We start from the raw sequence: 57,128 nt of genomic DNA, 5'->3' as shown, positions 1-57,128 counted from the left end.
CATTATTTTGCACCACTGAAGACGTCACAGGATTTGTTTGTCAGGGCCTTCCCTTGACCTTAATAATTTGCCCCCTTACAATAAGGACAGTTAACAACAAGGAGTCACCCATGGGAATACAATCCAACACACCGAAATACGAAGCACTTCTGGCCCTGACCAAACGCTTGGATAATCAGGATGAATCCGCCGTAGCCACCGGGCTGGATATCCTCCAGACTGCCGCAGCCATGCGCATGCATCTGCACGAAAAGTTCTTCCGTGATCAGATTTCCGAAGGGCGATTCACGGTGCTGGCCCTGTTGCTCACGGCATCGGACTGGAGCCTGACCCCGTCGGAATTGGCCAGCAGCGCTGGTGTGACCAGAGCCACCATGACTGGCCTGCTCGATGGGTTGGAGCAAAAAGAATTTGTAGAGCGCCGTGCCGACAAGCACGACCGCCGCAAAATCACCGTGCACCTCAAACGAATCGGGCGCGAACACCTACTGCAATTGGCCCCGGAATTCTTCGCAGCACTTCAGGACGTGGGTTCCGCTCTGCCCGAAGCCAAACGCAAATCCCTGGCCTCGCTATTGGCACGGATTCGTGAAGCAGCAAGTTGAGTTGGGCACCGAGGCTGCCTGAACCAGGCCCCTATCGGGACTGACAACCACGGCATCATGCATGGAGAATGGCACATGATGAAACTGTCAGCTCTTCTCGAAAAACTCCCGGCTCGACGCTCCACCGTCGCTTTCATCAAAGAAGCCGAACGTATCCCCGGATACTCCTGGCTGGAAAAACTGCACGGCTACATCTATGGTCGCTGGACCTATTTCTACATCTCGGTGGGAATTGGCCGGCACCCCATGCAGAAGCTGTTCGAGCCACTGGCCAACTTGGCGACCAAAATCTATCCCACCTATCCACATCCAGACAAGGATTCAGACACAGTCTCCTGGGCCGACTCCTATCATGGCAAGGCCATGCCCCTGGAAGAAATCAAACAGCTCATCAGCATCAAGCGGGACATCGAAATCCCAGACCTGGAGCGGATCATCCCTTACAAGAAAGCCCGCTCCATCATTCTCAAGAACCCGGAACGGATCGTACTTCTGAAATGCCCATGCAGAAGCGCACAGGAAAACCCCTGCGAACCGCTGGACGTCTGTCTCATTGTAGGCGAGCCCTTTGCCAGCTTCATGCTTGAGCACCATGCCGACAAGGCTCGCTTGATTGATCAGGATGAGGCCGTGCGAATTCTGGAAGAAGAAGACAAGCGCGGACATGTGCACCACGCCTTTTTCAAGGAAGCCATTCTGGAGAGGTTCTACGCCATCTGCAATTGCTGCGACTGTTGCTGCGGCGCTATGCAGGCTCAACGCAACGGCATCCCAATGCTCTGTTCTTCGGGGTATGTCGCCGTGATAGACGAAGAACTCTGCAAGGGGTGTGGCGTCTGCGCCCAAAAGTGCCAATTCCACGCCCTGACAACCAAGGATGGCTTAACCCGCCTGGACCCGGCTCAATGCATGGGCTGTGGCATCTGCGTCAATGCCTGCCCCACTGATGCCCTGGCCCTGGAGCGAGATCCGTCACGGGGAGAACCCCTGGAGATCGTGAAGCTGCTCAAGAAGGCCGAACAAACCACTCACTGACCCCGACTGCTAGAAGCATTAAAAGGCCGCCATCCATGAGGACAGCGGCCTTTTCTTGTCGATAGAGATGGGCATCAGGCCTCGGGATCATCCCCAGACATCCCGCCCTTGGCCTGAACAATGGCCAATTCGCTGGCCGAAAACACGCGATCAATCTCCAGAATCATCATGAAGCGATCATCCTGACGGGCCATGCCCTGAATAAACTCGGCGTTGATGCCGGTGCCCAACTTCGGTGCCGACTTGACTTCATCATCCGTCAATTCGACCACTTCGCGCACCGAATCCGCCAGTGCTCCCAACACCACTTCCTCTCCATCCATGACGACAACAACGATGATCACACAGGTGTCCACCGTGCGCACCGTGGCTTCCATATCGAACTTGAGCCGCAGGTCCACCACAGGGACGGCGTGGCCCCGCAGGTTGATCACCCCACTCATGAAGGCAGGAGCGTTGGGAATGCGGGTCACTCTCTGAAATTCAAGAACTTCCCGGACCTTGGCAATGTCCAACGCATACAATTCACTATCAAGAACGAAACTCAAATACTGCGTTCGCTCCTGCATTTGATTATCGACCATTGCTGACTCCTCGCGCAACGAACCAGGGATGCTGCTCAACGCACAGCTTATTAAAAAATATGAACTTTCTAGATAGAAATCAGACTAGCCCGGACGCCGATGGGCTGTCAATCGTCATGGGGTCCAACAGATAACGAGCCCAGGACGGCATCGATGTGCTCCGGCTTCACGGGTTTGGAGATATAATTGCTCATTCCCGCCCCGAGAAATCGCTCACGATCTCCCTTCATGGCGTGAGCGGTCATGGCAACAATGGGGATATCGCGGTTATCCTCACCCGCTTCGCCATCACGAATACGACGCGTGGCTTCCATACCATCCATGCCCGGCATTTGAATATCCATCAACACAACATCGAACCTGGATTCAGCAAGACATGCAATGGCCTTTTGACCGGTTTCCACAGCCTGAACCGTATGCCCACCATTCTCAAGAACGCGCTGTGCAAACAGGCGGTTGACCTTGTTGTCTTCGGCCAGCAACACCCGAAGCGACTTCGCAGAAGCAGCAGGCCCAGCCATGACCAAATCATCCTTGCCCTGGCCGACATGAACCACGGCCGTAAACTCAAAACTGGAACCATTATCGGGCACACTGCTGGCCTTAATACCCCCGCCCATCATCTCCGCCAGCCTGCGCGAAATAGCCAGTCCAAGCCCGGTTCCCTGATAACGCCGTGTCATGGAGCCATCGACCTGAGTAAAACTATCAAAGACCTTATCCAACTGGTCAGAGGGAATGCCGCAACCCGTATCCTTGACCAGGAAACGACAAGTCAGAGGGGCATCCGGCACCATTGCCCCATTTCCGAAAACGATGGAGCCCTGCTCCACCCGGACGGTAACGCGGCCCTGGTCCGTAAACTTCACGGCGTTGCCCACGAGGTTGACGAGCACCTGTCGTAAACGCCCGGAATCACCAACCAACTGATCGGGAAGTTCGGAATCGACAAACCACTCCAGCTGAATCCCCTTGCGGCGGACCTGTACGGAAAAAATCTGATCCACCGAAGCCACAAGCTCGCTCAGGCTGAATTCTTCCTGCATGAGTTCCAACTTGCCCGCTTCGATTTTTGAAATATCCAGAATATCGTTGAGAACCCTGAGCAGTGCCTGCCCGGAATCCCGAAGCATCTCAAGATTATCACGCTGCTCCCCATCCAAATCGGAAGCCAGGGTCAACTCCGCCATCCCTAGGATGCCATTCAAGGGGGTACGAATTTCGTGACTCATGTTCGCCAAAAATTCACTCTTGCTCTGCGAGGCCGTTTCCGCAGCCAATCGGGCCTCAAGCAAAGCCTCATCACTGGTCTTGCGCTCAATGGCCATGGCGACCTGATGTGAAATGGCAAGCATCAGATCCACATCATCGGAACTGAAGGCATCCTGATCATGATAGTCCTGAATACCCATAACCCCGATAACTCGGCCCTTGATTCGCAGTGGCACCCCCAGCCAAATCTCAGACAGAGACCCGAGAGGCTTGATCCCATACAGGCCATTGAGCTTTTGCTCCTTGGTGATGATCAGGGGCTGGCCTGTGCGCATGACATGCACGGCCAGACTCGGAGAATCCGTCGTGCTGACCTGTGGGATTTCAAAAATGCCTCCGTCCACCTCATCTTCAAAATAAGGAAACACCAGGCGGTCATTGTTTTCATCCATCAAGCCAATGAAAAAATTATTGGCTCCCAGAGCGTCTTTGATGATGCCATGAATGCTCTGGTACAAATGCCCCAAATCGCGGGTAACACCCACCAGGTTGGCGATACGATACATGAGATAGGTAATGCTTTCGGAGTGCTTACGCGCGGTGATATCGACGCAGGCCACCAGAACGCCCGTGACCTTGCCGTCACCATCAGCAACAGGGTGCACACTGCACAAGGCCGGAAAGCTTTCACCCACACGGCGAACCATGACTCGTTCCCGCCCTGGCAATCCATGCCCCAACCTGATGCTCTCCATGCCCTCAGCCAAGGTTCTGGCCTCCGAGCGGGTGAACAACATCGAGAGGTCACGGCCCAGCGATTCACTCCTGTGATAGCCGAACATTTTCACGGCTCCAGGACTAAGCTCCACAATCCGCCCCATGGCCCCTTCCATGTCAGCAAGCACGAATGCCACATCATCCGCAGCTTCAAAGACCGCTCTCAGGCGAGACTCACTGGATTTGAACAGGGACTGAGCCAAGGCTCTCTCGCTCATTTCAACATTCAGAAGCCGCTGACGCTGAATGCTTCCACGCATGGCAATGCCCACTGGAATCATGCCTAGGCCAAAGACCAGAAATGCCATTGCACCGGCAATGCGCGTAAAACGTTCTTGGGTCCGCTGTATCTGCCCCATCCAGAGTCCTGCGCCCAAATAGCTATCGAGTCCTGGTAAATTTTGAATGTAGGCCAGCTTTTCCTCGAAGGGCTCGCCATCCGACCGCCGGAATTGATACGTCAGGAAACCGCTGTCGCGCTCACGGGCCAGGCGAACGGATTCCCTCACCACATACAATCCCTTACCGTCCTGGTGGTCCCACAGGTTGGTCCCCACCAAGTCAAGCCGTAGCGGGTGAGCAATCACAGTCCCTGTGAAATCCACCATGAAAATATCGCCAAGATCTTCGAAGCCTTCAAAAATCATACTGGCCACAAGATTTCTGGCCTTCTCACGTGCGGCAGCCAGGGGAATTCTCCCTTTATTCAAATCCTCTCGGATCGGCGCTGTAATATTGGCAGCAAGACTCACGTTCTGACGCAGACGAAGATGCATCTCGGCTTGAAGGCCCTCGGCATGGCGCACAGCGACGGAACGGAACAGATAAAAGACACCAAATCCGGCCAGCAGAGCAACGACGAACAGAGCAATAAGCGTCTTGCGGGAGTTGGATTCATTGTTACTCAAAAACATCGTTCACCCACTACCATAGCCATGTTCAAATGAAAACGCGCATTCCTTATCTCAAGACCTGCAAACTGACGCTCCCACAGCTATGACCATGCCGTATCATTGGCTCATGGCCGTCGTGAATTCTGACACAGCCTGCCCCAACAATTCAGAAAGGGAAGAAGCAAACAGCGCCTCACTCTTTTCCCGTGATGCCGGGAATATTTGCTGTTCCCAATGCCCGGCATATGATTTCTTGAGCACGACTCGATCCCCCTCCAGCAGCGTCAGCCGCACATCCAGGTCCAAGACATGATCCATACCGTCCGTCACCAGCCGGGCAGCATGGACTTCTCCACCGATAATGAACCGGGGCTTTCCCTCTTTCAACGACTCAACCAGACATCCACGAACAGAAAATTCGTCCATCAGAGCTTGCTGCACCCACTGGTCCACCTCGCGCCCCTCGGGACGAAATGCCACACTCTGATTATGACCGAGCATCTTGTCCTGGCGGGCATCAAGGATGGAGGTCACGCCCACGCTTCCGATACAGCCCCCTGGTTGACCGACCGGGGCATAAGTCAAGGTGATACGATTATCCTTGGGACCGCATCCAGCCAGGGACATCAAGATTGCAAGGCACATGGCAACGGCCATTATTCTGCACATAGTTCTCATACCAACCTCTCTGATATCATTGGAGTTTACGTATCAATAAGCCATACGGGAACAAGGGACAAGGCCACTTGACTTTCAGCACTTGGCGTGGGACTTCCGCAGCAACACGATTAGACGGAGTAACGCATGAATAATACAGATAGTACACAGCAGTTTCTTGACAGCCTGCCCGAAATCGAGCCCGGCAAATCCTTTTCATTCGGTTGCCACCCCAAGGTTCCCTGCTTCAATGCCTGCTGCAGTGCGCTGCATCTGATGCTCACTCCCTATGACGTATTACGCCTGAGACGTTTCCTTGAGCAGACGAGTAATGATTTCATCAAGAATCACGCAGAGGTCCAGCTTGCACCGGACACGGGGCTGCCCCTGTTCAGACTGCGGATGTGCGATGATTCGCGCAAGAGCTGCCCCTTTGTGCGCAAGTCCGGGTGCAGCATCTATCAAGACAGGCCCGGCGCCTGCCGCACCTATCCGTTAGGCCGCGCCACCCGCACCGACGAACAGGGCAACGTCTGTGAGCGGTTCTTCCTGGTCCGTGAAGCCCACTGCCGTGGATTTGAAGAAACCACCGATTGGACACCCTCGGAATGGTTGAAGGATCAAGGCCTGGAACCATACAACACCAGTAATGATCGTTTCATGTTGCTGCTGGCACGTATCAAGGAAGCCGGTCAGCCAGTGGACCCCAGACATGCCAACATGGCGGCTCTGGCACTCTACCAGTTGGACAACTTCGGACAGTTTATCAATGACACGAAGCTGTTGGACAGGCTGGATATGGATGAAGCCCGCAAGGAAGCCATCGCCCAGAACGAAGAAGCCCGTCTCGAATTTGCCATCGATTGGTTGGAACTGATCATGTTTGGTGAAAGCAAGACACTGAGGCCCAAGCCATGAACGCACCACGGCCCCACAGTGACAAGATCGTCGAGCGATCCAGACTGGCCGTCCTTTTCGCAACACTTCGCGAAGCCAAACGCATTGTGTTCACCAACGGCTGCTTTGACATCCTGCACCCCGGTCATGTGGATCTGCTGGCCCGCTGCCGTGCTCTTGGCGATGCGCTTGTGGTTGGCGTCAACGACGACGCGTCCGTGCGTAGGTTGAACAAGATCCCCCCTCGCCCGCTGAACCCGCTGGACCACCGCATGGCGGTCCTGGCCGGGCTCGAGAGTGTGAGCTTTGTGACCTCCTTTTCCGAAGACACCCCCCTGGAGCTCATCACCGAACTCAAGCCCCACGTACTGGTCAAAGGCGGCGACTGGAGCTTGGAAAACATTGTCGGACGCGAAGTGGTGCAGGCCCACGGGGGCGAGGTACATTCCCTACCGCTCCTGCCCGGATACTCCACCACGGTGCTCATCGAAAAGATTCTCAAGCTGGGCAAATAGAGCCCTGGCTTTGATTCAAATGCCTCATTCAACATCGGCTGCCACAAGACTTCTTTTCGTCTTGTTCATCCTGCTTGCCGCTTTGGTTCAGCCCGCACCCGCAGTCGCAGCCGAAAACATTGTCATGCTCTTTTCCGGAGGCTATCCTCCATATTATGACTTCCCATCAGCTGACGACACAAATTCCAACAAGCCGGGTTTCTTCACGGAATTCCTCGCGGCCTTCAAGCGGGCACACCCCGAATTCTCCATCATCAAAACTCGTCTACCCCGTAAACGCATCGACCATTGGATGCGCGAAGGTAGAGCGCAGGCCTTCAGCCTGAACAGTGAACTGTTCATCAAGGAAGAAGACCGCCACCTGTTTGAATTTTCGATTCCTCTGTGCCGCTCCTGCGATCATCTTGCCACCAGAGCCGATGCCCAGTTCCATTACTCGGGGCCGGACTCCCTCAAGGGACATCTTCTGGGAATCGTTCATGGCAATGGATACGGACCACTGGACCCGCTGATCGAATCAGGGCAAATCGCCACAGCCGCACCCCAAGGAGAACAACGGCTGGTCAAGATGCTCATGCTGGGACACGTGAATCTTGCCATCCTGAATCGGGAGACAGGGCGAACAGCCATGGAGAGGCAGGGAGTCGCACCGGGAGACATTAAATTTCTGGATCCGCCAATCTACTGCTTTGATCTCGCTGTGCAGGTCCGCAAGGAGCATCAAGCCTTTCTGCAAAGCCTGAATGCCTTTATCAAAACATCACAAACCAATGGTTTCATGGAGTATCTTCGAGCAAAATGGCTCAGGATTCAATAGCCCTGAGCCGACAGCCTCAGCAACCTGATTTGCTTCCGGAAAGCTCCAGTAGAACCTTGGCCACGGCGGAAAAATCCATCTCTCCCATATCCTTGGCCTTGGCCGCAGTGTACAATTGCTGCATCGCCGCCGCCCCCGGAATCGCAGCCCCGGTTTCATAGGCCGTATCCACAGCATACTTCAAATCCTTGGCCATGTGCTTGAGTGGAAATTGGGCGGGATAATAATCCTCGCGCAACATTTTCTCCTTGAGCGTAAACAGCCCACAGGCCAACGTACTGGCATGCAAGACTTCGAACAGCACATCGTCTGAAAGACCACCTGCCCGCCCAAAGCTGAGCATTTCGCCCAACGCCTCCATCATGGTGCCCAGGAGCATGTTGATGCCCATCTTCGCCATGGAGCCCTGACCGACGTCTCCGCAATGGATGACCTGCTTGCCCATGGACAGGAACAGAGGCGTCAACTCTTCGACCGTCTCCTTGGGGCCACCTGCCAGGATCACCAACGAGCCTTCCTCGGCGGGCTTCTTGGAGCCGGAAACCGGGGCATCCAGATAGGTGACACCCAGCGGAGCAAGCCCCGACGCTATCTCACGGGCATAGGCCGGGGACACAGTACTCATGTTGACAAACACCTTGCCCGCTTCAAGCCCCCGGGCACAGCCATTCTCACCGGTCAACAGAGCATACACCGCTTCCGGGCCAGTAAGCATGCTGATCACGACATCACTGGCCTGCGCCAGATCCTTGGGTGTCGAGGCCACATTGGCTCCCAACTCAGCAAGGATGACGGTCTTGTCTCGAGATCGGTTGTAGACCGTAAGGGGCCAGCCTCCCTGCAACACGTTCTCGGCCATGGCCCGTCCCATGATCCCAAGCCCCATGAAACCGATGCGCTTCCTGTCCATTGCAATCCTCACTCCGATTCATAATGTTCTGCCTGACGCACCATACCTCTGCTCGCCTCATTTTTCCAGCCTGGCGCATCCGAGGATAGCCCCACGCCACAAGCCTTTCAGCCAACAGTGGAAAGCGGTTGCATTTTCCCCTCTCATGATGTTGTTATGGTGAACAGGTAAAAAAATTGTTTTGGAGCCAACTTTGGACCAATACGAAAAAACACATACTTTACGAGCTCTTGTTGTAGATGATGATCCCGTCATCTGCGAAGGACTCGCCATGGCCCTTGAAGACGAAGGCTTCGAGGTGTTCATGCATATGCGCGGTACCAATGCCCTTGAGGCATTTGCCAGCATCGCCCCGGACATTGCATTCATCGATGTCGTTATGCCAGAGATGAGCGGTCTTGAGCTGCTTGAACGATTCAAGGCCCTGAAACCCTCCCTGGAAACAGTCATCATCAGCGGCTCACCGTCTTCTGAAAACATCATCCGTGCCATGCAGCTCGGAGCCTATGACTTCCTGATCAAACCCTTCCAGCATAGCGACCTCAAGCTCTGCCTTTCACGATTTCACGACCGCATTGAGCTGCAAAGGCGCATGAGCCTGATTCAGAATCGTCATGAGATGCTCATCGAGAACATCCCTCTGTTCATTTTCCGCCTGCGGGATGATTTTTCCCTGGATTTCGCCAATCGTACCTGCACATCCATGCTCGGCTTCACCCCTCAGGAGGCCCAAAACCAGCACAACTGGTTCCTTTCCCGGGTCCGGATGCGGGATCGGGCCAGGGTCAAAAACGTACTGACGAGCGCCTTTGGCAGCCCATACCCACTCACGGTGCAATGCCGAATGGTGCATCGCAGGGGATTTGATGTTCACGGTATCCTGAAGACACTGCCCTCCGCTTCCATTGAAGGGCAACGCATGCTTGATGGTATCTTTGTGGACATCTCCCAACGAGTCTACGAGGAACAATCCCGCGTCCAGCAGGAGAAGCTGAAAACCATTGGTGCCATCTCCGAGGAAGTGGCCCACGAAATCCGCAATCCTCTGATGTCCATCGGTGGCTTCGCAAGACGACTCTCAGCCAAGGCACCCGACTTCCCGGAAACGGAAATCATTCTTCGCGAATCCAAACGACTGGAAAATCTCCTTGAGCGCATCAAGGGCTACCTCGCTGCCCCCATGCCCACGGACCGGCGATGCGTCTCGCTGGAGACTGTCCTCGCGGGACAAGTGGAAACCATGCTTGTCGATCTGAATAATGAAGGAATCATCCTCGATGCGGCCTGCGAACCCGGCCTGCCCAATGCCATGGCCGACCCCTCTCTGCTTGCCCGGGCATACGGCATCCTGCTGGGAGACGCTTCACGGGTTCTGGACCGCGGAGGAATACTCCGTGTCAGGGCCTTTGAATCCGGTGAGACCGTAGATACCTCATTCGATTACGAATTATCCAAGCTCAAGGATATCGACCCCGAACGCATCTATCTGCCTTACGAAGCCGGAGGCTATGGTCTCCCCAACTGTTATCAGCTGGTGGAACAGATGGGGGGAGTCCTCAGTATGACCCGTGAAAATGGCCGAGTGGTTTTCACATTGTCTCTTCCCAAGGCAGAAGCTGAAACCCATACGTAAGGGGTATTGTCTTCAAGCCTGGAATCCATCACCCTTTTCAGTTATCGTTGATCCAATCACTACAACGTCGAAACGATTCCTCGGGGAGGGAACGACAACGATATGTCAATTTATCCACAAATTCTTGGGGTCTACTCCCAGGCAAAGGAAGCCGAGCTTGGTACCGGGAGCACGCAGGGGCAATACGATCAGGTCACCTACTGGTATGTTCGTCGGTTGAATGACAGCGACTACGAAGTTCAACCCCTGAATGCCTACCATGTTCCCTCGGGAATATGCACGACCCTGGCTCAAAACGACTTCGCAACGCAGTACTCGCCGGAACCAACCTACTACGAGGTGCACACTCAACCGGCCCTTAAATCCCTGGAAGCAAAAATAGCCAAAGGTGAAGAAGAATTCGCCAAAGGCAATCTGGACGAAGCTGAGCGATCCTTTTTGAAAGCACTGATGATCGACGACCTGAACGTACCTGCAAACCTGGGCGTGGGCGCGGTCTATACGGAAAAGAAGGAATTCGACAAACTCAAGAAGACCCTGAAAATACTGCTGAATCAGGACGCAACCTTTGCCATCGAACAGCGCCAAAGATTTAATACTCTGGGCATGAGCCTGCGCAAACAGGGCCTGCACGAAGAAGCTCTGGCCTACTATCTCAAGGCGCTGGAGAATTCTCAGGAAGACGAGAACCTGCATTTCAACGTGGCGCGGGTCTACTTCGAGAAAGGCGATCAGATCAACACCATTGAACATCTGGGAAAATGTCTGGCCATCAATCCCGACCTTGAGGTAGCCCAGAAATTCATGCGCTACTGCGAAAAGAACTTCAAATAACCACCAGCAAAGGCAAGCGAATGTATCCGCAAACTCTCGGCGTCTACTCCAAAAAGGGAGACAAGGAGGTCGGCTCTGGTGGCACAACCTCCAGTTATCAGCAGGAAACTTTCTGGTTCGCGCGCCGCATAAGTGACGAGAAGTACGAGGTTCGCCCCTTGAGCTCCAACCACGTCCCTACAGGCATGAAGACCCTACTCGGGAAAGGGGAATTCATTGCCCAATTCACCCCCGAAGCGCGATACTACGAAACCCGAACTCTGCCTGTGCTCAAGTCACTCCAGAAAAAGATCGAACTCGGGGAACAATTCTTCAAAAAAGGGCTGCTCTCCAAGGCAGAAAAGGAATTCCTGAAGGCAACGATGATCGACGAGGAAAGCGCACCGGCCAACCTCGGATTGGGAAGCGTCTATGCCGAGCAGGGAGAATTCAAGAAGGTCAAAAAGGTCATTGGTATTCTTCTCAACAGTGACATGGCCTTCCAGGAAGAACAACGCCAGGAGTTCAATGTCTTCGGCATCACCCTACGCAAACAAGGGCTCCATGAAGACGCCATCCGTTTCTACTCCAAAGCCTTGGAATATAACGACAGCGACGAACACCTCAACTTCAATCTTGCCCGCGCCTATTATGAGCACGGCGACCATCTCGAATGCCTGCAAAACATCGAGACTGCCTTGAAAATCAACCCGAATTTCGTGGAAGCCAAAAAATTCCTGGATTTCCTGCGCAAGACATCCTGACACGCCCCAGGAAGGTAAACCGCCTCGAAGCTGCAATTATTTCCTGTAAACACTGGTGTGAATCCTGCATTCAAAGGAGAGTTAAGCTGAACGCATAAGCGACAGCTTTCCTCCTTACGGCGTCCGGGTGCCCACCCTGGACGCCTTTTTCATGGCAAGTCGAACAAGGTTGTCTACTGGGTGAAGACTTCACCAGCCATGCCTGCACAATGGCAGTCACTCCGATAATCGTTGCGATAGGCCAGCCTCTTGCGGGTACAGGCCACCAGACCATCCTTGTAGACAACCCAAATCTCGCCATAGTTATGGCATTCATAGGTCGATGTCATCTTGTCGTTCAATTTCTTGACGCGCGGAGGCCCCAGCAATTGCTGTACATCGGCCTTGGTCATTCCAGGCTCGACCACTCGTCTTGCGGCTTGTCCAAGTCGCTGAACTTCGGCCCGCAGCCGGGCCTTTTCCCGCTCCAGTTCCTCAAGGCTTGGCAGTGTCCGGCCCCTGGCTGTCGCCAACGAGGAATCCGAGTCCACTCCAGCTCGTTCTTCCAACTGTTTTATGCGATCAGCCAGATTTCCCAATCGCTTCTTCCGAGTCGGGTCAGCCGAAAACTCAACCAGGCGCCTGCCCAAGGTCTCCGTATCCACATCCACACGTACCTTACACTTCACCGCAAAAGTCCCACCATTCACAACAAATTCTTCAGACACCAAGTGTGCTTCGACAAAAGCCGAAGCAAAGGTACTGACCTCATCCCTGGATAGCATGAGCTCCGTCACTTCGGTGGCAGACTCCACATAAGTCCCTGCCTGCTCCACCGCCTGCCGCTTGGCTTCCAGAAAACATAGACGGCGGGCCTGGGCCCTGGTGTCGTTCTCTCCCATCACATAGGTATACTCGGATTCTATGGCCTTGCTCCCGGCCCAAACGGTACAGGGACAAGTCAACGCAAGAATCGCCGCAAGGACGATCAATCGCTGGAGCATGGTGGCCTCCGCAATTTGAAATTGGTATAAATCCCGACGGGGGAATAGAAGCAAAAACCGCTCCAAGGCGTAGGACTAGAGTGTGATCTCCTGATCCTGAGCCATGGCAAAGATTTCCATATCAACGCCACGCTGGGCAGCGATACGACGACAATCCTCAACCATGGCATCCACCTGTTCATCCGTGCGATCCTGATTGAGATGGAACAGACCGAAAGCCCTGACCTTGGCCTCGATGGCCAATTCCAAGGCTCGGGTATACGTGGTATGTCCCCATCCCCGGGTCAGCTTCTCATACTCGGTAGGCAGGTATTCTGCGTCATGCACCAACAGGTCGGCCCCCTTGGAGAAGGCAAGATAGTCCTCGTAGGTCGTACCACCCGGGTGCTCGAAATCCAATTCATTGTCCGTCAGAAAGACAAAGGACTTGCCCTTTTCCTCGAACTTGAACCCCTGCCCCTTATTGGGGTGGGAAAGTGGAATCGAATTGATGCTCATTCCACCGACCATGATCTCGAGATCGCAAGCCAGTGAATGGTTGCGTGTGGACAGTAGTTCCCCATACTGAACGGGAAAATACGGGGCATTCATGACCTGTTGCAGGACCTTGAACAGGTCGCCCATTTCAAATGGACAGCCATGAATCTGCAAGGTGGTCTGAGGCATGTAGACAGGCTTGAAAAATGGAAGTCCCAAAACATGGTCCCAATGCGCGTGGGTAAAGAGCATTGTCAAATCAAAACGCCCTTCTTTCAGCAACAGATTACCCAAACGCCTGATACCGGAGCCCGCATCAACAACGACGATATCATCATCGTCGTTTCGGATTTCGATACACGTAGTGTCGCCGCCGAACCTGTTGTATTCAGGCCCAGAGACCGGGATTGACCCCCTGGACCCCCAACAACGAATGAACATCCGCGTCCCCTTGCGTTGATTCGCGGATCAACTCCTTCCGCGCACCAGTAATTCACTCCACTTATGACAACTTTATAATACAATTTTCAAGCACAATCAACGATGCCCGAAAAACTTCCATTTTCTCATACCATTATGTGAAGAACCACTGCTCCATCCCCCTCCTGCGACAGTAATGATTTTCCGATTCTCGCCCCAGGGGGCAAGGCAGGCTTGGCATAACAATTTCGGTATAGTAGTATTCAAAGCAAGAAGTAATATTCTGTAATGACAGCGCTCTTTCCTTTCAACAAGCAAGGTTGATCAATGCAATCAAATGAGCAGGCCACGTTGAACATCGAATCAACCCTCGAACGGTTGAAGGGTGACAAGGAATTCCTGCACATGCTGTATCAGGTCTTTCTGGAGGACCTGCCCGCCAAAATTGACACCCTCGACAAGGCGATACAAGCTGAGGATCTGACTACCGTGCATCGTGCCGCTCATTCCCTCAAAGGTGCCTGTGCAACCATAGGCGCGGACATGTTACATGCAGCGGCACACACCATGGAGACCACCCCCAAAGCGAACGGGTGTGCGCATCTTGTTCCAGCCCTTGACCATCTCAAAAAACTCGCTGACGACCTCTCCGTAGCCATGCAACAGGAAATTAAAAAGAACTCCTTGTCAAAACAGCCATAAATCCTACTTTTTATTCTATGACAGCACACAACAATGAGACGCAGCTGGAATATTGCGTCAACACCACGGAATGTAGCGGTTGCCTGGCTTGTGTGGAAATGTGTCCTGACCTGTTCGGGTGGGATGACATCAACGAGCAAGTGATCATCAAGAAGGAATGCGCAGATGCTGACGAAGTGGCACAAGCCATGGCGTATTGTCCCAACGACTGTATTGAAAGCCCGGACTGAGCCGCCTTGACGTCCGCTCCACGCTGATGCAACATCTTGTTATGCATGAATTTCCAGCAGGCCTGCTCTTGGCCATCCTAGGGACCTGGCTCGCAGCCGTCGTGCTGCCCGGCCCTAACTTCATCGCCACGGCACATGCCGCGATCTCCGGATCGCGCAGCCGGGGACTCATCACGGCTGCGGGCGTGGCCTGTGGCACGGCTCTATGGGTCACGGTTAGCCTCGCGGGGCTCGGCGTAGTCCTGCAGACCACGGCCTGGCTGCACCAAACTGTTAAATGGGCCGGGGCCTGCTACCTCATATGGGTGGGCGTGCAGTCCATCCGCAACTCCGGTCGGGGTCAGGTTACCACGTCCAAAAGCGAGGCCGTCCCCACCAAGAGCCACCCTTTCAGGCGTGGCCTAACCGTAGTTCTCTCCAATCCAAAGACTGCTGCATTCTTCACCAGCCTCTTTGCCGTCGCCGTCCCCGTGGACGCATCCACCACCTTTAATGTGGCCCTGGGCACGGGCATCGTTACCATCTCCTGGTGCTGGTACTCCTTTGTGGCCTGCGCCGTGAGTCTTCCCAAGATCAGCGCTCTCCTGGCCCACGCCCAGCGCATGATGCGTCTGGCCACTGGCGGCCTTTTGATCTTCTTCGGCTTAAAGCTGGCTATAGAAGACTAACCTCTCTTCCCCTTCCCGGCTTCCGACCAGGCCCACAAGCCACGCAGCATCCCATTCCTCTCATGAGGCGGTAACCAAAAACGCGCCACCCCATGGAGGGCGACGCGTCTAGGGGCACAAAGCCAAAAGATGATGGTGAATAATCAGACCTTGGAAGGCTTTGGGGGGCAAGTAAAACAGCAACTGCCGTAGATGAATTCACTATAGGTGAACAGGATGCGGCGCTCGCGCTCAAGTCGACTCTCATCGAGTACCGGGGCAGGATGTTCCGCTGCCAGTTGAAGCAGATAGTCCCATCGCGGTATGGCCTCCTCAATTCCACTGCCCACAAGGGATCCTCTCGAGGTCTCATGCAGGATGGCTTCCGTAGTATCCGTGGCCATGGCCAGCGGGGCAGGCCCGCCTTCGATCAAGCGTGCTGCGGCAACGATTTCACGGTCAAAGGTCCCTGGCTGTCCAGCGGTAAAAAACAACAGCAACAAGGGGCGTCCATCCTCATCGTAGGCAACGAGATCAACAACCCGACAATAGTCCTTGCCATCGACAGGAAAGGTCACCCCGACTTTAGGGCGCAACCGATCGCGAGGATAACCCCGATCTTCCACCAAAAGCTTGGATAACGCCTGGCGACAATCCTCGTAGGTCGTCTCCTCGATCTCTTCTCCGGTCAAATAATCGCAGATGGTCTGCTTCAGGCTGGTCTCATGCATGATTTCTCCCGTCATTCCTTCTAGTCACCTTTCTCAAGGATAACCATCATTCAAGGCAAAAGGAAGACGGCCGACCAGCAAAGATCCGACCCGATGTTCCTCGGCTGAAAATTGTCCAAAAAACATCGGAGGACTGCGGCATTTGCCGCCTTCCGACATGAGAATCAGGAAGGAGGATTGCACTCCCGTCTCATTCATTCGGCGGGACAATCCTGAATGGTCAGGACAACTAGACCGCAGGCCGCTCAAATATGCGGGCATGTGCGAAACAAAAGACTTCCGAGATCGACACCTATCAAATCAGAGGCGGGATTTCGGAAGTCTTGAAATGACAAAGCAGACGATTACTTTTCAGTGGCCTGTGCCTTGTCGTCCTGAACAAGGTCTCCCCAAGTCATCAGTTCTTCACCACTGAATTCATTGGCTTTCACGGCGCGTTTGATCTGGGCGAAAACGGGAAGATACGGCTTGGCCTTGGCAAAGGCAAAACGAACGACAACGTATAGTGGGATAAATACGAAGTTCACTCCCACTGGGTCTGCTGCAAAAGGCAGGCTGAAAAACTCGATATTCCCAAAGCGAAACTGCATCCAGCTCAGGGCAAAAGCCACTGGCCAGACGCTGGAGGCAAACAGGGCCAACCCTGAAAAGAAACTTCGGCCAAAGGCCTCGTTCGCAAGGCTGTTACAGGCGGTGTAGCTCTTCTTGTCCTTTCGGGCCAGGGCACGGATCGAGGCGTTGTTATTGGAAGTCATCTCATGCGTAATCTCCGCAAAGTGCTTCCTGTTCATGAAGTAGACACCGGCCATGCACAATTCGCCAATGATCGTCAGGATCAGCGCCAGCAGTACAAGCCCAGCAAAAAATGACACCAGCGGCGGCAGAGGCAACCTGAACAGCCAGATCAACACAACGTCTAGGGCTTGGTCTATCTCGATGAAATTTATATTCACGGTCCTTCCATTGGGCTCCGGCTGGCAGTTTGCCACCCGTTTTTAACCATACGTTCGACATGAGGCAGGCACAAGGCCCATTTGCGGGAGGGGGAACGCCGCGGGGGCAATGAGAGGGGGGGATAGACTATGGTCGGCGATGGTGTCGCCTGGCCAGGGACGCACCCCCTCCCGCAAACAGGACATGGAAAAGGCCGACCGGCGTAAGCCGGCCGGCCTGAATCACATATTCGTATCCGACCTAGAAGGGCGGTACGAGGCTGTAGCCCAAGAAGCCCTTGGACATGTAGCGAACACCCACATAGAAGGCCAAGATGACAAAGATAATCTTCAGGACCCTGTCAGGGATGTACTTGGAGGTTCTGGGACCAACCATGGAACCGATAACGATACCCACCAACTCGGCACCGATGAGGCTCCACTGCACCGGGGTGCCCTTGAGCATCATGTAGGAAGCGATGGAGTTGATCATGCCGACCAGGACGGCCATGGCGGAGGTTCCGGCCACGAGGTACATGGGCAGACCGGCCACGGAGGTCAGGAACGGCACCAGCAGGAAGCCACCACCAACACCCAGGAAGGACGCCAGAGCAGCGATGAAGAAACCACCGATCACAGGGATCACGGGATTGAAGGAGAACTCGACACCAAAGAAAGTGAACACGCACTTGGTGGGGGTAAAGGTCTTGATCTTCACACCCTGAGCAGCCATGTCCACATCACCAGCCTTCACGCTGGCCTGGAAAGCCTGCGCGGCAGCCTTGGCTTCCTTTTTCTTCTCCTGAGCAGCAGGAGTCATCTCGTAGAGCAGATAACAACCCAGGAACATCACAAACATACCGAAATAGCCCAGGTAGGCCTTCAGGCTGATCTTACCTGCTGTGAGCCAGGGCACCAGCCAGGAACCGGATACGGCACCAATGGCCAGGGCGATGCCCAGGGGAGCCACCAGACGACCGGCTTTGTAGTAGTTGAAGGACGACAGAGCCGCGGAGCAACCAACCAGCCACTGGTTGGACACGCGGATGGAGTCGGTCACGACCTTATTGATCTTCAGGCCTTTGCCGAAGCCCTTAGCGTAGTCACCCAGGCCATAGATGGTGATGTGACCAACACCGGCCATGATGCCACCAAAGGCGCCTACGGTGGAGAAAATCCAACCAACCCAGATCGCCCAGATGAGACCCAGAACAACGTTCAGTTGCGGAGCACCGGGAATACCCAGGTAACCAGGCTCAGCACCGGCAGTCAGTTTTCCAGCCTCGGTGGCCTCTGTAATCGCCGTGGTCAGCCTATCAGCAAAGGCTGCCTCGTTCGTTACCAGCACCAGGCCTACGGCCAGGAGCGCAAGCCAAAGCATACGATTTTTCCTCAACACGGAACCACCCTCCTATAGGTTAAATGTCAGATTTTTTATGGCGTTCACTTGAGCGCCTTTTTCATCAGAATCTTCTGCCCGTGCTCTTCCCGGGTCTTCTTGCTCCGTGTATTGGGCGCAACAAACTCCAGAGCCTGGGTTGTGCAGGCAGTCACACAGGCCGGGCGCTTTCCTTCGTCCACACGGTCCATGCACAGATCGCACTTCATGACCGTACCCTGGGAATCATCCCACTGAGGCACGTCCCAAGGACAGGCAATGATGCAAGCCTTGCAGCCAACACACAACTCGCGATCCACATAAACGATACCATCCGACTTGCGTCGGATCATCGCCCCTGTAGGGCACGCGGCAACACACCAGGGCTGTTCGCAATGAAAGCACGGCATGAACAGATTCATGATCTTCGGCTTGCCTGCTCTGTTGAGCGGTCCAACCGTCACCATCTGCCCGAGCCTTGCTCCAATGGGCACTCTGTTCTTCTGCTTGCAATGCACCTCACAGGCATTGCAGCTGATGCATCTGTCCTGGTTTGTTCTGATGAGATATTTGCTCACGGAACTCTTCCTCCAGCTTCACTTGGCCTAACACCCGAATCGGGCATACGACTCGATCATGAACACAATACACACGCATGTGCGCCATGCGTCCAACAAAACTCAATCCTTGTGAAAAAAATAATTTGAATGGCTATTCCCTTTACCCTAGCCTCCTTGAGAAACCGAGAGACGAGAAGCTTACCACACAATCTGTTTTACAGACAACACTCAGTGCCTAGAGTATGGCTCACAAAAAAGGCCGCCCCCGAAGGGGCGGCCTGTCTCGTCTTCATGCAAGGCAGAGAAGGTTACGGCAAGAGCTGAACCCCAGCGGCCTTGGCAAGGCTGAATACCGGAGCAGGGATGGCACCCAGCAGCAGAATCACTGCGGCCAGCACCGTGCCCCAGACAACATTCATCCCACCGACGTCCATGGGCTCCAGCTGACGCTTGTCCACAGGTTCGACGGTGTAGGCATGTCTCACCAACCCCAGATAGTAGTAGATGGCAATGGCCGTGTTCACCGCTGCGACAATCACGAACCAGTTGTAACCATGGTCCCAGGCACTGGTCAGCAGGAACAGCTTGCCAATGAAGCCCGCAGTGGGGGGCAGCCCCACCAGGGCAAAGGCAGACACAGCCAGAATCAGCGCCATATATGGTGAACGCTTGTAGAGACCGTCCAGGTCATCCAGAGTCACGTTCTCACCCTTGGGAGAGATCTTACAGATGACCCAGAAGCAGGTCAGGTTCATCAGGATGTACACGAGGCTGTAAAAGGCTGCCGCAGCCAGGCCTTTAGGCGTTCCGGCAACCAGACCGAGCATCACATACCCGGCGTGCGAAACACTTGAGAAACCCAGGATACGCTTTACATCACGCTGAACCAGGGCAGAGAGGTTACCAAAGGTCATGGACGCTGCACCGAGCACCGCAAAGATCATGGTGACCTCTGTATGCGGAGTCAGAATTGCGGCCAAGCGAATCAGGACAACCACAGCACCCAGCTTAGGCAGAGTCGCCACATACGCGGCAGTCTCGTTGCTGGCTCCCTGATACACATCCGGGCACCAGAAATGGAAGGGGAACAATGCCAGCTTGTAGAACATGCCCGCAAGGAACATGGACAGCCCGATGACAGCCATGGGATTGGTCGCAAAATGCCAATCCAGGCCACTGAGCATCGACAGATAGCTGGTGTGCTGAGACGACAGGATGAAGGACAATCCATACAGAGAGACGGCCGTAGCCACTGCACCAAACAGGATGTACTTGATACCCGCCTCTGCGGCCTGCTTATCACGGGCTCGCACAGGGATCACGGCATACAGGGCATAGGAGGAAATCTCCAACGCCACGAAGATCGTGATCAACTCCACTGAGGAGGACAGGAACTGCAGCCCCATGGCTGAGAACGCCAGGAACAGGAAATAATCCGTTTCCTTGTTGGCATCCAGAGTGGACTGCTGCCTGGCGTTGAGCGTAGCAATAAAGAAGCCCACGGCAATGGCCAGCTTGAAGAACTGCGAGAGCATATCTATCTTGTAGGCATTGTGGAACAGCATGCCTTCTGCGGACAGCGAGGCAACGGACACACCGATACCTATCGCCGCAGCAACTGGAACCCAGAATCCGTCATTGCGCAGGACCTGGGACTTGCTGATGCTCTGGAAAAAGAGCATCAGCACCAGCACAATCTGGAACAGCTCGGGCAGGAATAAGTTTACACTGATCGACACTTGTACTTTCTCCTGTTTACGCTACTTCGCGTGGTCGAACGGTTTCCCGCCTAATTCTCCGCCACTGCCACCGGCAGTTCGGGGGCGTAGTCCGCAAGGCTCTTGTCTTCCATCTGGACCTGAACGACGTCAGTACGGAAGTCACCAAGGAGCTTCTCCAGGGATGGGTCGATGACCTTCATGCACAGCCCCGGAGCCAATCCGATGTAAAACACCAGAATAGCCAGCGGTGTCAGATAGGCCCACTCGCGAGGAGTGAGGTCATACCAATGACCATGTCCACCTTCAGGTGACGCCGGTTGCCCCCAGGCCATTTTCAGACCCAGACGTAGCATATAGGCTGCGGCAATCATGGCACCCGGGATGGAGATGGCACCGATCCAGGGATCGAAAGCAAAGGCTCCGAACAGCACCAGGGCTTCGCCCACGAAACTGTTGGTTCCTGGGAATCCAAAGCTGGCCAGAGCAAACAGGCCAAAGAAACCCATATAGGCCGGGAGATACTTACCCAAGCCCATGTTATCCGCCATCTCACGACTGTGGCTGCGCTCATAGACCGCACCCACGAGCATGAACAGCGCGCCTGTAACGATTCCGTGGTTGAGCATCTGCATGATGGCGCCTTCCACGCCCCGCAGATTGAAGAGGAAGATACCCAGCGTCACGAATCCCATGTGGGACACAGACGAATAGGCAATCAGCTTCTTGATGTCGCTCTGCCCCAGTGCCGTAAGACCACCATAGATGATACCTGCCAAGGAGACGGCAATCATCAGTGGTGCAAAGTACTGGCTGGCCAACGGAGTGATGGGCAGACAGAACCTCAGGAACCCGTATGTCCCCATCTTCAGCAGGATGGACGCCAGATACACCGAGCCTGCGCTCGGAGCCTGAACGTGCGCTGCAGGAAGCCAGGTATGGAACGGGAACATCGGCACCTTGATGGCGAAAGCCAGGGCCATGGCCCCGAAGACCCAGCACTGGAACTCGAAGCCGTATCCCCTGTGCATCAGTTCGGGAATGGAGAAGGTCCCGGTTTGGTAGTACAGAGCGATAATGGCCACCAGAAGCAGCGTGGAACCGGCCAAAGTGTACAGGAAGAACTTGATGGAAGCGTAGCGCCTCTCAGGCCCGCCCCAGACTGCAATAAGCAGATACATGGGCACGAGCATGGCTTCCCAGAAGATGTAGAACAGTACGAAATCCATGGCCACAAAGACGCCCACACAAGCTGACGTCATGAGCATCAGGCAGATGTGGAATTCCTTGATCCGTTTGGAAATGTACGTCCATGAGCACATGGTACACAGGGGCAGAAGGATCACCGTCAACAGGATCATGAACAGGCTGATGCCGTCCAAACCCAGATAGTAGTTGAGGTTCCACTCCGGCACCCAGGGCACCTTTTCAACAAACTGCATCTTGGCCGTGCCCAACTCAAAACCCAGGAGCGGGGCTGCCAACAGCATTTCGCAAAAACCAATAACCAGCGTATACCAACGGATCATCTTCTCAGTCTTGTACAGCAACAACGGAAGTGTAGCCGCCAGCGGGAAGAAGATGAGGGTCGTCAGAACCGGATAACCTGCGTCAATCATACCTTCTGCTCCGTTCGTCGCGGCCTATGCCGTAAACCAGATGAGGGCGAAGATGCCAAGCCCCAGGAGAACCGCAAAAGCGAGATAATCCTGAAGCGCGCCGGTCTGGGCCTTGGCGGTGGTGCGGCCAATGCCGCGCACCGTGTAGGCGGAGCCGTCGACGACTCCGTCAATGGCTCTCCGGTCAAAGATGCTTGCGCCCTTGGCGAAGCCCATCAGCCACTTGAGACCCACCACGCGGTAGACCGAAGTCCATACGCCGTCGATGGCGGCCAACGGCAGGCTGATCAGCCTGCGCACCATGTTGCCAATCACGCGGTACAGGAAGTCAAAGTCCAGGTTCCGCGAGGGATGAGGCTTGATGATGTTGCGAACGTTATAGAAAGCGATGCCCGTGAAGCCCAGGAGCAGGACCGAAGCCAGGACGTGGCCCGTGGTCCAGGGCACGTAACCGACATCGAATCCAGCCAAGATCTGGCTGGGCTCGGGTACACCATGACCACCCACGACTTCGTAAGGCAGCAGGTTGTACAGCAGACCAGGGAAAATACCCTGCAGCAGACACAGGCCAGCGCCCATGAACATCGCAATGTACATGTTGGTCGGGATGGGCTTGATCTTGCGGGTCTTGTCCACCGGCTTTCCACCCCAGAAGGCGAAGTACGGCAGCTTGATACCCACAGAAAGGAACGTACCCACGGCTGCGACCTCCATGCCCAGAGCCAACCAGGTGTGATGCGCCTGGGCAGCACCCGTGATGGTCATGGTCTTGGAGATGAATCCGTTGAACAGCGGCATTCCCGAGATGGAAAGCCCTGCCACGACATAGCAGATCATGACCCATGGCATGCGTGCAGCCAGGCCGCCCAACTCCGAGAGTTTGGCAGTTCCGCAGGCGTACAGCAGCGTACCCGTGGTCATGAACAACAGGCCTTTATACAGGATATGGGCGTAGGCGTGGGCACATGCACCGTTCATGGTCATGGCCGTCCCGATACCCACACCCGCCACCATGTATCCCACCTGGGACACGATGTGGTAGGACAGAATCCTGCGGGCGTTGTTCTCGATGGTAGCGTAAAAAACACCGTACAGCGCCATCACCACACCAGCCACAGCCAGAACCTCCCAGCCGCCGAAGGCGCGCGCAAGGACGTAGACCGCAGTCTTGGTGGTAAAGGCACTCATGAACACCGAACCGGTGACGGAACCTTCGGGATACGCATCAGGCAGCCAGGCGTGCAGAGGCACGACCGCAGCGTTGACACAGAAGCCCAGCATGATCAGCCAGTCGTAGTAATTGGCGTTCATGGGATCGATGGCGGTGAAGGCAAAGGATCCGATATCGCCGTAGCGCAGCAACAGGCCGGCCAGCAGAAGCAGACCGCCCAATGTGTGGAACGCGAAGTATCGGAAGCCCGCGCGGGTACTGACATCGCTCAGGTTCAGCCAGACCAGGAAGGTCGAGGCCACGCTCATCAGTTCCCAGAAGATGAACAGGGTCAGATAATCCCCTGCGAAAACACAGCCGAATGCCCCACCAACATAGAGTGATGCAGCAATGTGCTGGTATTTATCTTTCAGGTGCAGAGCAAAGATGAACCCGATGAGCCCCTGCACGGCAAAGACGTGCGCGAAGATCACGGACAGCTTGTCCACGCGACCGAGTGTCAGATCAACACCCAGATAATTGAACTGCCAATAGGACCCCGAGTCCATCCCCAGCACCGCGGCGATGGCGATCAGCGGCGGAAACAGGATCAGCCATTTCCAGCCCCGGGCCTTCCACATGGGCAGAATCAAGGCCACCGCGAGGAACCCGATCATGGGATGAAGAAAGCTACTTGTCGCGGTCATAATAATCCTCGGGCTTCTTCAAGATGGGGAAGATGATCTTTTTAAGGACGATGGTCATGACCACCGCCAGGACCCAGCCGAAGCCAGCCCAGAACACATAGAGTTCGTCCAGGCCGAAGTGTGGATGATGGTTGTGCATCAGAGCGCCCACCACGGCCAGCGCACCGAGTACGCTGAACAGGAGATTCCTCCATGCCTTGGCCTTGGTCGTCTGCCATTCCAACCAGTTCCCTAACCTACTCATCGGCTAGTACCCCCCAAACACGTTGATGAATTGGAAGAATGTCTCAGGATACAGCCCCAGGAACACGGAGATGGCTGCGGTCAAACACAGCGGAATCACCATGGTCTTGGGGGCTTCCCGCACGTCATCCAGACTACCCTCCGAAGAAGGCTTGCCAAAGAAGGCCTGGATGGTGATCGGCACAAAATAGGCAACGTTCAGGATGGTCGAAGCCAGGAGTGCGCAAAGCAGGATAACCCGGTTGATCTCTACGGCACCGTTGACCATATACCACTTGGAAACGAACCCGCAGACCGGCGGAACGCCGATCATCGACAGGGAGGCGATGGCGAAGGCCCCGAAAGTCCAGGGCATTTTCCAACCGTATCCACCCATCAGGCTGATCTTTTTATTGTGCGTGGCGACATAGATAGCGCCAGCAGCCATAAACAATGTGATTTTGGAGAAGGCGTGATGCGCGATGTGCACCAATCCACCCTTGACCGCCAACGGAGTGAGCATGGTCACACCGATGATGATGTAGGAAAGCTGACTGACCGTGGAATAGGCCAACCGGGCTTTCAGATCATCTTTGGTCATGGCGATAAGCGATGCCGCTACAATGGTGAAGGCCGCCAGATACGCCGTTGGAATTCCAAGGAACAGGCTATCCATGACGTCCACGCCGAATCCAGAAAGGACAACGCGGGAGACGCTGAACACACCGGCCTTCACAACTGCCACTGCGTGCAGCAGAGCCGAGACCGGAGTCGGTGCGACCATGGCCGAGGGCAGCCAGTTATGGAAAGGCATCAGGGCTGCCTTGGCCAGACCTGCGATGTACAACACGTAGGTAATGGTGACCATCACCGGATTCTCTGCGACCACATGGGCCGGGAACATGCCGTGTACAACATCATTCAGGTTGAAGTCCAAGGTGCCGCAAAGCACGTAGGTCAAGACCATGGCGGGCAGCAGGAACAATTTGGATGTTCCCATCAAATACACGAAGTACTTGCGCGCGCCACTAAAGGCCTCGTCATCCTGATGATGTGCAACCAGCGGATACGTGAAGACCGAGATGACTTCGTAGAACAGGTACAAGGTAAACACGTTGGCACTCATGGCCACGCCCACCGCACCAAAGATGGCAACGGCGAAGCAGAAGTAGTAGCGAGTCTGGGCATGTTCATCCAGGCTGCGCATGTAGCCAATATTGTAGCTGGTGACCCAGAACCACAGGAATGTGGCGATGAGACCAAAGATCATGGTCAGGCCGTCGGCGCAGAGCTTGACATGAATGCCCGGCAGCAACGTGAACATGGTCAGGGTCTTGACCTCTCCGGCCAACACGCCGGGCACAAAGCTCAGCATGCCTATAAAGGCCAGGGCCGCTGCCACGAAGGACACGGCTTCCCGCTGGTTCTCGTTGCGCCGGAAGACCCAAATCAAAAATGGGGCGACGAACGTAATGACCAAGGGGATGAGGAGTTGCAGACTTTCTGGTTGAGCGGTCATGTCCTACCCCTTGAGTTCCGAGATTTCATCAGTGGCACCGGTGCCGAAGCGCTTGACCACCACCAGAATGATGGCCAGGACCAAGGTCGCCTCAGCGGCGGCCAATCCCATGATCAGAAGCGTGGTCAGCTGGCCCTGAACGGCCGGGGCTGGCGTCAACTGTCCGGCGGCAACAATGGCCAATCCGGCTCCGTTGAGCATCAACTCAACACAGATCAGCATCCCCACCAGAGATTTGCGATACATGATGCCGAACAGCCCGATGCCGAACAGCGCAATGGCAACAAGCTGGTACAAGACGAGCGGTGTCATCCTTGCTTCCTCCTCTCCCATCCGAGCAGGACAGCGCCTGCCATGGCGATGAGCAGCACCACAGAGATCAGTTCGAAAGCCAACACGAAATCTTCCAGCAATCCCTTGCCGAGGTAGGCAATGCCGACCTCAACGGGCTGCCCCGTGGTGACCTGGGGCACGTTCAACACCATGGCCCCGAGGACCACGGCAGGGAACAGCCCGCCCAAAAGTGCAAACAACAGCTTGCGTCCACCGGCCTTCCTCATGCCTTCCTCACTGCCCGAGGGGCCTTTCGTGAGCATGATGGCGAAGAAGATCAGAATCACAACCGCTCCCACGTAGATGAGCAATTGCATGAATGCGATAAACGCTGCGTTCATGAGCAGATACATCCCGGCGACCCCAAACAGGGTCAGGATGAGACCGACCATTGCCCGGACGAGGCTCTTGGCGAGCACCGCCATGAATCCGCCCAGCAGGATGGCCACTGCGTACAAGGCGAACAGGATCTTGGCGACGACTAAGTATTCCATCGGCTACCGGCCCTCTCTTCCATGTTGCGCGCCGGAGCTGCCCGGCGCTTGAAGCTCAAATCTATGCCTCCGCCTGCTCGGCGGTTTCCTTTTCCACAGCCTTGGGGGCCTTCTTGGGTGCAGGAGCGGGCATCTTGGCCGCCCGTTCCTTCAAGTCGGCCAACAGGTCGTACTCAAAATCCTTCCTGCTGTAGCCCGCGAGATAACTGTCATTGGAATACTCGATGGACTTCACCGGGCAGACTTCAACACAGGTACCGCAGAGGCTGCAGAGGTTGAAATCAAGGGTCCACTTGACCGGCGTCTTGGGCGCCTTGGCCTTGGGTGGAGCCTGTTTCGCGGGCTGGGCCGCATCGGGCATATCCTTGGGAGCTGCGGCTTCGGGAATGGGGTCTTCCTTGGGCGGCTTCATCTTGACGACCTTGATGCAGCTCGACGGACAGCTTGTGACGCAGAGCATGCAACAGATGCACTTGGCGACATCCGGCTGCTTGGGCTTACCCACCAATTGCACATGTCCCTTGAACGTGGAGATGTTATCCACGGTCTGACGCGGGTAATGCGTGGTGATCTGCGGCTTGATGTAGTTCTTACCCGTGACCTTGAGACCGACGACCAGGCTCCATTGCCTTTTGACGGTTTCCCAAAATGTCAGCTTTTTCCGTTCTTTCATTGTCCGGTACCCTCGTTTGTATCGGGTTGGCCTGCCCTTGCGGGCCGGGCCTGTCCTACATCATCGGCAAATTCAGCCCAATGACCTTGATGTACACGGCAGTGGCCAGCAGATTGATGATGGCCAGGGGAATCAGCCACTTCCAGGCGATGTTCAACAACTGGTCGAAACGTACGCGCGGATAGGTCCAACGGAACCACATCATGGCGAAGATCAGGGCATAAACCTTGATCAGGAACCACCAGGGTCCGTCCATCACCGGGCCTTTCCAACCACCCAGGAACAAGGCAGTGGCAACACCACTGACCACGATCATGTTGGCGTATTCAGCCAGGAAGAACAGGCCAAAGCCCATGCCCGAATATTCGGTATGGAACCCGGCGGTCAGTTCACTCTCGGCCTCGGGAAGGTCAAAGGGTGCGCGATTGGTCTCGGCCAGCGCACAGATAAAGTAAATCAGGAAGGCGAAGGGCTGCATGGCCCCCAGCCACAACCAGGGCCAGCTGCCCTGACTTTCCACGATGGTCGAAAGATTCATCGTGCCAGTCATCATGACCACTGCCAGAAGCGAGAGCAGCATGGGAATCTCATAAGCCACGGACTGTGCTACCGCACGAGCGGCGCCAAGGAGCGACCACTTGTTATTGGAACTCCAGCCAGCGAGACACAATGAGAGCACGCCAAGCCCGGCAAAAGCCAGAATCAGCAGGATACCCAGATTGACCTCATGGGCAACAATCACGTCACCCCAAGGAATGGGCAACAAGGTGACAAATACCGGCAAAAACGCCAGGAACGGAGCTGCCCAAAACAGAATTCTGTCCGCACCCTTGGGCATGAACAACTGTTTCGCAATCAGCTTCACGGCATCGGCCACGGTTTGCAGCAGACCGTGAGGACCGACTTCAAACGGACCGGGCCGCCGCTGGAAATGTCCGGCAACCTTGCGCTCCATCCAAACCAACAACACCGCGTTCAGCCCCACAAAGGCGGCCAGACCAACCAGTCCGATCGCGATATGGAGCAGTTCCACGGGGATTCCACCCAATGCTTTGCTGAGTTCGTTCATCGGTCGATCTCCGGGATAACCAGGTCAATACTTCCCAGGATGGACACGGCGTCCGCCAGGATGGTTCCGGTCGCCAGTTCGGCGAACAGGGACAGGTTGCAGTAACCGGGAGCCCGCAGCTTGATGCGGTACGGCGTCTTGCTGCCATCGCTGGCAACATGGATGCCGATTTTGCCGCGCGCACCTTCGGTGGCCATGTAGACCTCACCAGCCGGAGCCTTATAGGTCGGCTTGGGGGCCTTCTTGACGATGTGCTTGCCTTCGGCCTTGTCGATCTGATCCAGGGCCTGCTCGATGATGCGCAAGCTCTGCTCCATCTCCTCCACACGCACCAGATAGCGGGCGAAAGCATCGCCTTCCTGATGCACGGGAACGTCAAAATCAAAACGGTCATAGACCGAATAGGGCTCATTCTTGCGACAGTCGTAGTTGATGCCGGAACCTCGGGCCACCGGACCAGTCGCTCCGTAGCGAATGGCCATGTCCTTATCGATGACGCCGATATTCTCCACTCGGCCACGCAGGATGACGTTGTCGGTGACAAGGTCCTTGTACATGGGCCACCGCTCGCGCTGATACTTGACCCAATCCCGGATGCTTTCCAGCACTGCAGGGGACAGATCCTTGAGCACCCCGCCAAAGCGGTGGTAGCAGTAGGTCAGCCGTGATCCGGTGGGATCCTGCATGATATCCAGCATGATCTCGCGATCCGCAAAGGCGTACATGATGGGCGTGAAGGCTCCGAGATCCAGCAGATACGCTCCCCACCACAGAAGGTGCGAAGATATCCTGTTCATTTCGGTCATGATCACACGGATGTACTCAGCCCTCTCGGGCACTTCAATGCCCCCGAGCTTTTCCACGGCCATGACATATGTGTGGGCCCAGCCCATGGCATGCAGGTAGTCCACCCGCCCCATATTGGGCAGGAACTGCCAATAGGTCTTGGTCTCGCCCATCTTCTCGTGCATCCGATGGATGTAGCCCAGTACCGGCTCGGCGCGCTTAATGTACTCGCCGTCGAGCTCGCACACCACACGAAGCACACCGTGGGTGGACGGATGCTGAGGCCCCATGTTGATGACCATGGTGTCATCGTCCGGGCCTCTCTCGAAATGCCTGCAATAGGCATCTCCAAGAATCTGATCGTCAAATTTGAGCATGGCGCATTCCCGTTTTGGGAGTTTACGGCCTTGCAACCGCTCCCGGTCGCAGGTCCCGTTATCTACTCCGCCTCTTCCTCGGCGGCGGCTTCCCCTTCGGCTTTCGCAGCGGCTTCTGCCTCTGCTGCTGCCGCGGCTTCTGCCGCAGCGGCCTCGGCCTTGACGGCCGCAAGCTTCTCCTCAAGCTGCTCGACCATGGGATGGTCTCCAGCGCAGGAATCCAACTCCGTAAACCGGAACAGATCCAGCATGGGCTGCCGCTTCTTTTCCGGCTTGACCAGGGGCTTCTCTTCCATGTCCTCAGGCAAAAGCAGCCGCGAAGGGTTAGGATTGCCCTTGAAAATCACCGGGTAGAAGTCCATGCATTCGCGCTCATGCCACTCCGCACCCTGATAGATATCGGCAATGGATGGCACGATGGGGTCTTCTCTATCCGCAATCACCCGGACCGTTATGCGTCCGGGTGAGTCGAAGCTATCGAAGTGGTAGAGGACGAGGAACCCTTCCTCTACGTCGAGGCAGGTCACGTCCTCAAGAAAGTAGCCTTGTTTGTAAAATCTCCTCACCGCAGCCTTGATCCAGGCGGGGGTGATGAACAGGCTGGTATTCTCACCTGTCACAGTAAAGTCGCATGTTGCGATACAGGCCGTTGGCAGGCCTTCGAGCCACTGCATGTCTCGTCCTCCTAGCCTTTGTCCGGCTCAGGCCACCAACGGCGGCCGGTGATCTTTTCCTGCAGCTTGAACAACCCTTCGAGCAACCCTTCCGGACGCGGCGGGCAACCGGGGACGTAAACGTCCACGGGGATCAGCTGGTCAACACCTTCGATAATGCCGTACTGCCCCTTGAATTTGAACGGGCCGCCGGAGATGGCACAGTTACCCATGGCAATGACATACTTGGGCGCAGGCATCTGCTCATACAAGCGGACAACAGCCGGAGCCATCTTCTTGGATACAGTTCCGGCAACGATCATCAGGTCTGCCTGACGCGGTGAAGGCCGAAAAACCTCAGCCCCGAACCGTGAGATATCGAAGCGGGCCATACCCACGGACATCATTTCAATGGCGCAGCAGGCCAGACCAAAGGTCATAGGCCACAGCGACATTGCCCGACAGACATCCAGAGCCTTGCCCACAAGCTCCAAGTTGACCATCGGGTCGTCTTGGGTCGTTACGGCTTCTCTTATTGAGAAATCTTGCGCGGCCATTCAAAAACTCCCTTCTTCCAGAAATAAACACATCCCAACCCGAGCACGACGATGAAGATCAACGTCTTGACGAACGGCCACCAACCCGCTGAGAACGGATAGTAGGCTGCTACCGGAAAGAGGTAGAGAACGTCGACATCGAAAGCGAGGAATAAGAGGGCGTAGATCCAGTAGTTGATGCCAAACCGGATCCAAGAAGTCTGGCCGTGCGGCTTCATGCCACACTCATAGGGTTCGTAATGATCCCCACCCCGTACCCGGGGAGCCAAAAGAACAGAGCCGATGATCGGTCCTGCGCCAAAGACGATGGCCAACAGCAGTGCCAGCACAATCGCAACGTTCAGCCAAGTGAAAACCATATGCCTCGTCCTCCTTATAGGTTGAGGCGCTCTGCATGATCGGCCGAATGGGAGAAAAATCCTTTCCGGCGTCCTACATCAAGCCTGAAACACAGGCATTTTTCAAATCTGAGGCTAGTCATCCGAAGCATATTTGGACACAATGTGTCAAGTCGTTAAATTTTTCGAGGCGCTTTTCACATACAGCCACCCCATATCAATATTATGCACTATCAGTGTTGCATTACCGCATCCCGGTTCTGCTCGCGGCATATATCCTAGTCACAGAGTCGTAGACTGTTTGCGTATTCAAACACCGCTCTCACCCCTTACACAACGTGACTTTTACTATTCATCCTCTTACACGAACTATGGCTCCACTCCGTGCCGAAGAGCCCTGAGCGGCGTACACTCTCAAGCGGGCAGGTTCATTATTTTTGAAAAATTTACCAATTCCCCCTCTGTGAGGAGGAAACAAACGATAGAATCAAAGGGATGCCCAATCATGACGAGCAACTGAGCATAATGCGCCAAGTGATAACAAGCCCTTTTCTTATTCGTTCTTTTATTCACAAAAGTATGATGTTTCATTGCAACAGCCGCCAAGTCGCGCTAAATATAGTCTGAGCTGGATCAAGCCGCTTGTTCGGCATCCGCTTTTTTCTGTAATTAACGCGGAACATTCCGCATCATTTTGAAAAGAGGGAGAAGCAACCATGGGCAAGGATACCGTATACAGCGTCTGCGGAATGTGTTCCGTCCGCTGTCCCATCATGGTCGAGGTGGAAAACGGGGACGTGTCCTTCATCCAGGGCAACCCCCACGACGCCGGCATGAAAGGCGGCCTTTGCCCCCGAGGTGCGGCAGGCTACGCTTTGCTGCATGACAGTGAACGCCCGCAATACCCCATGATACGCGAGGGCGAACGAGGCGAGGGCAAATGGCGCCGCGCAACGTGGGATGAAGCACTGGATTACGTCGCTGACAAACTAAAAGCCATCATGGCAGAGTATGGCCCTCAATCTGTCTTGTGGTCCGACCGTGGCGGTCCATTCCCCGACCTGCACAAAGCCTTCATGCGCGGCATTGGCTCCCCAAACTATTGCAACCACGATGCCGCCTGCGCACGCAACGTCCTGCACGCGGCAAAATCCGTGATGGGCAAAGGGCGCAAGGCCGTGGGCTATGACCTCAAGAATTGCAAACACCTCGTACTCCAGACCCGCAACCTCTTCGAGGCCGTCAACGTCAAGGAAGTCAATGGAGCCCTGGACGGCTTAGCCGCTGGAGGCAAGCTTTCCGTCATCGACATCCGGGCCACGGTTTCCGCCTCCAAGGCAAACAACTTCTTCATGCTGCGTCCAGGCACGGACTACGCTTTCAACCTGGCCGTCATCAACACGTTGCTCTCCAAAGGCTGGTACGACAAAAAATATGCCGAGCGGTTCATCAAGGATCTCGACGCACTCCAAAGCTTTGTCGCTCCCTACACCCCCGAATGGGCAGAGGGCGAAACCGGCATCCCGGCGGCTGAAATCGAAAAACTCTGCAAACAACTCAAGCAGGCCGCTCCGGCAGTAATCTGGCATCCAGGCTGGATGGTGGCCCGCTATTCCGACTCGTTCTACATCTGCCGCACCGCGTACCTGATCAACGCCCTGATGGGTTCCATCGGCGCCAAGGGTGGTCTGCCGTTCGTCAACACCCCCGGCGACTTCGGTCACAAGGGTTTGAAGGCCTTCTCGGACCTCTACCCCAAACCCGAGGAAAAACGCGCGGACGGTTGCGGCTGGAAGCTCAAGCATATCGACGCGGGTCCCGGCCTGATCAACAAGGCATACGACGCCATCGAATCTGCTGATCCATACCCGGTCAAGGCCTACATCATCCATCGCCATGACCCGTTGCATGCCATGCCCGACCAGCCGCGCATCAAGGAGATGTGGAAACATCTGGACCTGATCGTGGCCAACACCTTCAGCTGGTCCGATTCTTCCTGGTACGCCGATGTCGTCCTGCCCATGAGCACATACCTGGAACGCGAATCCCCCCTGGCCACAAAAAAGGGTCTGAAGACCTTCTTCTTCCGCCGCGCACGCGCCGTGGAGCCCATTTATGATACCCGGGCAGATTGGGAAATTCTCGCCGGTCTGAGCAAAAGACTGGGCATCGACAAGCTGGCCTTCGAATCCGCTGAGGAAATGTGGAACTACCAGTTGGAGCCCACGGGCTTCTCCGTGGAAGACTTCGACGCCACAGGGCAGATCTGGTTGGCAGACAAGCCCAAGTACCGCGAGTGGGACGAATATTCCTTTGGCACCCCCTCGGGCAAAATCGAGGTCATTTGCGACAAATTGGAAGATATGGGCCTGCCCTCTCTCAAGCCTTACGTCACTCCCGAGACTCCGCCCGAGGGTCGCTTCCGCGTCGCTTTTGGTCGTTGCGCCCTGCATACCCAGGGACACACCGTGAACAACCCGGTGCTCAACGAGCAGATGCCCATCAACCCGGTCTGGATCAATACGGCTCGGGCCGAAGAATTGGGCATCAAGGACGGTGACGAGGTGGAGGTTTCCAACGCAGGCTATGCAGCCAAGACCAAGGCCTTTGTCACGGACTTCATTCATCCGGAAGCCGCCTTCATGATCCACGGATTTGGCCATCGCATCCCGGCGGAGACCCGCTCTTCAAAGGGTATCGCCGATCAGGAACTGATGACTGGCGGACTGGAAAAGCTTGATGCCGCAGGTGGTGGCATCGCCATGCAGGAGCATTTCATCTCCGTGCAAAAAGCCTAACCCTTCCCGGCTCCAACCTCTCCCATCAACGGGCACGCCTCTGGCGTGTCCGTTATTTTGTGATTTGCACTTCAACCCTCCCCAAGGGTATAATCCCTCCGACTGCCCATCCACTTCCGACGCAAAGGACCACAAGAAACATGCCACGCCTGATTGCCCTGCTCAGCCTGTTCATCTGTCTTTGTGCACCGCCCGCTCAAGCCGGGACAGACATCCCATTCTGTCCGGGTGAAAAGCTGACCTATCGCCTGAGTTGGGAAGCCATCCCCGCAGGGCAGGCAAGCATCGAGGTCATGCCGTACACCAAGGTGAACCAGCAGCAGGCCAGACATTTCAGAATGACTGCAAATACGAACAGTTTTGCGGATGTCTTTTACAAGGTCCGCGACCAGGTGGATTCCTATACCAATACCGAGATGACAAAATCCCTGCATTACGTTCAGAAACAACGCGAAGGATCCTATAAACGCGACATCACCGTACGTTTCTTCTGGGACAGAGGCCGAGCGCAATATTCCAACATTATCAACGGCCCCAAGAAACCCATCATCATCCTTCCCGGCACCTTTGACCCCCTGTCGATTTTCTATGCCTTCCGTCTGATGGACATCCACGAGGGAGCATCCGTCACCCGGCCAGTCACCGACGGCGTGAAATGTGTAATCGGTGGAGCACAGGTCGTCGGACGGGAAACCATCACAGTCCCGGCGGGCACCTTTGACACCTTTCTCGTGCAGCCCGATCTGCAACACGTGGGAGGAGTCTTCAAGAAAAGCAAAAAAGCCAAGCTCCAGATCTGGGTGACGGCGGATAAACGCCTGATTCCAGTCAGAATCTCCAGCAAAGTGGTGGTTGGCCGCTTTTTCGCAGACCTCCTGGAAACCCGAATTCCCGAGGATTGCCCTCAAGAACCCACTGATATATTTTAATAATTAAATAATTATAGCTCAACAAGTTGTAGCTTCCCGTTCTGTTTTCTGCTATCTGCGAGTTGGAACAAGCACTTAGACCTCTTTCACGGATAATCCAAAGTACAACTCAATGAGCACCCTGCCCCCGTCCATTCTCATTGTAGACGATGAATACCTCACCCTGAAACTGGTTGAGAGTGATCTTAGTAATAGTGGGTATGGCGTCAGCACTGCCAGCAGTGGACAGCAAGCTCTGGAAATGGCCTGCAACTGCCCTCCGGATCTTATCCTGCTGGATGCCGCCATGCCGGGCATGGATGGCTTCGAGACCTGCCGCTTGCTCAAGCAGCAGGACACCCTCTCCTCCATTCCAGTCCTGTTCCTTTCCGCCAATGACGACTCACAGTCCAAGGTCAGAGCCTTTGAGGCCGGGGCTGTGGATTATGTTCCCAAGCCTTTTGAAATGACTGAGCTCCTGGTCCGCATCAAGACCCACCTGACCATCCGCGATCAGGAAGAGATGATCCGGCTCTACACCAAACACCTTGAAGAAATGGTCGATCAACGGGCCAAAAAATTATCCGAAGCCCAGGACGAACTTGCCCGTGACTTCGATATTCAGAGGACCCTCAAGAAGCTCATGGAGCTTTCGCTGTGCGAGAATACGCTGAACGAAACCCTGGAGCAGGCGCTTGGCACAATCCTGAGGGTTGAATGGCTCACCCAAAGGCCCAGCGGAGCTATCTTTCTGACCAATGGCAACACCGACACCCTGAGTATGGCCGTGCATGCCCAACTCCCGCTGGACACCTTGCGCCAATGCGCAACTGTTCCCTCCGGCGCCTGTGTCTGTGGTCGGGCAGCCGAACTTCGCACTATCCAGATCAGTCCTACCGGCAGTACCGCACATCATCGTCCATGCCCCGGACTGAAGGACCACGCAAACATCAGCATCCCCATCAGCATGGAAGACCGGCTGCTGGGCGTATTGACTATCGTCATGGACGCTCCCAGAGAACTTGACGACAAGGAACGCCAGTTTTTAAGCGGTGTTGCGGACGTGCTGGCGGCCCTGATCCGGCAGAAACGAACCGAAGCCGATCTGCGTCTGCATGCCTACTCCGACGTTCTCACCGGCCTGGCCAATCGCACCAGCCTGATCGAGTGGCTGAGCGAAACCTTGGCAGCAAAACGACCAGCAACGGTCTTCACGCTGAATCTGGACAAATTTCATATCATCAATGACGGACTTGGCCACGGCATGGGCGACCAGCTGCTCTGGGCCTTTGCCTCCAAGCTTTCCGACTTCCGCGCTGGCAACGTCATCGTGACCCGGCTTGGCGGAGACGAGTTTGCCCTGGGCCTGTCCGGCAACACTGACCAGCAATCAGCACTGAGCTTTGCCAAGGCCGTACAGAAGACCATGGCCGAACCACTGAGCGTAGCAGGTCAAAGCTTCTACATGACCGCCTGCGTGGGCATTTCCCGAGGCAGAGCTGGTGCGGACCCGCATGACACCCTGCGCGATGCACACATCGCCCTGCACCTGGCCAAACGCCAGGGGCCAGGCAGCATCTCCGTCTTCGATCCCATCATGCACGAGCGCGCAGGCAAGGTCATGCGCACGGCTACGGACCTGCGCAAGGCCCTGCTCAAAGACGAATTCATTATCCACTATCAACCCATCGTGGCCCTTGCGACCCGCAAGGTCATCGGAGCCGAAGCTCTGGTTCGCTGGAACCATCCGGTACGGGGTCTGATCCCCCCGGACGAATTCATCCCCGTGGCCGAAGACACCGGACAGATCGGGCTGCTTGGAGAATGGGTCCTGCGTAACGCCTGCAAACGCTACCATGAACTGGCCAAGCGGGCTGACCACGAGCACTTCATGCTGGCCGTCAATATCTCAGGACTGCAGCTGAGCAAAAGAGGCCTTGTCAGCCAGGTGGAAGACGTTCTCCAAAAGACCGGTGTGCCTCCACAACTGCTCAAACTGGAAATCACCGAGACCGCAGCCATGGGCAACGTGGAAAAGACCATACCAAAGCTGAGTCGACTGCGGGATTTGGGCGTGCGCCTGGCCATTGATGATTTCGGCACTGGCTACTCTTCGCTCTCCTATCTGCACAGTTTCCCCATCGACACCATCAAAATCGATCAATCTTTTGTGGGCGGCATGGCACCGGACAACGAAAACATGGAAATCGTTCGTACTGTACTGACCCTTGCCGATGTGCTGGGCATGGATGTTGTCGCCGAGGGAGTTGAAACCGAGGAGCAAGCCGCCCTGCTGAATTCCATGGGCTGTCGGAGAGGACAGGGCTACCTGTTTTCAAGACCTCTACCCTTTGAGGACTTCGGCCCCTTCTAGGATCATCTTTTCCAGGCACCATCCCATTTCCCCGACACTCTTGTCGCAGGATCACCCGGACACTGACCAGCACCTCCTGCTGACGCCCTTCTTGACATCCCACCCGGTTTGGTTGAACCGATAATGGTGTACGAATTGCAAACAGTAATCCGTACCGTCGGCGGATTGACTTCCGTCGGCTCTTTATCGGGGGGAAAATCTGACATGATTGGAAAGGACAACGGCACCCCATCCGGTGCTCCCACACAGCCTGCTCCGAACTCCAAACCAAGCAGACGACCGTGGCTGGAAGACCTGTCACAACACGACGACATGCCTAAATTCCATTGGTCCGTTCCCTGGTCGGACCTGATGATGACCATGTTCGTACTGTTCACGGTGCTCTTCGTCTACGCCAGCGCCAAAGTGGACTACCTGAAGGCCTTCAGGGGACATGTGGAATTCGAAAACGTGGAGCAGGTCTCCGAAGTGGGAACTCGCGCGGGGGAAGTCACGGCCTACGAAAAACACATCCCCGGCATCCTCCCGGATGTAGGACCGCATCAGTTGTATGAAATGATGTCCGCTGCCGTCACCGAATCCGGTCTCAAGGATGTCACCATGGAGCTGGAGGGCGACACCATTCGAATCAGCATGCACGGCCCCATGCTTTTTGATCGTTTCAGTGCCGACCTGAATCCCGAAGCAGATCCTTTCCTGAGAACAGTGGCTGGCATTGTTGCCAAGGCGCGCTACAACGTGACCATCCATGGTCATACGGACACCACTCCCGTTCACACTCCGCAATTCGATACCAACTGGGAACTGTCAACAAAACGGGCGGTCAATGTCGCCCGCCGTCTTCTGGCCACAGCCCGCATCAACCCCGGTCAGATCACTGCTGCCGGCCACTCCATGTACAAACCCAGAGTTCCCAATCTCTCCCCTGACGGCAAACTGCGCAATCGCCGGGTGGAAATTGAACTGAAACGGCCAGAGGCTCCGCTTCCGCCCCAGACCAGCCCGACTCAAGGAGACTTGCAATGACCCGCTCCAACATCATCGGCATCGCGATCTGCGCCATCATTTTCATCAGCGCGTTCCTCATTACCGGCAATGGGCTCGCCTACCTGAATCTTGAAGCTTTCATGGTCGTCATTTCTGGCACCTTCGGAGCCGCTCTGCTGTCCTATCCTTTTGATCATTTGAAAACGTCATATTTCGTTGCCAAAGGCGCCTATACAAACCCCGGGCCCGACCCGGATTCGGTCATTGGCGTTCTATTGGATACAGCCATCCGTTCACGGCTGGATGGGCTGATGAACCTGGAAAAAACAGCTGAGACGACAACCCTGCACTTTCTGCGCGATGCCCTGAGCATGCTGGCCGATAACTATCCCGAGAACGAAATCAGAGACATTCTCAGTTCGGAAATCCACTTCTTCAGAACCCGACGAATGCAGCAGGAACGAGTCTTCCGCTCCATGGCCACGTACGCCCCTGCCTTCGGACTGGCGGGTTCCGTCATCGGTCTGATCGGCTTGCTCACTGGGTTGGGAGACACGGGTGAAGTCCTGCGCTATATCCCCATCGCCCTGATTTCCACCCTCTACGGTATCCTCTTTGGCAATTTCATACTTGCGCCGGTGGCTGAAAACATCCGTGGCAAAACCGATCGTGAAGTGCTGGTGCAGCAGTTGATCATCGAAGGAGTCAGCGCCATCAAGACCGAGGCCAATCCTCACATCCTTGAAAAGCGACTGATTTCGTTCCTGACTCCGGCGGCGCGCCGCGACACTCATGACACCTTTGCTGAAATGCGCAAGAAATACGTCAAGATCGCTCAACAACGGCGCCAAGCCGAGGAAGCATCGACAACAGGAACAGCCAGCGGTGCAAGTGCCAATGCGCAGACCAGACGTTAACAACAGACTTGTCCCCACAAACTCAGAAGCGCCCCGGCATGAACTGCCGGGGCGCTTCTGAGTTTGATTCGAAAAGACACATTTAATGTGCCAAGTAGCGCCATCGCAACCGATCATACTCTCCCTCACGCAGTAAATCGCGAACCATTTGGCTGAATTCACCCAGCCGTGAAGCGAAAACCGAGCGCTTGGAAAGCACCATATAGACCGGCTGCACCTCATGATAAACGTATGGAGCCTTCTCTATATTGTCTTCGAGATTCAATTTGCGGATCAGATAATCTGCCGCAGTTTCGGTCTGAATAAAAGCATCGAATCGGCCATGCAGCAGTTTTTTAATATTCTGGCGTCCGTCACTCACGGCCTCTTTGCGGATGCGTAGATCATTATCAAACTTCGGGAAGTATTTTCCACCTCGCCCCACCCCAATGGTCAGGCCATACAGATCGGCATAGCTCTGAATCAAATGGCCTTGGCCTTTCCTGAGATAAAAGGCCTTATTTGAATCATGCCTATAAGATGGCTCAATAAAATGCAGAAAGGCTTCACGGTTTCCCCGCCGCAACACTCCGGTCATCATATCGACTTCGCCGGTTTCGAGCATCCGCATTCCGCGCACAAACGGGGCTTCGACAAATTCCAATCGCAGATCCATCCGTTTGGCCACAAGCCACAGAAATTCCGTATCCACCCCGGTTTTTTCACCCTCAGGCTCAATGATCTTCCACGGAGGAAGTTCACTGAAGGCCACACGGACTGACTGTTGCGCTGCATAACCAGGAAGACAAAGCGAAAACAGCATAAAAACAATAAACAAACAGAAGCAACAACGAACAGAATTCATTCAATCCAATCCCTTCATTTCCTGTGATATATCAGCTCTCCGAACAAATACAGAGTGAATTCAATCGGGTTGCATATACTGCTACAGGCAAGGCAACAAGCTTTTATATAATTGATTCATCAATGGTTGATACACGCAACACCAAAACAACAAAGAGGCCCCGAGATTCTCACCACAGGGCCTCCAATTATCTACAATAGTTATAATTTCAATCAAATACGTTCAGATTTCTTCTCCCAATCCTGAACCGAATCCACATCCTCGACTTCTTCCCAACCCGTAAACATCGCAATGATGTGTGCGGACACGGCGTGCCCGGTGGTTGTCATGTAAACATGCACCACCAGAAAAGCCAAAAAGCCGAAAGCGCCAATCATGTGCAACAGGGCCACCATATCCAGAGACATGGAGTTGGCAATGCCCAGATCAGCCCACTGGTTGTAGAACAGATACAAGAGCCCCGTGCCGATCTGGAACGGAATCAGTACCGTAGAGATGGACACATAGGTCAGGCGCTGCAAAGGATTATGCTTGCGCCGCACCGTCTTGGGCACAGGATGCGGCTCGCCCCGGAAGATGCCGCTGGCGTAATACATGGCCACGTCATAGATCTTCTCCATGGTCGGCACATACTGTTTCCACTCACCGGTGGTCAGCAGCCAGAACACGATGAACACATACAGCCCCAGCCAACTCCAGGCACAGAAGTCATGGACAGCCACGGCCCGCTCGAACCCGAAGAGATCGATGGTTCCATGAATCTCGAACCCCGTCAGGGCCAGAGTGATGATCAATGCCCCCTGAGCCCAATGCCAGAAGCGCTCGAACCGGGTATAGAGGTAGATCTTCTTCATTCCTTCTTTCATGGGCATGATCTAGTCCTCCTTCCTGCGATTGCGCGCGGCCATGCGCATCCCGCCGTGAATAAACACGCCAATGAACGAGGCCAGCACGACCAGCCAACCCATGGAATCAAGACCCGCATGGGTATCGCGGCCAGGCATGTAGAACCCCGCCAGATTGTTCAGACGACTGGCGTCGGAATGACATTCGTTGCAGGCCACGACATTGTCCTTGGGCGCAACCATATGCGTCGTGGGGAAGACCCACTCGGTCTCGATAAAGGCATATTCACCGGAGTATTCCAACCCGGCATAGTCCATACCGGCCTTGATGGAACGACCCCAGTCATACGACTTCCAGTAGGCGTCCTTATCCTTGCCGAACAGATGCGGAAGCACCATGTTCTTGTTCACCGGATCATAAGGCGTCTTCCCGCGATGCACCTTGAAAGGCATGATACGCGACTTGGGATCGTTCATGCCCCCCACGGGCCAGGAGAGCTTGACTACTCCGGAATCATCAACCTTATCGGTGGCGCGCACACTCTCGATGGTGCCATTGAACCAGAAGTATTCAGGAACAACGTTCATTTCCCAACGGAAGGAACCCTTCTTGGAATTGTAGGAGTCCTTACCCAGTGGGCCCTTCTCCGTATATGGCTTACCGTCCTTCTTCTTTCCGGCAGTGGACCAGTCCCATTCCATCTTGGTCGGCTTTTCACGGGCAAACTCGGGGATATGACAGGCCTGACAGGCAACCTTGTCCGTATGGTCATTGGCCTTGTGCCCAGCCTTGTGCGGGGTGGCGCTATGGCAGGACTCGCAGGTGATCTTGGTGGCCAGATCATCCTCGAGCAGGCTCTTGCGCTCCTCGGCAGCAGGATGGGAATAGATTCGGCCAGCGATATTGTGGACGGAGGTGGTGTGGCAGCGGGTACAACCAAAGTTCTGACCATCAACCCCCATATGCACATCCAGATTCTTGGAAGGCTTGAGCAGGGAGGAATCCAGGTCGCCATGCTTCACGCCATCGCCACCACCGCCATTGAAATGGCAGGAGCCGCAATTGGAGCGTGAAGGGCGACCGATACTGGCCACGATGGTCTTGTAATCCGGAGGATAGAACTGCTTCTTGCCTCCGAACTTCTTGGGCTCCTTGACCGGATATCCAGCCATGGTCGGGAACTTTTTGTAGGTTCCGGACTGATCATGACAAACCAGACAGTCCACCTTGCTCTGGTCCGTGAAATCGAAATTCTTGTCCTTCCAGCCGTAACCGGCATGACAACTTGTGCAACGAGCCTCGTTGCTTTGAACGTTCATTCAAAAGTTGTTGATGACAAGGCCACCCTTGCCGACCTGCTCTTCCTTGGGGAGATTGGGGTCAAGCCACGTCCAGTGAATGGTCTTGTGGAACTGGGTGGCTGCCTCGGTGTGACAGGTCAAGCAGGCCTTGGTGAGATCCTCGGGAGTCTTGAAGTCCTGTTGCAGGACCTCGTGCTTGGAATGGTCCGAGGTAATCCAGAGCTGCTTGTCCTTCACGGCCTGGCGCGCCAGCTTGCGGCCAGGGGCTGCGCCGTTGTCACCCGCTGGAGTGGACGTATCCACAGCAGCGACGGACGCCGACACAAGCGTCAGGGAAAGAGCTACACTAAACACCGCCAGAAGCGCGGCGCGAGCCAAAGACAGGCATACGGTCATACAGACACCCCCAGGTGTTCCCGGTCTCTGCGGCGCCTCGATACGGGACGCCGCAAACGGTTACAACGGGGGTGTATACCCCCGCTAGGAGCCGCAGTTCTCGTAGTTGATCTGCGAGATCGTGATGGAATCCAGAATGTCGTTCATGGCCTTAGTGGCCTCGACCCAGACATTTCGGACGTTGCATTGCGGCGATCTTGAGCAGTGCTCCCTGTCACCCACACAGTCCGTCAGATTGATCCCACCTTCCAGCAGTCGAACCACTTCACCCACGGTGATTTCGCTTGGAGACTTGGTCAAAACGTGCCCGCCTTTGGGGCCGCGCACGCTGTCCAGGTATCCACCGCGCTTGAGTGGGCGAATCAGCTGTTCAAGATATTTCACAGAGACACCAAGCCTCTTGGAAATATCACTCACGGACACGGGCTTTCCGTTTGAGTTCTCCGCGATGTCCAACAGCATTCTGGTTCCGTAACGGCTACGAGTCGACAGCTTCATCCTTTACCTCCCGGCATGGAGTTATTCCAATGGGTTACGCCTGTTTTTCGTGGTTTGGCGCACACGTTACACCCATGCCGGTCATTTTCCAATACTTTTCCCTGATAAAATGTAGGAGATTAAATTCATCTATACCACGGGACTAGACATCTACCTTTCCTAATCAGTTCATTCTTCACTGTTTTTTAGCGAGGTACGGTTGAGAAAGCCTGCGGGCAATCAGGGCCAAGCCCCCGAAGGCCATGGTCGCGGCGAGATGCGTCCAGTCCACGGCCATGACCACTGAAGGACTGAACCAAAGCCCGGAATCATTCTTAGCCATTCGGACCAGACCCGTCACGACCAGCAGGACTACCGCCAGCACCCGCCAACGGCCCGTCGGGGTCAGAACCCAGCCCCTTGCAAAAACGGTATTGCCAACCCAATAGCACACTTGGGCCAAAAATACAGCCGCAACGATATAATGGAGCGAATGAGTCAACCCAAAGTTGCCCAACCAGGAGAAGCCGGGGACGCTGGTCATGTAATAACGGGTAAACAACGGCATCTGCGCAAAACCGGTGACGGTCAGCAAGAGCACTGTGACCATCCAAATTCTGGGCATCCACAGACTATTTTTCATGATCGCCATCCCCGTTTCGCATCCCGCGCACAAAAGTCAGCACCCCCGCTGCCAGCCCGACAAACGGAGCCGTTGCAACCACTGCCGCCAGGCTTTCATCCCTGGCCATGACGTCTTGTGCAGGGCCCAGGTGCGGCTGCCCCGGCCCCTTGGCGATAGACTTGTTCAAATCATCAAAAGGAACAGGCGATACATATATTGTATTGGTGCCTCCACCCTCTTCAAGGCCATACAGATACCCACCGGTCTTGGTGGCCAGGGCCTTGGCTTTTGCAATAATCTCGGAACGCGGACCGATGATCTGAACACCCTCGGGACAGGCCTCGATACACGCGGGCTGTTCGCCCTGCGCCACACGATCATAGCAACGGTCGCATTTGTACATCACGCCGTTGCCCGCCAATCGAGGCAGAATATCCATATATAGTCCCACGCCGGATTGGCGCTGGGGGATATGCCAGGGGCAGACCTTGCGGCACTTTGCCCCACCCATACAGATATCGTCATTGATGCGGACAATGCCGTCATTCTGCTTCAACGCGGCGCCAAACGGACAGAGATCCGCACAGGGTGGATTCACACAGTGCATGCAGCGTCGGGGGATATTCACTTCCAGAGACTGCCCATCCTTCTCCACCTCTGCGGTCTGAATGGTCAGCCAGTTATAGGGAGTCAAACGGTCATCGACATCACGCCGCCTCGACCAGTCTTCGGCCTTGGCTCGCGAGGTCGGCATGGGAACGGGAATGTCATTGCCAGGCTCGGGTTTCTTGTGGCCATTGGATTCGGCACAGGCCTCAACACATGCTCCGCAACCAATGCACTTGGACAAATCCAGCATAGTCGCCAGATCTTCACCCTTGTTGGAAGGCACCTCTGCCTCACCCGTCGCGGTCGCAACGCCGGTGGCAGAAGCAACGGCCCCGGCGGGAGCGGCAGCCACAGTAGCTCCTCCCACCCCCAGGGCCTTGAGAAACGTTCTTCTATTCATTCAAAAAATCTCGCTTGTCGTAAATGATGACTCATCGCTCGCTTGGGCGATTCAATCCACTGGGAATCTTAGCAGATGTCGTGCCGTTTCCGTTGCACACCAGGGATTATCAGCAAAGCCCCCACCGGGCATGGCTTCCCGAATCCTGTCCTCACCAGCGCCACAACCTTGCCAAGACATAACTTAAGCAGTATTTAAACACATGATTAAGCAACTGCTGAATAACTGATGAGGAACCAATGAAGCAGAATGCGGTGAAGAACTATCTGGAAGGCATCATCGAGACCATGAGCGAAGGCCTGCTCATCGTCGGGCGCGATGGCAAGATATCCATGGTCAACGAAGCCCTGGAAAAACTCACGGGATTCAGTCGCAAGGAGTTGCTGGGAAAGCCCTGCACGGCTCTGAAATGTGACGCCTGCAAACTCTCCATCAAGGAAGGGCGTGACCATTGGTGCCGGCTGTTCGATACCAAGAAGGAGTCCCGTCAGCACTGCCGGATCATTCGCAAGGATGGCACCACGGTGGAGGTCATCAAGAACGCTACGCTGTTGACCGAGAATGGCGAGGCTCTGGCCAGCGTGGAAACCCTGACGGACATCAGCGCCATCACAGAACGTGACCGCAGGATCGAGGAACTCTCACGCCTGTTCGGCAATGGTTTTCACGGCATGGTGGGCAACTCGACCTCCATGCGCCGCCTGTTTTCCATCTTGGAACGTGCGGCTCAATCTGATGCTCCCGTCATCATCTACGGCGAGTCAGGAACAGGCAAGGAGCTGGCTGCTCACGCCATCCATACCATGGGTCCTCGAGCCAATCAGCCTTTCGTGCAGTTCAACTGCGCAGCCCTCAACGAATCCCTGCTGGAGAGCGAACTTTTTGGTCACGTCAAAGGTGCATTCACAGGGGCAATTCGTCATCGCCAGGGACGATTCGAAGCTGCGCATCAGGGCGATATCTTTCTGGACGAAATTGGCGATGTGCCCCTGAACACGCAGGTCAAATTATTACGCGTGCTGGAGAGCAAGATCATCGAACGGGTGGGCGATCACAGACCCGTGGAGGTGGATACGCGCATCATTACCGCCACCAACCGTGATCTGAACAAGCTCGTGCGCCAGGGAAAATTCCGCGAGGACTTCTTCTACCGCATCAATGTCATCCCCATTTACATCCCCCCGCTGCGCGAGCGTACGGCAGACATCCCCCTACTCGCCCGACACTTCATGTCCGAGATCAGCAAGCGATCAGGAAAAACAACCTGCAGCGCCACTCCGGGAGCCATGCGCCTACTCGCTCGCTATCCATGGCCAGGCAATGTCCGCGAACTCAGGAGCGCTCTGGAATACGCCTGTGTCGTTACCGACGAAGGTCCCCTGATCCCCGAGCATCTGCCTCCTCAGGTTCAGGAAGGAGCCAATGCCTGCGACCCCATTGGCATCGAAGCACCGCATGAGAGAGAAAAAAATAGCCTTAACAACACCGGTGAGACACAAACTTCTATCTTTGATGTCACAAAAAACCCAAAGGAGGCGTTGATTGGTGCCCTCAAAACCACCGGAGGCAACCAATCCCAGGCGGCCAAACTGCTCAGTGTCAACCGCGGCACCGTAGCCAACCGCATGAAGAAGTACGGGGTGGATTTGAAGAAGGTGATCGAGGGATAGGGAACGCCGAGCCGACATTGCGCAACTATTTAATAAAAAATTTCTCAGCATATGTCTGACTCTCAGAAGCCAACTTATTAATCTCAGCAAACGTTTTTTCAAAATCGATGGAATTGACATCACCAGACAAAAAAGCCTGAACCGATGCATATGCTACTGGTAAAAATGCACTTTGGGGCGGAATTCCAGCATGCCTCCCCTTTGCCTTCGCGACGTCAATAACCGCATTGCGTTCATTAATTGCCATTTCGAGAGCGAGCTGCCGAAGTTGTCGCTTGTCATGCGCATTGTTGTTCATCTTAGATATGACAAACGCTGGAAGTGCACCGATCACCGCACCGATTATGACAAACCATCCACTTTCCATAGCTCTCTCCTTTTTGGGAATGGGTAGCACAGGAACACCTGTTAATAAATCTCGCTATACGCACTAGATGATCAATTCGCCGCCACAAGTATAGACACCAATCTACTACTCTTCCCCCAAGGCTGCTCAAAAGCGTGTGCATGCCAGGCGCAGACAAGAAACGGGCTCGACGCGTATTAGACATACGCGAGAGCCCGATCTCTTGTGCAGCAACGCCGCAGACGCATGCTTTTCAGCAGCCTTAGCCCTTACTTGGGTAAAGCGCCGGAAAGTATCGTCTCAATAACTCGGGGCGCGTCGCTCTCATCGTGATAGATGGAGACGATATCCGTCAGCTTGGCGACGACCTCGCCATAGTCCTTGCATTCATGGTCCGTACACTTCTCAACGGGCACGGTCTCGCTGGTCCGGCGTTCAAGACGAACCACAAACTTGTCATGCTCATTCAAAAACAGAACTGAATAGCCCTTGGCTTCGTCCTCATACTTGATTTCATCTCCACAACCGAAGATGCCGTCCAGACAGGTCTTGACCTTGATCTCGTTCATCTGCGCTCTCCTCAAAGATGATTACCTGTCATCAGCGCCCGGCCAAACCGGCGATGAATCGTTCCAGGTCATTGGGTTGGCCCTGCTCATAATCATCAGGATAGAGCAGATTGCGCATCCAGAACACGCTGCCCTGCCCCAGCGCCATCATGGCTCGCTGGGCAAAACCATCCACCCCATCTTCCACCGCATTTCGCATTTCTTCGTCCAGGTCGTCCGTCAATGACTCGACGACTTCGGGCAATTCGCTCAACAATTCAGTCTTGCGACGCATATTGTATTCAGAGGCTGCGGGGTCATTCTGTTCGTGCAACAGGATTTCGGCCTCGGCCTCAAGAGTCCTGATCTGCACGGCAATGTCGTCCAGCCGACTGACAATCCCGGCCAGAGCCGTATGGCTATCACTCATGCAATCCTCCTTGAATTTCAGTACCCATAAGCATACCTCTTGTGCGGCACAGTGAAAAGAGAAAGCGCAACCGTCCTGACCAGCCTGCTTTTGACCTTGGTCAAGGACGCAAAGAACCAACGAAGCAATCATCCCCGAAGGGACTTTGTCCACCGGCCCAACCCTCTGACCAGCGACTCGACATGAAACGACACATGACACCACAACGACTTCGTCTTCTGATCCAATCCGCCTTCTGTCTGTTCTGCCTCTGGGCCGGAGTCCGCTTCTACCAGTTCATCCTCTGGACCGGCGGAAAGGCCGAGGCTTTCACCCCTCGTCCTCCATCAGTGGAGGGTTTTCTGCCCATCAGTGCCTTCATGGCCCTGAAGCAGTTTCTACTGACAGGCCTCTGGGATCGTGTTCATCCAGCAGGACTGACCCTGCTACTGGTCGCCATGGGCACCGCCCTTGCGCTGCGCAAAGGCTTCTGCGCCACCATCTGCCCCGTAGGTTTCATCCACAACCTGCTGGAACGAGCCGGACGAACCCTAGGCACCGTCCATGCCCCCGGCCCCAAGCTGGGCAAGGCGTTGTCCGTCCCCAAATATCTTGTGCTGGGGTTCTTCATCTGGACCACTTGGGTGCAGATGGACGCCCGGGCCATCAATCAGTTCCTCTCCAGCACCTACAACCTGACCGCCGATGCCCGCATGCTCGACTTTTTTCTGGCTCCCTCAACGATCTCCATCACGGTGCTCGTTGTCCTGGGGTTGCTGGCCATGGTTGTGCCCTCCTTCTGGTGTCGGGCCCTGTGTCCCTACGGCGCACTCCTTGGGCTGGCTTCTCTGTTCTCCCCCCTGGCCGTGCATCGCAAGCAGGACCAATGCATCGACTGCGGCAAATGCAACCGCGCCTGCCCCACGGGCATCAATGTCATGAGTAAACAGCGAGTGGGGACACCGGAGTGCATCGGCTGCATGCAGTGCGTCGGCGCCTGTCCGGTACAAGGATGCCTTGAGCCACGCATGGCTGGTCGCTGGCGAATCTCGCCGCTACTGGTGTTAACGGGAGCGGCTGTTCTACTCTTGATCGCCTGGGCCTGGGCCGCGGCCACAGGCCACTGGGACAATGGCATTCCGGCCATCATGCAAAAGCGCATTTACATGATGATGGGTTAAGCACGGCTTGACAGCACCCGGTCACGGAAGTTACCCGGCATTTCTGCCTGCCGTACTCTGGTCGGGACAATACGGCGGCAAGGAGACTCCCCAATGCCCATTCGCGTCCTTATCGTGGACGACGAGCCACCGGCTCGGGATGAACTGGCGTATCTGCTTTCCGAGTTCAGCGACATCGAGGTCGTCGCCCAGGCAGGCTCCGCTCGCGAAGCCTGTGAACAGGTCATGGCTCACGGGCCCGACCTGGTATTTCTGGACATCGAGATGCCGGGCGGCAGTGGCTTCGACGTTGTCGCCACCACTCTGGACATGGAAGACGCGCCATTGATCATTTTTGCAACGGCCTTCGACCAATATGCCATCCGGGCGTTTGAAGAAAACGCCGTGGACTACCTGCTCAAGCCCGTGACCGAAGACCGACTCTCCAAAAGTCTGGCCCGCGCACGGGAAGCCTTGTCCGCTCGGGAACCACGCGATAAGGCCCGCGCCAGCCTCGAGCAACTCCTGGCCGGTGTGGGAACGCCCCAGTTCAGCCGAATTCCGGTGGAACGAAACGGACGTATCGCGCTGCTCAAACCGGACGAAGTGGTGTTCTGCGCCTCCGAATCACGTAAGCTGATGATCCACACCACCAACGAAGCATGGCCATGTCACGGCATCTGCACCATGGACGCTCTGGAACAACGCCTCGGCAGCGGATCCTTTTTCCGAGCCGGACGCGGGGTACTCGTCAATCTGGAGCGCATCAGAGAATTTTCCCCCTGGTTCAATGGTAAATACAACCTTGTACTGGACGATGCCGAAGGCACCGAACTCGCTGTCAGCCGCGGCCGCGTGCAGTACTTCAAAGAACGCCTAGGCCTCTAGCCCAAAGCCGCCCGGGAACCGGCACTCCCGGAAATGCGGCATAGCCCAGCCAAGGATATCCTTACATGCCCATTCTTGATCTTCTGATTGTTCTGATCGAACGTTTCGGGTTGATGATCACAGCCGCGTTCCTGATCATGGCCTTCGGGTCCATTCGCAACCTGGACTTTCGGCCCATCAGCCGCAAAAACACTATCCTGCTGACCCTGCTCTTCGGTGGCCTGGGCATCCTGGGCACCTACACCGGAGATGCCGTGCACCTGTCGGTGGCCAACCTGCGCGCCATGAGCGTCATCACTGGTGGATTGGTCGGTGGCCCGCTTGTGGGAGCCGGGGCCGGATTCATCGCCGGGCTGCACCGGAACGTGATCGATCCTTCAGGCTTCTCGGCCCTGCCCTGTGGATTGGCAACCTTCCTGGAAGGCACCATCGCCGGTTTTATCGCCATGCGCCTCAAGGACCCCATGCACTGGAAACCTGCGGCCATCATCGCCCTTGTGGGCGAATGCTTCCACATGGTGTTGGTCCTGACCCTGTCACGCCCGTTCGCGGATGCCGTGGCTTTGGTCAAGGTCATCGCCGTGCCCATGATCGCCGTCAACACCGCCGGAGCAGCGCTGTTCATCCACACGGTCCGTTTGGTGGGAATACATCGCGAAAAGCAGGATTCCAGCCAAGCCCAGCACATCTTGGCCATCGCCGACGCCACGGTCTCGCACCTGCGAAACGGCCTGTCTCAGGAGACCGCCGGAGCCGTCGCCGCGCTGATTTATGACCGTGTACGCGTTGCCGCCGTGGCCATCACCGACTCCACCCGGGTACTGGCTCATCTCGGACAGGGGGCCGACCACCATCGACCTGGTCAGCACATCGTGACCAGCGCCACGCGCAGGGTGCTGGAAAAAGCCGCCCCCACATTCATCAGAAACCAGGCGGACATCGGCTGCGGGCATCCCAAGTGTCCTTTCACTTCAGCCATCGTCGTGCCCCTGAAAAAGGGTGGGCGCATCGTGGGCACCCTCAAATTCTACGGCACCCGCAAATCCGAATTGGACAATATTCGCTTCGAGATCGCCAAAGGTCTGGCCGCTCTGTTTTCCACCCAGCTGGAGCTGGAGGATATTCAGGTCAAGGAACGGCTGCTAGCCCGCGAGGAGATCCGCCGCCTCCAGGCACAGATCAATCCGCACTTCCTGTTCAACGCTCTGAACACCATTGCTTCCTACTGCCGCACCAACTCGGCCCAGGCCCGCGAACTGCTTCAGGACCTGGCTCTGTTCATGCGCAAGAACCTGCATTCCGGCACCGGGGTGGTCCCCCTGTCCGAAGAACTGGAGCATGTGCGCTCGTATCTGGCTATCGAGCAGGCCCGTTACGGCGGTCGCATCACTGCAAATATCAACGTCGACGATGCCTGCAAGGACTGGCTTGTACCCTCGTTCCTGATCCAGCCACTGGTGGAAAACGGCATCCGACATGGCATTTCCGGGCGCGAAGAAGGTGGCACGGTGACCCTGTCCGCTGGCGTTCGCGACAACGAACTGCACATCATGGTGGAAGACGACGGCGTGGGCATGGCCCTTGGCCGCCCCGACAAGCTGCTGGCCTCGGACGGCAACGGCAAGTGCATTGGCGTAGCCAACTGCAACCTGCGTCTGAAACACATCTATGGGTCGAACTACGGATTGCAAATCCAATCTTCCCCGGACCAGGGAACACTCGTGGCTCTGCGCATCCCACAGGTCACACCGCTGACAGCCTGATCACGACATCAATGTGCATCGGGCCCGATTCCCTGCCGGGCCTGATGCATTTCAAACACTCAAAACGACAGTTCAGTCACAGGCCATTGATCATAAATCCTCCATGGGCGTAATGCCCCTGCAGTTTCCGGATCATCCCCGGGAATAGTCAACCGCACAGGGAGGATTTCGTGCTGTATTTCTTTGTCTGCCTTTTCGCTCTTATCATCGGCTATTTCACATACGGTAAATTCGTTGACCGTATCATGGCACCCGACGCCAACGTCACCACCCCGGCCTGCCGCCTGGAAGACGGTGTGGACTTTGTGCCCATGCCCAAATGGAAACTCATTCTCATCCAGGTGCTGGATATCGCGGGCATCGGCCCCATCTTCGGCCCCATCCTGGGCGCCCTTTACGGCCCCGTGGCCCTGCTCTGGATCGTCTTCGGCTGCATCTTCGCTGGCGCAGTGCATGACTACATGAGCGGCATGCTCTCCCTGCGCAACGACGGTGCCAGCGTGCCCGAGCTCGTGGGTGAATACATGGGCATGACCGCCCGTCAGGTCATGCGAGTCTTCTCCGTGGTCCTGCTGCTGCTCGTGGGTGTTGTCTTCGTGCTGGCCCCTGCAAAGCTGTTGGCAGGCATCACCGGCATGCAGGCAGGCATCTTCGTGGCCTGTATCTTCGGTTACTACTTCCTGGCCACCATCCTGCCCATCGACAAGCTCATCGGTCGCTTCTACCCCTTCCTGGGTGGCCTGCTGATCGTGATGACAGTGGCTCTGGCCATTGCCCTGATGGTCGGTGACTACAGCATCCTGCCCAACATGGACTTCAGCGTGAACACCCACCCCGGTGACAAGCCCATCTGGCCGCTGCTGTTCATCACCCTGTCCTGTGGTGCCCTTTCCGGTTTCCACTCCACCCAGTCCCCGCTCATCGCCCGTTGCTGCACCAGCGAAAAGCAAGGCCGCGAGGTCTTCTACGGTGCCATGATCATCGAGGGTGTGATTGCTCTGATCTGGGCCACCATCGGCATGAGCTTCTACAATTCCCCCGAGGCCATGCAGGCCGTGATTTCCGCCGGCAGCCCCGCCGCCGTGGTCAAGGAAGTCTCCAACACCCTGCTCGGCCCCATCGGTGGAACCCTGGCTGTGCTGGCCATCATCGTGCTGCCCATCACCTCGGGCGACACCGCGTTCCGCAGCACCCGCCTGATTCTGGCCGAATCCTTCAAGATCGACCAGAAGGCCGCTGCCAAGCGCCTGATGATCGCCGTGCCGCTGTTCGCCATCGGCTACGTGATCTCCACCCAGAACTTCAGCACCATCTGGCGCTACTTCGGGTTCTCCAACCAGGCCCTGTCGACCATGGTCCTGTGGGCCGGTGCCGTGTATCTGGCCAAGAGCTGTAAGCTTCACTGGATCTGCACCCTCCCCGCAACCTTCATGACCGCGGTCTGCGTGACCTTCATCGCCCAGGCCAAGATCGGTTTCGGTCTGCCCATGGAGACCTCCATCATGATCGGCGCTGCTGGTGCCGTGATCGCTCTGATCATCTTCATGCTCAAGTTCGGCCTGAAGAAGCCCTGCAAGACTGCAGAAAGCTCTGCCAACTAATTCATAGACAGACTCACATATCCCGACCACACAGGCCGCTACGCATCGTGCGTGGCGGCCTGTGCCTTTGCAATCAGTGCCATTGCCTCATGGCTCATCTTGGCACCATCTCCCCTTGGCATCGACTGCAGCCCGAGCTACAACACTGGCCATGAATTCTCCCATCATTTCCATCGACCACTGTGCCGTGCGCCTGGGGCCAGGCCACGCCCTCAAGGATACCAGCTGGCAGGTCATGCCCGGCCAGCACTGGGCACTGCTTGGCGGCAACGGTGCGGGCAAGACGACTCTGATGCGTCTGGTACGTGGTGACGTTCACCCTGCTCAGGGCCGCCCTTTCGGACACGAGGGCAGACGGAGTTGGGACTTCGGCGACGGCCCCACGGAAAGCGCCCTGGATGCCCGCGCCAACATCGCCCTGATTTCATCGGATGATCAGGATGCCTGGGTGCGTTCGGACCGAGGATACACAGGCGAGGAACTGGTCTGCACCGGAATCTACGACACCCTGGCCCTGTGGGGAGAACCCATGCAGGAGGACCGCGACCGGGCCAGGGCACAACTCGAAGCCATCGGTGCAGGTGAATTTGCGGACCGCAATGTCCTTGAACTATCCCGCGGGCAGGGACGCCTGGTACATATTGCGCGAGCCATGGTGCGCAGACCACGCATTCTGCTTCTGGATGAAGCTCTGGAAGGCCTGGACCAACGAATGCGCCAACGCATTCTGGACGCACTGACTGCCGTGGCGGCTAGTGGCACTCAGATCATCCTCTCCACGCACCATCTGCCGGAATGCCCACCATTTCTGACCCACGCGGCCCTGATGTGTGCCGGCACCCTTGAACGCACAGGGACCGCGACGGAACTCCTGGCCCGTGACACCCCCATCACCTGTGCCCCAACGCTGATGATCGAACCTCCCCGCCCCACAGCAGACAGTGGAGTTGGAGCTCTTCTGCACCTGGAAGGTGTCTCGGTAATACGCGGGGGGCGCAAGGTCCTGTCCGATATCAACTGGACCGTCCGACCGGGGGAGCATTGGGCAGTACTCGGAGCCAATGGAGCAGGAAAATCAACCCTGGCAGCCCTGGCCACCGGGGAATTGCGTCCAACCACGGGAGCCCTCGCCTGGTTCGGGCAGTCCGATCTGGTCAATGTCTGGAACATCCGTAAACGCATCGGTCTGGTCTCACCGGAATTGCAGGCCAAATATCGCTACAACATCACCGGGCTGGAGCTTGTCACTTCGGGCTTCTTTTCCAGCATTGGGCTGTATGACCGGGCCAACGCGCGCCAGATTGACCGGGCGAGCCAATGCCTGGCTCTGACCGGCATGCAGGGCTTCGAAGACCGGCCCATCCGCAGTTTGTCCTACGGCCAGATTCGCCGACTGATCATTGCCCGCGCCATGGTCACCCGGCCACCACTGCTGATTCTGGATGAACCCTGCGCCGGGTTGGACCCCGCTGCCCGTGCCGGTTTTCTGGAGGGACTGGAGGCTCTGGAAACCGATGGTACGACTCTGATCTGCATCAGCCACCGCCCGGAAGAAATTCCTGCAAATATCCAGCGGGCACTTGTTCTGGAACAGGGGGTCGCAACTTACTGTGGGCCTCTGGATCGCGCGCCAGGTCAACGTTGAACAGCTTTGCACCGCAAGCGGCCTCTGATAGGTTACTCTCCACGATGTGCTTAACGATCTCCTCCCTCTTCAGGCTTACACCTCCCTCCCTGCTGCGAGGAGTATGCATCCTGTGCGCACTGCTTCTGACGACGGGCTGTGCCCCGGGCATGCACGAATTCGACATGCCCGCTCTGGACACCGAGGCCCGTGAAACGGCCATCCTGGCCCAAAGCTCAGAGGCGGAACTACGAGACAAAGGACTCGCCCTCTTTGCGGCCCGTCGATATGACGCGGCGGCCAGACGCTTCGGGGCCCTGCACAAACGCAATCCTGACAACGCTGAAGTCACGATTCGGCTTGGCCTTGCCCTGTGGTTCTCCGGACATCCGGCACAGGCCCAGAAGCTGTGGCAAACCTTCTCTGCCCCCGACAACCCCGAGCTTGAGCAGCGGCTGACCCAGCGGGCTTCGGCACTGCGCATCCTATCATATCGCCTGGGGGCAAGACGCATCCTGGAAGATCATCGCAGGGGCGAATTGATGCCTGCGATTGCGGGGAGTGCCGTTATCCTGCCCGCAGCACTGCCGGAGCATCCGCGGGAGGCCCGGCCCGGCATGAATACAGGACTGCATTTTCTGTTACTCGACGCCCTGTCCGACGAGCACACTCTGCAGCCAGCACCACGGGGCCTGACCTCTGCCCTACGGGCCGAGTCCGGTTCCGACCTGTCCGCAACCCTGGATGAAACCCTGAAGCTGGCCCGCATCCTGGGAGCCGATCACGCCGTAACCGTCTCCGCGACCATCCCTGACGATCACCCCGGCGTGCTGCGCACCACCCTCTCCGCCCAGATCACTGAATCACTCCAGGGGCGGACCAAGCGCCTTGCCAATGAGCGTAACCGTGCCGAGAACGCATGGGCCACTGCCGAGTCTCAGCTCCGACATCTGGAAGAGCAGCAGGAGCGCTGTGCCGAAATCCTGACCTATTTCAATGCCACGCACCGCCTGTCGAGTCTGCTTGTGCGTCGAGACCAATTGGCCGAGGCCGTCGCCCGTATGAACCGGGAAGGCCATGCAGAGCAGGCCATCAAAGCCATGCAACGGCACCGCGAAACCGTGGCGGAGATGACGGAACTGCAAACACGGATCAAGGACTTCGAACGCCGACTGGTTCTGGGCATGGAAGGAGTCCGTCGCTTCACGCCCGAGGCCTTCCGACAAAAAAGCGAACAGCTTGCCCTGCAGCAGCAGGCCCTGGAAAAACGTCTCCCCGAATTGCGAAAAGCTGCCTGGGCCGCCGTAGCTCGTGCATCCACCCCCTGGCCGGCTCAGGGCAGAAGTGTGACCTTCGACATTGCCCTGTCTGACATCAATACCTGGCCTGCCCGGGCAGTGGAACGACTCGCTCATCTTGTGGGTGAACCCACGCCACCGTTGCTCCCGCCCAGGGATTGGGGATTGACGGAATTTCAGAGACTCAACAACGGGCTCATGGCCTGGGACAATGGTGAATACAGCATCGCCAGCCGTTTGTTCGCCCTGGCGGGTCAGGCCTGCAAAGCGTCCCCACAATATCCAGGACAAGGATTCGACGTTCTGCGTCTGTCCGACCTGCCCCCCGAATCCGTTGCTGCCTTTTTTCTGAATGACTTTGATTTAGACTCAGGCGGCAAACATGACTGATCGTCATTGCCCACGCATCCAGATCGCCGGAGTTCTGGATCAGGACGAGGCACTCCTACTTGCCCGGCTTGGAGTCAATTCCATCGGCATCCCCCTGCGTCTGGCCGTACATCCCGAAGATATCAGCGAGGATGAAGCCGCACGTATCGTCCAGATTCTGCCCAACGACGTCCCCGCCGTGCTCATCACCTACGTTACCGACCCTGAAGAAATCAGAACCTTCTGTGATCAACTGGGCGTCACGCATGTCCAATTGCATGCGGACATCTCCGCCACAGCATTGGCAGCCCTCAAATCCAGCCGCCCCGACCTGTACGTCATCAAAAGCATCATCGTGCCGCCAACCCCTGACGCAATATCCATACAACGCATGGAGAAGCAAATACTCAGTCTGGCCCCGTACTGCGATGCGTTTTTAACCGATACCTACGACCCCTCCACCGGGGCGACCGGAGCTACCGGTAAGGTCCATGACTGGAGCGCAAGTCGTCGACTGGTCGAACTCTCTCCAATCCCGCTGATTCTGGCCGGAGGCTTGACCCCCGGCAACGTCCGCCAGGCC

At 56.0% G+C, this 57,128-nt stretch carries 56 protein-coding genes (1 of these 56 running past the window's edge); 24 read left to right on the top strand and 32 right to left on the bottom strand.

Annotated elements, in window-relative coordinates:
- The first annotated feature begins 110 nt into the window (after positions 1-110).
- On the top strand, positions 111-605 hold the full coding sequence (locus EL361_RS00835; RefSeq protein WP_172961571.1) for a MarR family winged helix-turn-helix transcriptional regulator: 495 nt from the start codon (positions 111-113) through the stop codon (positions 603-605).
- Positions 606-680: 75 nt separating this feature from the next.
- Positions 681-1,640, top strand: coding sequence for a 4Fe-4S binding protein (locus EL361_RS00830; RefSeq protein WP_232034837.1), 960 nt, complete (start codon positions 681-683; stop codon positions 1,638-1,640).
- A 74-nt stretch (positions 1,641-1,714) separates the two neighbouring features.
- Here EL361_RS00830 and EL361_RS00825 read toward each other — a convergent pair whose 3' ends face one another.
- From EL361_RS00825 to EL361_RS00815, 3 genes are all read right to left on the bottom strand, one after another.
- Complete coding sequence (locus tag EL361_RS00825; RefSeq protein ID WP_126375693.1) at positions 1,715-2,224, bottom strand: chemotaxis protein CheW; 510 nt, start codon at positions 2,222-2,224, stop codon at positions 1,715-1,717.
- A 107-nt stretch (positions 2,225-2,331) separates the two neighbouring features.
- On the bottom strand, positions 2,332-5,127 hold the full coding sequence (locus tag EL361_RS00820) for a response regulator (protein ID WP_126375692.1): 2,796 nt from the start codon (positions 5,125-5,127) through the stop codon (positions 2,332-2,334).
- A 96-nt stretch (positions 5,128-5,223) separates the two neighbouring features.
- Entirely contained in the window at positions 5,224-5,784 is a 561-nt protein-coding gene (locus EL361_RS00815) for a hypothetical protein (RefSeq protein ID WP_126375691.1), read from the bottom strand.
- Positions 5,785-5,910: 126 nt separating this feature from the next.
- Here EL361_RS00815 and EL361_RS00810 point away from each other — a divergent pair, with 126 nt between their 5' ends.
- The 3 genes from EL361_RS00810 to EL361_RS00800 are packed head-to-tail and all read left to right on the top strand — an operon-like array spanning position 5,911 to position 7,992.
- Positions 5,911-6,681 (top strand): YkgJ family cysteine cluster protein, encoded by a 771-nt coding sequence (locus EL361_RS00810; protein ID WP_126375690.1) that lies wholly within the window; start codon positions 5,911-5,913, stop codon positions 6,679-6,681.
- Positions 6,678-7,175 carry a D-glycero-beta-D-manno-heptose 1-phosphate adenylyltransferase gene (gene rfaE2 / locus EL361_RS00805; protein WP_126375689.1) on the top strand — a complete coding sequence of 166 codons (498 nt, stop codon included), beginning with the start codon at positions 6,678-6,680 and terminating at the stop codon, positions 7,173-7,175. The genes EL361_RS00810 and rfaE2 overlap by 4 nt, the downstream gene beginning before the upstream one ends.
- Before the next feature lie 19 nt (positions 7,176-7,194).
- Positions 7,195-7,992: a substrate-binding periplasmic protein gene (locus EL361_RS00800; protein WP_126375688.1), complete on the top strand. Its 798-nt coding sequence runs from the start codon at positions 7,195-7,197 to the stop codon at positions 7,990-7,992.
- Between the two features lie 16 nt (positions 7,993-8,008).
- Here EL361_RS00800 and EL361_RS00795 read toward each other — a convergent pair whose 3' ends face one another.
- Complete coding sequence (locus EL361_RS00795) at positions 8,009-8,902, bottom strand: NAD(P)-dependent oxidoreductase (RefSeq protein ID WP_126375687.1); 894 nt, start codon at positions 8,900-8,902, stop codon at positions 8,009-8,011.
- 193 nt (positions 8,903-9,095) lie between these two features.
- On the opposite strand from EL361_RS00795, the gene EL361_RS00790 reads away from it, so the two are divergent.
- From EL361_RS00790 to EL361_RS00780, 3 genes are all read left to right on the top strand, one after another.
- Positions 9,096-10,535 carry a response regulator gene (locus EL361_RS00790; protein WP_126375686.1) on the top strand — a complete coding sequence of 480 codons (1,440 nt, stop codon included), beginning with the start codon at positions 9,096-9,098 and terminating at the stop codon, positions 10,533-10,535.
- 102 nt (positions 10,536-10,637) lie between these two features.
- Complete coding sequence (locus EL361_RS00785; RefSeq protein WP_126375685.1) at positions 10,638-11,369, top strand: tetratricopeptide repeat protein; 732 nt, start codon at positions 10,638-10,640, stop codon at positions 11,367-11,369.
- 20 nt (positions 11,370-11,389) lie between these two features.
- Positions 11,390-12,112: a tetratricopeptide repeat protein gene (locus tag EL361_RS00780; protein ID WP_126375684.1), complete on the top strand. Its 723-nt coding sequence runs from the start codon at positions 11,390-11,392 to the stop codon at positions 12,110-12,112.
- A gap of 173 nt (positions 12,113-12,285) precedes the next feature.
- Here EL361_RS00780 and EL361_RS00775 read toward each other — a convergent pair whose 3' ends face one another.
- Together EL361_RS00775 and EL361_RS00770 are read right to left on the bottom strand one after the other, a co-directional pair.
- A complete protein-coding gene (locus tag EL361_RS00775; protein ID WP_126375683.1) occupies positions 12,286-13,095 on the bottom strand; it encodes a hypothetical protein in 810 nt (269 codons plus the stop codon).
- A 75-nt stretch (positions 13,096-13,170) separates the two neighbouring features.
- Positions 13,171-14,013 (bottom strand): MBL fold metallo-hydrolase, encoded by an 843-nt coding sequence (locus EL361_RS00770; protein WP_126375682.1) that lies wholly within the window; start codon positions 14,011-14,013, stop codon positions 13,171-13,173.
- Positions 14,014-14,319: 306 nt separating this feature from the next.
- On the opposite strand from EL361_RS00770, the gene EL361_RS00765 reads away from it, so the two are divergent.
- The 3 genes from EL361_RS00765 to EL361_RS00755 are packed head-to-tail and all read left to right on the top strand — an operon-like array spanning position 14,320 to position 15,592.
- Entirely contained in the window at positions 14,320-14,694 is a 375-nt protein-coding gene (locus EL361_RS00765) for an Hpt domain-containing protein (protein ID WP_126375681.1), read from the top strand.
- A gap of 17 nt (positions 14,695-14,711) precedes the next feature.
- Positions 14,712-14,924 carry a ferredoxin gene (locus tag EL361_RS00760; RefSeq protein WP_126375680.1) on the top strand — a complete coding sequence of 71 codons (213 nt, stop codon included), beginning with the start codon at positions 14,712-14,714 and terminating at the stop codon, positions 14,922-14,924.
- A 41-nt stretch (positions 14,925-14,965) separates the two neighbouring features.
- Complete coding sequence (locus tag EL361_RS00755; protein WP_172961570.1) at positions 14,966-15,592, top strand: LysE family translocator; 627 nt, start codon at positions 14,966-14,968, stop codon at positions 15,590-15,592.
- Positions 15,593-15,735: 143 nt separating this feature from the next.
- Here EL361_RS00755 and EL361_RS00750 read toward each other — a convergent pair whose 3' ends face one another.
- The 17 genes from EL361_RS00750 to EL361_RS00670 form a co-directional block, all read right to left on the bottom strand.
- Positions 15,736-16,302, bottom strand: a complete 567-nt coding sequence (locus EL361_RS00750; protein WP_126375678.1) for a type I restriction enzyme HsdR N-terminal domain-containing protein — start codon at positions 16,300-16,302, stop codon at positions 15,736-15,738.
- Between the two features lie 344 nt (positions 16,303-16,646).
- Positions 16,647-17,255 (bottom strand): hypothetical protein, encoded by a 609-nt coding sequence (locus tag EL361_RS00745; RefSeq protein ID WP_232034836.1) that lies wholly within the window; start codon positions 17,253-17,255, stop codon positions 16,647-16,649.
- Between the two features lie 241 nt (positions 17,256-17,496).
- Positions 17,497-18,615, bottom strand: coding sequence for a sulfite exporter TauE/SafE family protein (locus EL361_RS00740; protein WP_126375677.1), 1,119 nt, complete (start codon positions 18,613-18,615; stop codon positions 17,497-17,499).
- Positions 18,616-18,677: 62 nt separating this feature from the next.
- Positions 18,678-19,190 carry a 4Fe-4S dicluster domain-containing protein gene (locus tag EL361_RS00735; protein WP_126375676.1) on the bottom strand — a complete coding sequence of 171 codons (513 nt, stop codon included), beginning with the start codon at positions 19,188-19,190 and terminating at the stop codon, positions 18,678-18,680.
- 290 nt (positions 19,191-19,480) lie between these two features.
- Positions 19,481-20,911, bottom strand: a complete 1,431-nt coding sequence (locus tag EL361_RS00730) for an NADH-quinone oxidoreductase subunit N (protein WP_232034834.1) — start codon at positions 20,909-20,911, stop codon at positions 19,481-19,483.
- Between the two features lie 50 nt (positions 20,912-20,961).
- Positions 20,962-22,509, bottom strand: coding sequence for a complex I subunit 4 family protein (locus EL361_RS00725; RefSeq protein ID WP_126375675.1), 1,548 nt, complete (start codon positions 22,507-22,509; stop codon positions 20,962-20,964).
- 24 nt (positions 22,510-22,533) lie between these two features.
- Positions 22,534-24,366: a Na(+)/H(+) antiporter subunit D gene (locus EL361_RS00720; RefSeq protein ID WP_126375674.1), complete on the bottom strand. Its 1,833-nt coding sequence runs from the start codon at positions 24,364-24,366 to the stop codon at positions 22,534-22,536.
- Entirely contained in the window at positions 24,350-24,610 is a 261-nt protein-coding gene (locus tag EL361_RS00715; protein ID WP_126375673.1) for a hypothetical protein, read from the bottom strand. Before EL361_RS00715 ends, EL361_RS00720 begins: the two co-directional genes overlap by 17 nt.
- 3 nt (positions 24,611-24,613) lie before the next feature.
- Entirely contained in the window at positions 24,614-26,107 is a 1,494-nt protein-coding gene (locus EL361_RS00710) for a monovalent cation/H+ antiporter subunit D family protein (RefSeq protein ID WP_126375672.1), read from the bottom strand.
- A gap of 3 nt (positions 26,108-26,110) precedes the next feature.
- Positions 26,111-26,419, bottom strand: a complete 309-nt coding sequence (gene nuoK / locus EL361_RS00705; protein WP_126375671.1) for an NADH-quinone oxidoreductase subunit NuoK — start codon at positions 26,417-26,419, stop codon at positions 26,111-26,113.
- Positions 26,416-26,934 (bottom strand): NADH-quinone oxidoreductase subunit J family protein, encoded by a 519-nt coding sequence (locus EL361_RS00700; RefSeq protein ID WP_126375670.1) that lies wholly within the window; start codon positions 26,932-26,934, stop codon positions 26,416-26,418. Before EL361_RS00700 ends, nuoK begins: the two co-directional genes overlap by 4 nt.
- A gap of 61 nt (positions 26,935-26,995) precedes the next feature.
- The gene (locus EL361_RS00695; protein WP_126375669.1) at positions 26,996-27,607 is read right to left on the bottom strand and encodes a 4Fe-4S binding protein; all 612 of its coding nucleotides are present in this window, start codon (positions 27,605-27,607) and stop codon (positions 26,996-26,998) included.
- A gap of 55 nt (positions 27,608-27,662) precedes the next feature.
- Positions 27,663-28,676: an NADH-quinone oxidoreductase subunit NuoH gene (gene nuoH / locus EL361_RS00690; protein ID WP_126375668.1), complete on the bottom strand. Its 1,014-nt coding sequence runs from the start codon at positions 28,674-28,676 to the stop codon at positions 27,663-27,665.
- Entirely contained in the window at positions 28,673-29,839 is a 1,167-nt protein-coding gene (locus EL361_RS00685) for an NADH-quinone oxidoreductase subunit D (protein ID WP_126375667.1), read from the bottom strand. Before EL361_RS00685 ends, nuoH begins: the two co-directional genes overlap by 4 nt.
- A 62-nt stretch (positions 29,840-29,901) precedes the next feature.
- Entirely contained in the window at positions 29,902-30,513 is a 612-nt protein-coding gene (locus EL361_RS00680) for an NADH-quinone oxidoreductase subunit C (protein ID WP_126375666.1), read from the bottom strand.
- Positions 30,514-30,524: 11 nt separating this feature from the next.
- Positions 30,525-31,049 carry an NADH-quinone oxidoreductase subunit B gene (locus EL361_RS00675; protein WP_126375665.1) on the bottom strand — a complete coding sequence of 175 codons (525 nt, stop codon included), beginning with the start codon at positions 31,047-31,049 and terminating at the stop codon, positions 30,525-30,527.
- Complete coding sequence (locus EL361_RS00670; RefSeq protein ID WP_126375664.1) at positions 31,025-31,408, bottom strand: NADH-quinone oxidoreductase subunit A; 384 nt, start codon at positions 31,406-31,408, stop codon at positions 31,025-31,027. The genes EL361_RS00675 and EL361_RS00670 overlap by 25 nt, the downstream gene beginning before the upstream one ends.
- A 695-nt stretch (positions 31,409-32,103) precedes the next feature.
- Between EL361_RS00670 and EL361_RS00665 the strand changes: the two genes are divergently transcribed.
- The 5 genes from EL361_RS00665 (at position 32,104) to EL361_RS00645 (ending at position 39,371) form a co-directional block, all read left to right on the top strand.
- Positions 32,104-34,185 carry a molybdopterin-dependent oxidoreductase gene (locus tag EL361_RS00665; RefSeq protein ID WP_126375663.1) on the top strand — a complete coding sequence of 694 codons (2,082 nt, stop codon included), beginning with the start codon at positions 32,104-32,106 and terminating at the stop codon, positions 34,183-34,185.
- A 140-nt stretch (positions 34,186-34,325) separates the two neighbouring features.
- Entirely contained in the window at positions 34,326-35,114 is a 789-nt protein-coding gene (locus EL361_RS00660) for a DUF3108 domain-containing protein (RefSeq protein ID WP_126375662.1), read from the top strand.
- 112 nt (positions 35,115-35,226) lie between these two features.
- Positions 35,227-37,467 carry an EAL domain-containing protein gene (locus tag EL361_RS00655; protein WP_126375661.1) on the top strand — a complete coding sequence of 747 codons (2,241 nt, stop codon included), beginning with the start codon at positions 35,227-35,229 and terminating at the stop codon, positions 37,465-37,467.
- A 204-nt stretch (positions 37,468-37,671) separates the two neighbouring features.
- Entirely contained in the window at positions 37,672-38,493 is an 822-nt protein-coding gene (locus tag EL361_RS00650; protein WP_172961569.1) for an OmpA/MotB family protein, read from the top strand.
- Positions 38,490-39,371 carry a motility protein A gene (locus EL361_RS00645; protein WP_126375659.1) on the top strand — a complete coding sequence of 294 codons (882 nt, stop codon included), beginning with the start codon at positions 38,490-38,492 and terminating at the stop codon, positions 39,369-39,371. The genes EL361_RS00650 and EL361_RS00645 overlap by 4 nt, the downstream gene beginning before the upstream one ends.
- Before the next feature lie 82 nt (positions 39,372-39,453).
- Here EL361_RS00645 and EL361_RS00640 read toward each other — a convergent pair whose 3' ends face one another.
- The 6 genes from EL361_RS00640 to EL361_RS00615 all read right to left on the bottom strand — a co-directional run bounded on the left by EL361_RS00640 (position 39,454) and on the right by EL361_RS00615 (position 44,869).
- Complete coding sequence (locus EL361_RS00640; protein WP_126375658.1) at positions 39,454-40,215, bottom strand: substrate-binding periplasmic protein; 762 nt, start codon at positions 40,213-40,215, stop codon at positions 39,454-39,456.
- 212 nt (positions 40,216-40,427) lie between these two features.
- Positions 40,428-41,087 carry a cytochrome b/b6 domain-containing protein gene (locus EL361_RS00635; protein WP_232034832.1) on the bottom strand — a complete coding sequence of 220 codons (660 nt, stop codon included), beginning with the start codon at positions 41,085-41,087 and terminating at the stop codon, positions 40,428-40,430.
- A gap of 3 nt (positions 41,088-41,090) precedes the next feature.
- Positions 41,091-42,758 (bottom strand): tetrathionate reductase family octaheme c-type cytochrome, encoded by a 1,668-nt coding sequence (locus EL361_RS00630; RefSeq protein WP_152034911.1) that lies wholly within the window; start codon positions 42,756-42,758, stop codon positions 41,091-41,093.
- Positions 42,759-42,842: 84 nt separating this feature from the next.
- A complete protein-coding gene (locus EL361_RS00625) occupies positions 42,843-43,256 on the bottom strand; it encodes an RrF2 family transcriptional regulator (protein ID WP_126375657.1) in 414 nt (137 codons plus the stop codon).
- 175 nt (positions 43,257-43,431) lie between these two features.
- Positions 43,432-43,878 (bottom strand): FeS-binding protein, encoded by a 447-nt coding sequence (locus EL361_RS00620; RefSeq protein WP_126375656.1) that lies wholly within the window; start codon positions 43,876-43,878, stop codon positions 43,432-43,434.
- A complete protein-coding gene (locus tag EL361_RS00615; protein WP_126375655.1) occupies positions 43,868-44,869 on the bottom strand; it encodes a 4Fe-4S dicluster domain-containing protein in 1,002 nt (333 codons plus the stop codon). Before EL361_RS00615 ends, EL361_RS00620 begins: the two co-directional genes overlap by 11 nt.
- Before the next feature lie 239 nt (positions 44,870-45,108).
- Between EL361_RS00615 and EL361_RS00610 the strand changes: the two genes are divergently transcribed.
- Positions 45,109-46,539 (top strand): sigma-54 interaction domain-containing protein, encoded by a 1,431-nt coding sequence (locus EL361_RS00610; RefSeq protein ID WP_126375654.1) that lies wholly within the window; start codon positions 45,109-45,111, stop codon positions 46,537-46,539.
- Positions 46,540-46,564: 25 nt separating this feature from the next.
- On the opposite strand, the gene EL361_RS00605 is transcribed toward EL361_RS00610, so the two are convergent.
- The 3 genes from EL361_RS00605 to EL361_RS00595 all read right to left on the bottom strand — a co-directional run bounded on the left by EL361_RS00605 (position 46,565) and on the right by EL361_RS00595 (position 47,863).
- Positions 46,565-46,906, bottom strand: coding sequence for a hypothetical protein (locus tag EL361_RS00605; protein ID WP_126375653.1), 342 nt, complete (start codon positions 46,904-46,906; stop codon positions 46,565-46,567).
- Between the two features lie 248 nt (positions 46,907-47,154).
- Positions 47,155-47,454, bottom strand: coding sequence for a hypothetical protein (locus EL361_RS00600; protein ID WP_126375652.1), 300 nt, complete (start codon positions 47,452-47,454; stop codon positions 47,155-47,157).
- A 31-nt stretch (positions 47,455-47,485) separates the two neighbouring features.
- The gene (locus EL361_RS00595) at positions 47,486-47,863 is read right to left on the bottom strand and encodes a hypothetical protein (protein WP_126375651.1); all 378 of its coding nucleotides are present in this window, start codon (positions 47,861-47,863) and stop codon (positions 47,486-47,488) included.
- Positions 47,864-48,057: 194 nt separating this feature from the next.
- Here EL361_RS00595 and EL361_RS00590 point away from each other — a divergent pair, with 194 nt between their 5' ends.
- The 7 genes from EL361_RS00590 to EL361_RS00560 all read left to right on the top strand — a co-directional run.
- Positions 48,058-49,023 carry a 4Fe-4S binding protein gene (locus EL361_RS00590; protein WP_232034831.1) on the top strand — a complete coding sequence of 322 codons (966 nt, stop codon included), beginning with the start codon at positions 48,058-48,060 and terminating at the stop codon, positions 49,021-49,023.
- Positions 49,024-49,116: 93 nt separating this feature from the next.
- Positions 49,117-49,890, top strand: coding sequence for a LytR/AlgR family response regulator transcription factor (locus EL361_RS00585; protein ID WP_126375649.1), 774 nt, complete (start codon positions 49,117-49,119; stop codon positions 49,888-49,890).
- A 65-nt stretch (positions 49,891-49,955) separates the two neighbouring features.
- Positions 49,956-51,653 (top strand): LytS/YhcK type 5TM receptor domain-containing protein, encoded by a 1,698-nt coding sequence (locus tag EL361_RS00580; RefSeq protein ID WP_126375648.1) that lies wholly within the window; start codon positions 49,956-49,958, stop codon positions 51,651-51,653.
- Between the two features lie 170 nt (positions 51,654-51,823).
- Positions 51,824-53,254 carry a carbon starvation CstA family protein gene (locus tag EL361_RS00575; RefSeq protein WP_126375647.1) on the top strand — a complete coding sequence of 477 codons (1,431 nt, stop codon included), beginning with the start codon at positions 51,824-51,826 and terminating at the stop codon, positions 53,252-53,254.
- Between the two features lie 151 nt (positions 53,255-53,405).
- Complete coding sequence (locus EL361_RS00570) at positions 53,406-54,899, top strand: ATP-binding cassette domain-containing protein (RefSeq protein ID WP_126375646.1); 1,494 nt, start codon at positions 53,406-53,408, stop codon at positions 54,897-54,899.
- 149 nt (positions 54,900-55,048) lie between these two features.
- A complete protein-coding gene (locus EL361_RS00565; RefSeq protein ID WP_126375645.1) occupies positions 55,049-56,566 on the top strand; it encodes a tetratricopeptide repeat protein in 1,518 nt (505 codons plus the stop codon).
- Positions 56,559-57,128: the 5' portion of a phosphoribosylanthranilate isomerase gene (locus tag EL361_RS00560; RefSeq protein ID WP_126375644.1), read on the top strand. The gene runs 132 nt beyond the window's last position; the window shows 570 of its 702 coding nt (coding positions 1-570); its start codon is at positions 56,559-56,561; its stop codon lies off the right edge, out of view. The genes EL361_RS00565 and EL361_RS00560 overlap by 8 nt, the downstream gene beginning before the upstream one ends.

The organism is Desulfovibrio ferrophilus (genome assembly GCF_003966735.1).
In the GTDB taxonomy this organism is placed as follows: Bacteria; Desulfobacterota; Desulfovibrionia; order Desulfovibrionales; family Desulfovibrionaceae; genus Desulfovibrio_Q; species Desulfovibrio_Q ferrophilus.
The sequence above is the reverse complement of the archived record's forward strand: the minus strand, read 5'-3'. Positions and strand labels throughout refer to the sequence as shown.

What these genes read in the sequence shown, in the direction of transcription:
- EL361_RS00835 (WP_172961571.1), top strand. Translation starts at nt 111, where the DNA reads ATGGGAATACAATCCAACACACCGAAATACGAAGCACTTCTGGCCCTG.
- EL361_RS00830 (WP_232034837.1), top strand. Translation starts at nt 681, where the DNA reads ATGATGAAACTGTCAGCTCTTCTCGAAAAACTCCCGGCTCGACGCTCC.
- EL361_RS00825 (WP_126375693.1), bottom strand. Translation starts at nt 2,224, where the DNA reads ATGGTCGATAATCAAATGCAGGAGCGAACGCAGTATTTGAGTTTCGTT.
- EL361_RS00820 (WP_126375692.1), bottom strand. Translation starts at nt 5,127, where the DNA reads ATGTTTTTGAGTAACAATGAATCCAACTCCCGCAAGACGCTTATTGCT.
- EL361_RS00815 (WP_126375691.1), bottom strand. Translation starts at nt 5,784, where the DNA reads ATGAGAACTATGTGCAGAATAATGGCCGTTGCCATGTGCCTTGCAATC.
- EL361_RS00810 (WP_126375690.1), top strand. Translation starts at nt 5,911, where the DNA reads ATGAATAATACAGATAGTACACAGCAGTTTCTTGACAGCCTGCCCGAA.
- rfaE2 (WP_126375689.1), top strand. Translation starts at nt 6,678, where the DNA reads ATGAACGCACCACGGCCCCACAGTGACAAGATCGTCGAGCGATCCAGA.
- EL361_RS00800 (WP_126375688.1), top strand. Translation starts at nt 7,195, where the DNA reads ATGCCTCATTCAACATCGGCTGCCACAAGACTTCTTTTCGTCTTGTTC.
- EL361_RS00795 (WP_126375687.1), bottom strand. Translation starts at nt 8,902, where the DNA reads ATGGACAGGAAGCGCATCGGTTTCATGGGGCTTGGGATCATGGGACGG.
- EL361_RS00785 (WP_126375685.1), top strand. Translation starts at nt 10,638, where the DNA reads ATGTCAATTTATCCACAAATTCTTGGGGTCTACTCCCAGGCAAAGGAA.
- EL361_RS00780 (WP_126375684.1), top strand. Translation starts at nt 11,390, where the DNA reads ATGTATCCGCAAACTCTCGGCGTCTACTCCAAAAAGGGAGACAAGGAG.
- EL361_RS00775 (WP_126375683.1), bottom strand. Translation starts at nt 13,095, where the DNA reads ATGCTCCAGCGATTGATCGTCCTTGCGGCGATTCTTGCGTTGACTTGT.
- EL361_RS00770 (WP_126375682.1), bottom strand. Translation starts at nt 14,013, where the DNA reads ATGTTCATTCGTTGTTGGGGGTCCAGGGGGTCAATCCCGGTCTCTGGG.
- EL361_RS00765 (WP_126375681.1), top strand. Translation starts at nt 14,320, where the DNA reads ATGCAATCAAATGAGCAGGCCACGTTGAACATCGAATCAACCCTCGAA.
- EL361_RS00760 (WP_126375680.1), top strand. Translation starts at nt 14,712, where the DNA reads ATGACAGCACACAACAATGAGACGCAGCTGGAATATTGCGTCAACACC.
- EL361_RS00755 (WP_172961570.1), top strand. Translation starts at nt 14,966, where the DNA reads ATGCATGAATTTCCAGCAGGCCTGCTCTTGGCCATCCTAGGGACCTGG.
- EL361_RS00750 (WP_126375678.1), bottom strand. Translation starts at nt 16,302, where the DNA reads ATGCATGAGACCAGCCTGAAGCAGACCATCTGCGATTATTTGACCGGA.
- EL361_RS00740 (WP_126375677.1), bottom strand. Translation starts at nt 18,615, where the DNA reads ATGCTTTGGCTTGCGCTCCTGGCCGTAGGCCTGGTGCTGGTAACGAAC.
- EL361_RS00725 (WP_126375675.1), bottom strand. Translation starts at nt 22,509, where the DNA reads ATGATTGACGCAGGTTATCCGGTTCTGACGACCCTCATCTTCTTCCCG.
- EL361_RS00720 (WP_126375674.1), bottom strand. Translation starts at nt 24,366, where the DNA reads ATGACCGCGACAAGTAGCTTTCTTCATCCCATGATCGGGTTCCTCGCG.
- EL361_RS00715 (WP_126375673.1), bottom strand. Translation starts at nt 24,610, where the DNA reads ATGAGTAGGTTAGGGAACTGGTTGGAATGGCAGACGACCAAGGCCAAG.
- EL361_RS00710 (WP_126375672.1), bottom strand. Translation starts at nt 26,107, where the DNA reads ATGACCGCTCAACCAGAAAGTCTGCAACTCCTCATCCCCTTGGTCATT.
- nuoK (WP_126375671.1), bottom strand. Translation starts at nt 26,419, where the DNA reads ATGACACCGCTCGTCTTGTACCAGCTTGTTGCCATTGCGCTGTTCGGC.
- EL361_RS00700 (WP_126375670.1), bottom strand. Translation starts at nt 26,934, where the DNA reads ATGGAATACTTAGTCGTCGCCAAGATCCTGTTCGCCTTGTACGCAGTG.
- EL361_RS00695 (WP_126375669.1), bottom strand. Translation starts at nt 27,607, where the DNA reads ATGAAAGAACGGAAAAAGCTGACATTTTGGGAAACCGTCAAAAGGCAA.
- nuoH (WP_126375668.1), bottom strand. Translation starts at nt 28,676, where the DNA reads ATGAACGAACTCAGCAAAGCATTGGGTGGAATCCCCGTGGAACTGCTC.
- EL361_RS00685 (WP_126375667.1), bottom strand. Translation starts at nt 29,839, where the DNA reads ATGCTCAAATTTGACGATCAGATTCTTGGAGATGCCTATTGCAGGCAT.
- EL361_RS00680 (WP_126375666.1), bottom strand. Translation starts at nt 30,513, where the DNA reads ATGCAGTGGCTCGAAGGCCTGCCAACGGCCTGTATCGCAACATGCGAC.
- EL361_RS00675 (WP_126375665.1), bottom strand. Translation starts at nt 31,049, where the DNA reads ATGGCCGCGCAAGATTTCTCAATAAGAGAAGCCGTAACGACCCAAGAC.
- EL361_RS00670 (WP_126375664.1), bottom strand. Translation starts at nt 31,408, where the DNA reads ATGGTTTTCACTTGGCTGAACGTTGCGATTGTGCTGGCACTGCTGTTG.
- EL361_RS00665 (WP_126375663.1), top strand. Translation starts at nt 32,104, where the DNA reads ATGGGCAAGGATACCGTATACAGCGTCTGCGGAATGTGTTCCGTCCGC.
- EL361_RS00660 (WP_126375662.1), top strand. Translation starts at nt 34,326, where the DNA reads ATGCCACGCCTGATTGCCCTGCTCAGCCTGTTCATCTGTCTTTGTGCA.
- EL361_RS00655 (WP_126375661.1), top strand. Translation starts at nt 35,227, where the DNA reads ATGAGCACCCTGCCCCCGTCCATTCTCATTGTAGACGATGAATACCTC.
- EL361_RS00650 (WP_172961569.1), top strand. Translation starts at nt 37,672, where the DNA reads ATGATTGGAAAGGACAACGGCACCCCATCCGGTGCTCCCACACAGCCT.
- EL361_RS00645 (WP_126375659.1), top strand. Translation starts at nt 38,490, where the DNA reads ATGACCCGCTCCAACATCATCGGCATCGCGATCTGCGCCATCATTTTC.
- EL361_RS00640 (WP_126375658.1), bottom strand. Translation starts at nt 40,215, where the DNA reads ATGAATTCTGTTCGTTGTTGCTTCTGTTTGTTTATTGTTTTTATGCTG.
- EL361_RS00635 (WP_232034832.1), bottom strand. Translation starts at nt 41,087, where the DNA reads ATGCCCATGAAAGAAGGAATGAAGAAGATCTACCTCTATACCCGGTTC.
- EL361_RS00625 (WP_126375657.1), bottom strand. Translation starts at nt 43,256, where the DNA reads ATGAAGCTGTCGACTCGTAGCCGTTACGGAACCAGAATGCTGTTGGAC.
- EL361_RS00620 (WP_126375656.1), bottom strand. Translation starts at nt 43,878, where the DNA reads ATGAAAAATAGTCTGTGGATGCCCAGAATTTGGATGGTCACAGTGCTC.
- EL361_RS00615 (WP_126375655.1), bottom strand. Translation starts at nt 44,869, where the DNA reads ATGAATAGAAGAACGTTTCTCAAGGCCCTGGGGGTGGGAGGAGCTACT.
- EL361_RS00610 (WP_126375654.1), top strand. Translation starts at nt 45,109, where the DNA reads ATGAAGCAGAATGCGGTGAAGAACTATCTGGAAGGCATCATCGAGACC.
- EL361_RS00605 (WP_126375653.1), bottom strand. Translation starts at nt 46,906, where the DNA reads ATGGAAAGTGGATGGTTTGTCATAATCGGTGCGGTGATCGGTGCACTT.
- EL361_RS00600 (WP_126375652.1), bottom strand. Translation starts at nt 47,454, where the DNA reads ATGAACGAGATCAAGGTCAAGACCTGTCTGGACGGCATCTTCGGTTGT.
- EL361_RS00595 (WP_126375651.1), bottom strand. Translation starts at nt 47,863, where the DNA reads ATGAGTGATAGCCATACGGCTCTGGCCGGGATTGTCAGTCGGCTGGAC.
- EL361_RS00590 (WP_232034831.1), top strand. Translation starts at nt 48,058, where the DNA reads ATGACACCACAACGACTTCGTCTTCTGATCCAATCCGCCTTCTGTCTG.
- EL361_RS00585 (WP_126375649.1), top strand. Translation starts at nt 49,117, where the DNA reads ATGCCCATTCGCGTCCTTATCGTGGACGACGAGCCACCGGCTCGGGAT.
- EL361_RS00580 (WP_126375648.1), top strand. Translation starts at nt 49,956, where the DNA reads ATGCCCATTCTTGATCTTCTGATTGTTCTGATCGAACGTTTCGGGTTG.
- EL361_RS00570 (WP_126375646.1), top strand. Translation starts at nt 53,406, where the DNA reads ATGAATTCTCCCATCATTTCCATCGACCACTGTGCCGTGCGCCTGGGG.
- EL361_RS00565 (WP_126375645.1), top strand. Translation starts at nt 55,049, where the DNA reads ATGCACGAATTCGACATGCCCGCTCTGGACACCGAGGCCCGTGAAACG.